The sequence below is a fragment of the Stenotrophomonas sp. YJH_SMC_73 genome, assembly GCF_059370155.1.
The window spans coordinates 169,787-223,943 of the sequence record NZ_JCAFTJ010000003.1 but is presented as its reverse complement, the minus strand read 5'-3'; the positions used below and the strand labels follow the sequence as shown (position 1 = coordinate 223,943).

Sequence of the window (54,157 nt, the reverse complement as noted above, 5' to 3'; positions counted from 1 at the left end):
CTTGCCAGCCGGCGTCGCCTTGCGCGGCGTCGGCTGGCATTCCGTTCGCGTTCCATGGCGGGCGGTGCGTGGAGGTGGGCGCAAGCCCACCGCCCGGGTATAGCACTGACTCACGGGATTTCCAGCCACGCACCGTCCGCCGCCTTGATTGTTAAGGTTGGTGGTCCCGCATGCCTTGCACGGAGACCTGCCATGAACGCATCGGAGTTCCCCCATCAGCACGCCCCGGCCAATGCCGATGAAGGCCACGACATCCCGCCCGATCCCAACAACCTGACGGCCCTGCTGCATCGCATCGGGTTGGGCGCGGCTGCCGACGGCCAGCCCTGGCCCGAGCGCCATCAGCTGCCGGGCCGGTGCCTGGCGTTGGCCGACGCCGACGGTGCACTGGCCGGGCTGCGTATCGTGCAGGAGATCCTGCTGGCGGCCGAACGCGCCCGCCAGAATGGCGGCCCGGAACAGTACGTGGGCGATCGCGTAATGGAAGGGCTGAAGCTGGCGGCATTGGCGTTGACCAGCCACGCCATCTATCGCCTGCATCCGGAATGACACGTAGATCCACGCCATGCGTGGATGCCGTTCGCGGATTGCCCGACGTCCTGTAGAGCCGAGCCTATGCTCGGCTCAGCGGACGAAACGGAGCCGAGCATGGCTCGGCTCTACAGGGGTTCCACGCCAGCTTAGAAATCCATCGTTGCCGACACCAGCACCGTCCTCGGTGCACCCAGCGCCAGGCTCGACAACAACGGCATGCCCCAATACGACTTGTTGGTCACGTTGTTCACGCTGGCCCGCAGCGCAAGCGATCGACCCGCCACGGTGGTGCTGTAGCGCGCCCCCACGTCGAACAACGTACGCCCCGGCACCGACAGGCTATTGTCGGCACTGATGTACTGCCTCGACATCGCCGTGGCATTGCCGGTCAGGGTCAGGCCCTGCAAGGTCGGCACATCCCATTCCACGCCCAGCTTGGCCTGCCGCTGCGCCACGGCGGTGGCGATGCGTCCTTCATTCACGCCACCGGCCGTGCGGGTCAGCTTCGGCTGTACGTAGGCCACGCCGCCGAGCAGGCGCACGCCATCCAGCGGTGCGCCGAAGAAGCCCCATTCCACGCCGCGGTTACGTTGCTCGCCGCCAAACGAGAAGATATTCGTGACCGGGTCGGTGTAGCTGTTCGGTCGCTTGATCTCGTACACGCTGAAGGTGTGCGCGAAGCTGCCCAGGTCCAGCTTCAGGCCCAGCTCCTTCTGCCTGGTGCGGAACGGTGCGAACACATCGCCGGCATTGGCGGCGGTCATCGGCGCGGTGGCGCCCTGGCTGAGGCCTTCGATGTAGTTGGTGTAGAGGGAGATCGTGTCGGTGGCTTTCACCAGCAGGGCCGCTGCCGGCGTGGTGGCGCTCTCGTCGTAGCGCGAGGTGCGTGCACCCGTGGACACGTTGAAGGTCTCGCTGACCACCTGCTGGCGGCGCACGCCCAGCGTCAGCTGCACGCGGTCATCGGCGAAGGCGAGGGTGTCGGCGAAGCCGAGGCTGTCCAGCGTCAGCTCGGTATGCGAGATGTGCGGCGCGATGAACGGCGCCGCCGGGCCCCACACTGGGTTGTACACATTGGTGGTCCAGTCCCAGCCGGGTACGCTGCGCCGGCCGTAGTCGTTCTGGGTGTGCTGGTAGTGGGTCACGTTGGCGGCCCACTGGTGGCCGACGTTGCCGGTGTGGAAGGAACCGCGCAGGCCGGCATCTGCGGACTGCTTCCTGATGTCGAAGGCGAGCTGGCCGATCACCGTGGTGAAGTTGCCGGCTGGATTGAGGATCTGCGCGCTGATCGAACCGTTGTAGCGGTAGTCGGTCCTGCTGGTGCCGTACGCGAGGTAGGCCATCACGCTATCGTTGACATCCAGTTCTCCGCGCACCATCGCGCCCTTGTCCTGGCTGTCCACGTAGGCCCAATCCGGGTTGATCAGCGTATCGCCGCGTGGCGGGCGCGGAATGGCCACGCCCGGTGCCAGGCCGACGCCACGCGCCGGGCCGTCAACGCGGTCGTCGGCGCTGTACAGATCGGCCGACAGCCGCATACGTTCGCCGCGCCAGTCCAGTGCCAGCGAACCGAGCTGTACCTTCTTGCGCTGCTTGCCGACGGCGCCGTCACCATCACGGTAGGCACCGTTGAAGCGGATGCCGAACTGCCTGTCGGCGCCGAGGCGACGGCCCATATCCACGTGAGTGCCGAACTGCGCATCGGAGGCGAAGTTGGCACTGACCCGCAGCAGCGGTTGCTCGCTTGCGCGCTTGGGCACCAGGTTGACGCTGCCACCGACCGAGCCGCCCGGCGGCATGCCGTTGAGCAGCGCAGACGGTCCCTTCAGCACCTCGATGCGCTCGAACATTTCCGGCGAGGTGCGGTAGTAGGGCGCCATGCCGCTGAGGCCATTGAACGTGGTGTCGCTGGTGTTGGAGGCAAAGCCGCGGATCGCGTAGTTCTCGCTCCAGGCACCGGTGACGCCGTTGCTGAACACCGTGGGGTCGGTGGCGGCAATGACGTCGGTCAGGTCCTTGGCCTGGCGATCGCGGATGAAGGACTCGGTGTAGCTGATCGTATTGAACGGCGTGTCCATGAAATCCTTGTCGCCGAGCAGGCCGACGCGGCTGCCGGCAGCCACTTGCCCGCCCGCATAGTCTGCAGTGACCCGGCGTTGTTCCTGCACCTGTACCGACGGAAGGGTGGACGGCGCGGCGTCGGCCAGCGCGGCGAACGAGGCCAGCAGCCCCAGCGCGAGGGCGGACACCCGGTAGCGCCGGACCATGCCCGGCGAATACATCAGGCCGGAGGATGCGGCGGCAGCGCGATGCTGTGCAGAAGTGAAGTTGAAAACGGTCATGCCAGAGTCCTGTGAATCGCAGGCGCGAGCGCGCCTGGCGCGCTGCCGACGGCAAGCACGGGGAAAGGGCGCAGCGCAGGGTTGTTGGCTGGGTGGGGACCTGGCGGGAGGTGAGCCATGGGCTCGGTTACGGGTGCGCGGCGGACGCATTCCGAATTAGTTGAGTAAAGTAAACTAAATCAGTCGAAGCGGACAAGAGGGTCGCTTTGCTGGCACCCTCAGCAGGGTATGGACGCGCACCGTAAGAGCAGGCACCGTATGAGCACGCACCCCGATCCAACGGCGCCGACCCGTGGCCGCCCGCCCACCATCACCCCGGAGCGTCTGGCCGACATCGGCATCCGCCTGGGCCTGCCCAACCTGACCATGGCCAACGTGGCCGCCGAACTGGCGGTGACCCAGGCAGCGCTGTACAAGCGCGTGGCCAACCTGGAGGCGTTGAAGCGCCTGGTGGCGGAGGCGGTGTTCCAGCGCTGGCAGATTCCGCGCGCGTCGGTCGACGCACCGGGTGGGCTGGAGGCCTATCTGATGGGGTTCGTGGAGTCGCTGTGCGAAGTGGTGAAGGCGCATCCCGGGCTACCGCCCTACCTGCTGCGGCGCACGGTGGCGACCGCGCCGATGCTGGAAAAGATCGCCTCGCACCAGGCGCACGTGGCCGAGGTGTTCGGCCTGCCGGTGGACAAGGCGCGCTGGCTGCTGGCCACGATCGCGTTCTACTGCATCGCCGGCGCCGACACCATCTACGCGATTGCGGATGACGAAGAAGGGCAGGTGATCACCGAGTTCAAGCAGGGCATGCGGGCCCTGGTGATCGGTTCGCTGGAGGTATCGCGGCTTCGGTAGATGCACGCCGTGCGTGGATGATCGCGGCCGTTCACCATGACGCCAGCCAGGCGTGGCCTGGCTCTACTGGACGGATCGCGTAGTGTCGAGAATACAATGCGGCCATGCCTGCCACGCCCACTCTCGATGACCTTCGCCGCTACGCGGTGGCGCGCACCTTGTTCAAGCCGACCACGCTGCTGACCGCGATCCGGCGGTTGGGCTTCGTGCAGGCCGACCCGATCCGCGCACCCGCTCGCGCGCAGGACCTGACCCTGCGCCACCGGGTGAAGGACTACCGCGCGGGCGATCTTGAGCGCCGCTACACGCGTCTGCCGGTGGAAGAGGATTGCCTGGTGAACTACGGCTTCCTGCCGCGCGAGCATCTGGCGCTGATGCACCCACGGGTTTCCAAGCGCGAGTGGGATGCCGAGACCCATCGCCGTGCGGCCGACGTGCTGGCCTTTGTGCGCGAGCGTGGCAGCGTGCACCCGCGCGAGGTCGACCAGGCCTTTGCGCATGGGCGGGTGACCAACTACTGGGGCGGCACCAGCAACGCCAGCACGCATCTGCTGGATGGCATGCACTACCGCGGGATGCTGCGGGTGCAACGGCGCGACAGCGGCACGCGCATCTACGCGGTGGCCGATCATGCCGAGCCCGATTCCAGCGAACAGGCGCAGATCGAACGTGCCGCCGCCCTGATCGACCTGGTGGTGCGCAAGTACGCGCCGCTGCCCTCGGCCAGCCTGACCTATCTGGTGCGCCTGCTGGGCTATGGCGCGCCGCACCTGGCCGAGCAGAGCCGCAAGGCATTGGCGCTGGCCAAGCAACAACTGGCCAGCTGCACGCTGGAGGGCACCACCTGGTACTGGCCGGCGGACGAGAATCCGCGCTCGCGCCGCCATGCACCGGATGAGCAGGTGCGCCTGCTGGCGCCGTTCGACCCGGTGGTGTGGGACCGCCGCCGCTTCGAGCTGCTGTGGGATTGGGTCTACAAGTTCGAGGCGTACACGCCTGCACCGAAACGCCAGTACGGCTACTACGCACTGCCGGTGTTGTGGCATGAGCAGGTGGTGGGCTGGGCCAACTTGAGCGTGCGAGAGGGTGAGTTGGTGTCGAGCGTGGGCTATGCCGGCAAGTCGCTGGCCCGCGACAAGGTATTTCGTGGCGCGCTGGACGACGAGCTGCAGCGTATGGCGGAGTTCCTGTAGCGCCAAGCGGCGCATGGGTATCTATCGATCCCGGTAGCCGCCAACCTTGGTTGGCGCTGGCTTCCATCGGTGCCCACCAAGGTGGGCAGCTACCAGAGCAAGGCTGCTCAGGCCCGGTAGCCGCCCACCTTGGTTGGCGCTGGCTTCCATCGGTGCCCACCAAGGTGGGCGACTACCAGAGCAACACCGCTCAGGCCTGGTAGCCGCCAACCGTGGTTGGCGCTGGCTTCCATCGGTGCCCACCAAGGTGGGCAGCTACCAGAGCAACACTGCTCAGGCCTGGTAGCCGCCAACCTTGATTGGCGCTGGCTTCCATCGGTGCCCACCAAGGTGGGCAGCTACCAGAGCAACACCGCTCAGGCCTGGTAGCCGTCAACCTTGGTTGGCGCTGGCTTCCATCGGTGCCCACCAAGGTGGGCAGCTACCAGAGCAACACCGCTCAGGCCCGGTAGCCGCCAACCTTGGTTGGCGCTGGCTTCCATCGGTGCCCACCAGGGTGGGCAGCTACCAGAGCAACACCGCTCAGGCCCGGTAGCCGCCAACCTTGGTTGGCGCTGGCTTCCGTCGGTGCCCACCAAGGTGGGCAGCTACCAGAGCAACTCCGCTCAGGCCCGGTAGCCGCCAACCTTGGTTGGCGCTGGCTCCCGTCGGTGCGCGCCAAGGTGGGCAGCTACCAGAGCAACACCGCTCAGGCCTGGTAGCCGCCAACCTTGCTTGGCGCTGGCTTCCGTCGGTGCCCACCAGGGTGGGCAGCTACCAGGGCAACACTGCTCAGGCCTGGTAGCCGCCAACCTTGGTTGGCGCTGCTCTCGTCGGTGCCCACCAAGGTGGGCAGCGACCGGTCAAGCGGCGCCCTTGTGGTCCGCATCGTCCATGCCGGGGCTGACGCGGCGGCCGATATCCTTCAGCCGCGCAAGCTGATCCACCATTGACGGCGCATCGTCCAGGCTGCCGACGAAGGTCCACAGGTAGGTCATCACCGCGTAGACGTGGCCCGGTGTAACGCCTTCACTGGTGGCAAGGCGACTGATGGTCAGCGCGAACAATGCCGCGGCAGCCAGGCCGATCACCACATAGGCGCCGGCTTCGCGGTCGGACAGCAGGATGCGCAGGCGCGACAGCGTGGTGTAGTGGCGGCGCAGCACCGAGGGGCTGACCCGGTCGACCAGCCGGATTTCGTGTTCCAGGCGGTTGTTCAGTCGGCCGTGCAACTGCTCGTTGCGGCGTGCGAACGAGGGCAGCACCAGCAGGGCGCCGAGCAGGGTGGCCAGGCCAGCGGCACCGACCATCGGCTCGATCGCCAGCAGCATGGCCACTGCACCGAACATCGATGCCAGCGCGGTGGCGATGATCGGCACGTGCTTTTCAAAGAAGTCGACGAACTCGCGGGCCAGCACCACGCGTGCCGCCGAAGTGGACGTCGCCTGGCCCAACCGGCGCTGCGCCTGCACCACGCTCACTGCCAGATCGGCATAGATGCGGGTGAAGGTGCGCGTATCCACCGCCCGACGGGCGGCACCCACCAGCCAGAACAGCAGTACCACGCCGGCATAGGAGATGGCATGGCCGATGTTGCCGCTGATGATCGCGTCTACCGCGAAGCCGGCGAACAACGGATAGGCCAGCAGCAGGGTGTTCTCCAGCGCCACCAGCGAGAACGTGCCGGTCAGCTGCCAGGGGTAGGTGCGCAGGATGGCCTTGAGCGTGGCGGCCGCATTCTGCTGGCCGATGCTGCCGGCGGCGGCCGCCGGATCGTGGGGGAGTTCCATGGGATGCCTGGGGGGTTCGGGGACAGGGCAGGGGACGGATGCCTGCCATCTGCCGGGTCGCGCCCAGTATCTGCAGCCCTTTGGAGCGGGCATGGAGGGATGATGGAGATTGCGTGGAGAAATCGGCGGCGTTCAGCCACGCGCGTGGTGCCCACCAAGGTGGGCCGCTACCAGGGCAGCGTCTACCGCCTCAACGGCGCACGTGCACCGGCCAGCGGATCTCGAACGAACTGCCGCCACGCTCGGTAGCTCGGCACTGCGCCGTTCCGTGATGTGCCACGGCAATCGCACGCACGACCGCCAGGCCGAGACCTGAGCCCCCACTCTGCCGTGAGCGCGACACATCGGTGCGCTGGAAGGCTTCGAAAATGCTGTCGCGCAGGTCGTCCGGCACGCCGGGGCCACCATCTTCCACGGCCACCGCGCAGTGCCCCTCAGCGAGGGTGACGCGCACCCGCAGCGGGCAGGGGATGGCATGGCGACGGGCGTTCTCCAGCAATGCCAGCACCGCCTGGCGGATGCGGGCCGGATCGCAGTCCGCCAGCGACGGCCGCGCGTCCAGGCTCACCGAGAAGCCACTTTCGGTCAGCGCCTCGGACATCGCCTCCACCACCGCCGCCACCTGCACGCTGACGTCGCTGCGTTGCAGGCGCAGATCCAGGTGGCCACTCTCGGCCAGGCTGACCACGCGCAGGTCCTCGATGATGCGGGTCAGTCCCTCCAGCTGGGTGAGCATGCTGTTGAACTGCTCGGGGCCCGGCTCGAATACACCTTCGGCGATGCCTTGCAGGCGGCCACGCAGGATGGTCATCGGCGTGCGCAGTTCGTGTGCGATGGCCGCGTTCCAGAACACGCGGTTCTCGGACATCCGGCTGAGCCGCTCGGCCATGGAATTGAAGTCGTTGACCAGCGTGGCGGCCTCGGCCATCGAGGTGTCGCCGCCGCGCGCGCGCGCCTCCAGGTCACCGCTGGCCACGCGACGCAGGCTTGCGGCCACCGAATTCAACGGGGTGATGATGCGCCGGGTCAGGCGAGACGCGATCAGGGTGGCCAACGCCACCACCACGGTGGCGGTCAGGCCGATCCACAGCCACTCCAGCCCGGAGGGCATCATGGACTTCGGCTCGTCATACCAGCGCGGATAGAACACCTCCAGCAGGTAGTAGAACAGGTAGAAGCCGCTGATCGACAGCACCGTCGAACACAGCGAGGCCACGGTGATCGACAGGCTGATCTGGCGGCCGATGCTCTTGCCTTTCGCAGTCATCATTCAGTCCAGGAAGCGGTAGCCGACGCCACGGATGGTGGCGGGAATGCCGATCACGCCGACATCCTCGATCTTGCGCCGCAGCTTGCTGACATGGCTGTCGACGGTGCGCTCCTGCGCATCGCCCTCGGGCAGGCAGGCGTGCAGCAGGTCTACCCGCGCATGCACCTGGCGCGGCGCGCGCGCCATGTGCACCAACAGCCGGAATTCGGTGAGGGTGAAGTTCAGTGCGTGCACCTGTTCGCCGTTGCGGACCGTCACTTCGTGGCTGCGCAGGTCGATCTCGAACGGGCCCTGGCGGATCAGCCCGGTGGGTTCTTCGGCCACGCTGCGGGCACTGCGGCGCAGCACGGCCTGGATGCGTGCAACGATCTCAGCGGGATTGAATGGTTTGGCCACGTAGTCGTCAGCGCCCACGCGCAGGCCGGTCAGCTTGTCCACGTCCTGGTCGAGCGCGGTGAGCATGATCACCGGCGTGTTGCCGCGACGCCGCAGTTCGCTCAGCACCTGCCAGCCATCCAGCTTGGGCATCTGCACATCCAGCAGCACCAGGTCCGGGCGCAGCTGGCGGTGGCTGGCAAGCGCCGCCTCGCCGTCGGCGGCGCGTGCGCTGCGCAGGCCCGAACGGGCCAGGTAGGCACCGAGGATGTCGGCGATCTCGCTCTCATCTTCGGCAATCAGCACCAAGGGGGGCTGTCGGTTACGGGGTTCGTATTTCATGGCGTATGGCGGGTTCGAGGCCAGGGCGGGCAGGGGCCGGATCAGGGGCAGGGTCATCGTCGGCGTTCCCTGGCCTGCGCCTCTTCGTTGGCCGCCCAGGCCAGCGTGGCCAGCACCAGCGTGCGCTGCAGGCTGGGGTCCACCGAACCCGCGCCGCGCAGCTGCTGCAGCGTCAGGGTAGACACCGCGGCAGGCAGCGCGTTCCAGCGCGAGGCCATGGGGGTGGCGTTCACCCGGGCCTGCAGCCGCGAGGCCATGCCCACGATGGCGCGCAGGCGCACTGCCAGCAGGGCGGCGACCACGGCGGTGGCGGGCGCAAGCAGCAGATGCAGGTTGACGTTGGCGGCCGGAGGTGTTGCCGACCAGAATGCCAGGCCGATCAAGGCCAGCGATGCGAGCGACCCGGGGCGGCGGGTGCGTCCGGGCCCATCACTGCGGAACCCCAGCAGGGCGGCGGCCCCGAAGCCGGCCAGCAACGGCAGTCGCGGATACGGTGCGACCCACATCCATGTGCTGGTCGATGCCAGCACCAGTGCGATCAACCACGGCGAAGGCGCACACCACGCCAGGTAGGCACGGCGCACATCGATGGTTGGCAGGTCCGGGTAGGAAAGGGGCACGGCAGGCTGGCAGTCGGCGAGGCCGACGAGGCTAGCGACCGTTGATGGAGACTCGGTCGAGATTGTGTCGAGATTGCGTGGAGCCGCGCCATGGATTCAGCCGCCGACGCGGTGCCTGAACGGCGGTCGCGTCTCCATTCAATCTCCACAGCCGCTCCAAGAAACATCCACCTGGGGCTTCCAGACTGCGGCCCTGGCGGTCGCACCGGGCGACTGCACGCACCCCCGGAAGCTTCGATGAACAACCGCAGGACCTGGATCATTGCCGCAACGCTGGCCGTTCTTGCCGGCGGCGGTTGCTGGTGGGCGTTTGCCGATGGCGAGGATGCCGCGTTGATCACCGCACCGGCAAGGGTCGCCGGTCTGGAAAAGACCGTGCAGGCGGTCGGCCGGGTCAATCCGAAAGAACTGGTGGCCGTGGGCGCGCAGGTCTCCGGGCAGGTCACGCGCCTGCATGTGGTGCTGGGCCAGCACGTGCAGGCCGGCGACCTGATTGCCGAAGTGGATTCACAACCGCAGCGCATTGCCCTGCGCAGTGCCGAAGCCGCCGCCAACGCGCTGCGTGCGCAACATGCGGCCAGCCAGGCGCGCTACCGCCAGGCCCTTCGCACGTACGATCGCCAATCGCAGCTGGTGGCGTCGCGGCTGGTCTCGCAGGAAGGCTTCGAAGCGGCACGTGTGGCGCGCGATGCGGCGCGCGCGGATGCCGCTGCGTTGCAGGCGCAGATCGACCAGGCGGTGACCCAGGTGGAAACCGCCCGCATCAACCTGGGCTACACCCGTATCGTGTCGCCGTCCGAGGGCTACATCGTGGCCATCGTCACCAAGGCGGGACAGACGCTGAACTCGATGCAGACCACGCCGACCATCGTGATGCTGGCACAGATGGACACGATGACGGTGCGTGCCGAGATCGCCGAGGCTGACGTGGAACTGATCGCACCCGGCCAACCGTTGTGGTTCTCGACGCTGGGGCCGAGCGGGCGCCGCTATGAATCGCACCTGCAGCAGCTTGAGCCAGCGCCGTCGTCGATTGCCGACGCGTCCAGCGGCAACAGCGGCGGATCGGCGCAGACGCCGAAAGCGGTGTACTACGCGGGGCTGTTCGACGTGGCCAATCCGGGCTTGATGCTGAAGCCTTCAATGACGGTGAAAGTGACGATCCAGCTGGCACGCGTGGCCAATGCACTGCAGGTGCCGCTGACCGCCCTGGGCGAGTCCGACGACAAGAACGGCAACGGCGCAACCGTGCGGGTAGTCGATGCGAAAGGCCGCGTCCACGAGCGCGCTGTGACTACCGGCCTGCGCACCGCCACCGCCGTGCAGATCCTCTCTGGCCTGGAAGCGGGCGAGAACGTGGTGGTCGGCCAGGCGGCCAGCGGTGGCGATGCCGAACCCACCAGCCTGCTGGGGATGTGAGCATGGCCGACGCACTGCTGGAATTGAAGGGCGTATCGCGCGCCTATCGCTCGGCCGCCGGCGAGGTGGTGGTGCTGAAGGAGGTCTCGTTGCGCATCGATGCCGGCGAGTTCATCGCCATCATCGGCCCCTCGGGTTCGGGCAAGTCCACGCTGATGAACATCCTGGGCTGCCTGGATCGGCCGACCGAAGGCAGCTACCGCGTGGAGGGGGCTGCGACCGAGCAGATGTCGCCTGACCAGCTGGCGCGCCTGCGCCGCGAGCACTTCGGCTTCATCTTCCAGCGCTACAACCTGATGGAGAACCTCAGTGCCACCGAGAACGTGGCCTTGCCCGCCGTCTATGCCGGGGTGGAGGCCGATGCGCGCACCACGCGTGCCCGCCTGCTGCTGGAAACGCTCGGCCTGGGCGAGCGGACCGCGAACCGGCCCAGCCAGTTGTCCGGCGGCCAGCAGCAGCGCGTCTCCATCGCACGCTCGCTGATGAACGGCGGCGCGATCGTGCTGGCCGATGAGCCGACCGGCGCGCTGGATCATGCCAGTGGCAGGCAGGTGATGGCCGAGCTCGAGCGCCTGCATGCGCAGGGCCATACCGTGATCCTGGTCACCCATGATGCGGCGATTGCTGCCCACGCGTCACGGGTGATCGAGATCGCCGATGGGCGTGTGGTGGCGGATCGCCAGGAGCGAGGCCCTTCGGTGCGGCAGCGTTCGGACGCACCGGCGCGCACATCCACGGCGGCTACCGAGCGGCGCGCCCGCATCGATGCCGTGCGCGAGGCGACGCGCATGGCAGTGCGTTCGATGCTGGCCCATCGCCTGCGCACCCTGCTGACCATGCTCGGCATCATCATCGGCGTGGCCGCGGTGGTGACCGTGGTTGCGCTGGGCAAAGGCGCGCAGGCGCAGGTCGAGGCGCAGATAAACGCGCTGGGCGCCAGCACGCTGGAGATCTTCCCGGGCGCCGATTTCGGTGACCCGCGCTCGGCGGAGATCGAGACGCTGGTGGTAGGCGATGCCGATCACCTGGCCGCCCTGAGTTACGTGGACAGTGTCAGCCCCAACCTCAGCGGTTCGGTAGCAGCACTGCAGGGCGGCCGACGAGCCAATACGCAGGTACTGGGCGCCGGTGCCGATCTGCCGCGCGTGCGCGGGCTGCGCCTGAGGGCCGGCCGGTTTTTCACCGATGCCGAGGTGGAGGCGCATCGGGCAGTGGGCGTGGTCGACCAGAAGGCAGCGAAGGCACTGTTCGCTGGCAACCCTATCGGCAGCACGGTGCTGCTGGGCGGCATGCCGGTCGAGGTGATCGGCGTGGTGGGTGCCAATGCATTCGCCGGTGGGGCCACGCCAACCGTCTACGTTCCCTATACGTCGGCTGCCTCCCGGCTGCTGGGCAGCCAGCGCCTGGAGAGCATCACCGTGCGCGTACGCGACAACGTACCCACCAATGCCGCCGAGGCCTCGCTGGGCGCCGAGCTGGAGCGCCTGCATGGTCGTCGCGATTTCTTCATCTACAACTCGGACCAGATCCGCAAGGCGGTGATGAAATCCAGCCAGACCATGGCGGCGCTGGTCTCGGCGATTGCGGCGGTGGCGCTGGTGGTCGGTGGCGTGGGCGTGATGAACATCATGCTGGTGTCGGTGAAGGAGCGCGTGCGCGAAATCGGTGTGCGGCTGGCAGTGGGGGCCCGGCAGGGCGACATCCTGCGCCAGTTCCTGATCGAGGCGGTGCTGATCTGCCTGTCCGGTGGCGTGCTGGGCGTACTGCTGGCCTTCGCCGTGGGTGCGCTGGCCAGCCTGCTGTCGCTGGGGGTGCCCTTCCTGTTCACGCCAGGGCCGGTGCTCGCCGCGCTGGCATGTTCGTCTGCGATCGGGCTCGGTTTCGGCTACTTCCCGGCACGCAACGCCGCACGGCTGGACCCGATCCAGGCATTGGCAGCGGAGTAGGGTCGCCCGCTGTGGCACCTTGAGCCGAGCCCACGCTCGGCTGCGCTCCGTTCGGCCGCGACGCACCCTGCGCTGCGCGCAGCGAGCCGAGCATGGGCTCGGCTCTACAGCGACTCAGCGCACCTTGCCCTTTATCGGCAGGCTGCCCGGCAGCTGCGAATAGCCGCTGTCACCCCAGTGCCGGGTGATGCGCTGGAAGAACAACGAGTTCGGCACGCGCAGCAGGCAACCGCGCGCGCCTTCGCCACGGTCACTCAGCGTGGTGTAGATCAGGTTGATGTCCACCACCTGGCCGCACAGGCCCGGCTTGTCCACGCTTTCCAGCACTTCGATCGTGTCGTTGATGCGGAAAGGGCGCGTAGCCACGATCAGGAACGAACAGAACAGGTTGGACAACACGCTCCACGCGGCAAAGAACGCCACCGCACCGACCGCCATGAACCCGGTCAGCGCGGTCCACAGCACCGAGCGCGAAACGCCCAGCCGCTCCAGTATCAGCAGCGCGGCCGCCAGATACAGCAGCAATGCACCGCCGCGGCGCAGGCCCACATGAAGCTCTGGAGCCAGCCTGCCGCGCTGCCGGGCCTGCACGAGCAGCCACGCCAGTGCACGCACCATCAGCCAGGCCACCCCGAGAATGACCAGCACCTCGGCCACCGGTACCACCACCAGCAGCCAATCCGCGATCCAGGCAGGCAGTCCGGCCATGGGCGGTCACAGCGTTGCCGCGCCGCCGGAAATGGTCAGCAAGGCACCGGAGGTATAACTGGCGCTGTCCGAAGCCAGCATCACGTAGGCCGAGGCCAGTTCCGCGGGCTGCCCGGGGCGGCCGAACGGCGTCTGCGAGCCGAATTGCTCGACCTCTTCGGCGGCCATGCCTGCCGGAATGAACGGTGTCCAGATCGGGCCGGGCAGCACGGCGTTGACGCGTATCTGGTGCTCGGCCAGCAGGCCCGCCAGCCCCAGCGTCAGGTTGGCGACGGCGCCCTTGGTCGCAGAGTACGGAAGGATGTTCGGGGTCGGTCGCTTCGAATTGACCGATGCGGTGTTGATGATCGCGCCGCCACCGCGCAGGTGTGGCACGCACAACCGCGTCAGATTGAACACGGCATGGACATTGGTATCGAACGTCCGCTTCCAGTCATCCAGGGTGATGTCGTCGAAGTGCTCGTAGTAGCGCTGGTAGGCCGCGTTGTTGACCAGGATGTCGAGACCGTCCAGCTCGCTGGCCACGCGGTCGACGAGCGAGCGCGCCTGCGCCGGGTCGCTGATGTCACAGGGCACCAGCACGGCCTTGCGCCCGGCCTGTTCGATCTGCTGCTGCACATGGCGGGCGTCGTCCTGCTCGCCATCAAGAAAGGCGATGGCGACGTCGGCACCCTCGCGCGCGAAAGCGATGGCCACCGCTGCGCCGATGCCGCTGTCACCGCCGGTGATCAGTGCCTTCTTGCCCTGCAGCAGGCCATGGCCGCGGTAGCTGTCCTCGCCGTGGTCCGGCCGCGGCTGCATCTGCGCGGTCTTGCCGGGGAAGGATTGCTGCTGCGCCGGGAAGGGCGGACGTGGGTAGTCGGGCAGGGCCATCGTCACTCTCCGAAAGGGAACCTAGCGGCAGTCTCGCTCGGAGCGGGTAAACGGCCGGAGGGCGCGGTGTCGTGGCAGCGTGGACGACTGCGCACGGTGCTTCACAACGGATGGGCGATCGTGGTCATGATGCTGTTGGCCGGCTGACGTGAATCCAGCCGCGTGTGCTGCACGATGATCGGCTGGTCGGATTCGATGAGGGTGGCGAAGCCGGTGCCGCGTGGTACCGGCGCCGGATCCTGCAGGTCGTTGAAGCGCAGGTGGCAGGTGCGTCGTGCTGGCACGGTGATCCGGTAGGGACCGACAGGATCGCGGTCCTCGAAGTAGAGGGTCAGCGTGACATGCGCGTCCTCGTTGCCCGCATTGAGGACGCAGCAGGTTTCGTGACTCTGCATCTCCGGCGACGGGCCGTTGCTCCAGGCTGGAATGTAGCCTTCGGCGATAGCCCAGCGTCGATGCCCGATGCAGGAAGTGTTCGTTTCCATGACGCCGTTTTAGCTGGAGGGGTGTTGCCATCGTGTCCAGTCCCCGCACGGAATCCGTGATGACCATCGGCTACCACGCATCGCATGAGCAGTTCCCGCCCGCCACCTTGCTGGGCCTGGCGCTGCGCGCCGAACAGGCGGGATTCGAGGCTTTGATGTGCTCGGACCATTTCCACCCGTGGACGACCGCGCAAGGGCAGTCCGGCCACAGCTGGGTATGGGCCGGCGCGCTGGCGGTGCAGAGCGCATTGACCCTGGGCATGGTGACCTGCCCGATGCTGCGCCAGCACCCGGCATTGGTGGCACAGGCAGCGGCGACGCTGGAGCAGTTGGCGCCGGGCCGGATCTGGCTGGCGCTGGGTACCGGCGAGGCCCTGAACGAGCGCGTCACCGGCCAGCCGTGGCCAGCCAAGCGCGAGCGGCAGAAGGCATTACGCGATGCGGCCGAGGTGATGCGGCGGCTGTGGGGCGGCGAGCAGGTCGACCACGACGGTGGCTTCCGGGTGCGCCAGGCACGGCTCTACAGTCGCCCGGCGCTTCCCCTGCCGCTGCTGGGGGCGGCCGTCACCGAGGAAACCGCACGCTGGATGGGGGGCTGGGCCGATGGCCTGATCACCATCAGCCAGCCACTGGCGCAGTTGCGGCGTGTGGTGGCGGCGTTCGAGGACGGCGGCGGCAGGGGCAAGCCGATGTACCTGCAGGCCAAGCTCTCCTACGCGCGCGCCGAACAGGCGGCGCTGGAAGGCGCGATGGAGCAGTGGAGCGCCAACGTGCTGCCGCCGGAACTGGCCGAAGGCCTGGACCAGCCCGAACAGTTCGAAGCACAGGCCCGATCGGTCAGCGCCGAGGTGGTGCGCGAGCACGTGCATGTCTCGGCAGACCTGGGCCAGCATCGGGCCTGGCTGCAGGAGCTGCAGTCCCTGGGGTTCGATCGCATCTACCTGCACAACGTGAACCGCGAGCAGGAACGCTTCATCGACGACTTCGCCGAACACGTACTGCCTGCGCTGCGCACTCAGGCACCCTCGGCAGCCAGCCACGTATAGCCATGGCCCTGCAGGTAGCAGCGGCGACCCTGCAGTTTGGCGCCGTGGCCCACCAGCGTGTGCAGCGGGCCGTGCAGGGGTACGTCCACCTCAACCGGGTTGTCGCCGAAGTTGATCAGTGCCAGTGCCTGATGGGGTGCCTCACCGAAGCGGAGCATCAGCAGCGCGGGTGAGGGTGGGTCGAGCGTGTGTGGCCCCTGCTGCAGCACGGGATGGGCATTGCGTTGCTGCAGCAGCTCGCGCACCCGCAGGAGCAGTGAGCCCGGCGTCGCGCGTTGCGCCTCGACATTCACCGTGCGGTAACCGTAGGGGCCGTCCGCCGGTGGCGCGCGCCAGGCATGCCGCGGTTGGTCGGTGAACCCAGCCCCTGGGCCGTCATGCCAGTGCATCGGCATGCGCACGGCATTGCGTTCGGGCAGCTCCAGGCAATCACCGAGGCCGATCTCTTCGCCATAGCGCACCACCGGCACCTGGCCCAGCGACAGCAGCGCCGCCCAGGCCATCGCCTGCCATGCGATGTCGCCGTCCAGCATCGGTGCCAGCCGGCGGCGGATGCCACGGCCATAGATGCGCATGCCACGCTCAGGAGCGAAGCGTTCCATCACCGCTTCGCGCTCATCCGGCTCCAGCTGCTCCAGGTCCAGTTCATCATTGTTGCGCAGCCAGGCAATGCGTGTGTCCGGCGGCGCGTGCGGGCCGTATTCGGCCATGACCCGGGCCACTTCACTGGCATCGCCGCGTGCCAGTGCGAGGAAGAAATGATTGTTGAGGTGGAAATCCAGCAGGTGCGAAAGCCGCCGCCCGTGGCACAGGAAGTCACCGTAGTGGGACGCGCGGACATCCGCTTCGCCGATCAGTGGCAGCCCTGGTTGCTGCGCGTCTGCCGTGGCGCGCATCGCCTCCAGCAGCCACAGCCCGTCGTCGCGCGGGTCCGCGTGGCGGGCGCGCTCGACCATGTACGGGACCGCGTCGACGCGGAAGCCGGCCACGCCGCGCTGCAGCCAGAACGTCATTACCTGCAGCAGTTCCTCGCGTACCGGCGCATGGGCCAGGTCGAGGTCTGGCTCGTGCCGGTAGAACATGTGCCGGTTGAACGCGCCGGCCTCGGCATCCCAGGTCCAGACAGAGGCCTCGATCGGCGGGAACATCGGCTGCAGGCCGTCGTCAGGCATGTGGTCGCTCCACAGGTACCAGCGGCGCCAGGCCGGGTCACCCTGCTGCGCGGCGACGAACCACGGGTGCGCGCTGGCGGTGTGCTGCATCACCAGTTCGACGATGATGCCGATGCCACGTGCGTCGGCGGCATCGACCAGGCGCTGGAACGCGGCCTGGTCGCCCAGGCGTGGATCGATACGGTAGTGATCGGTGACATCGTAGCCGCCATCGCGGCCGGCGTTGGAGTACAACGGCAGCAGCCAGACATGGCTGATGCCAAGCCACTGCAGGTAGTCCAGCTTTTCCGTGATGCCATCCAGCGTGCCCCAGCCGCGGCCGTCGCTGTCGCGGAACAGGTAGGGGTCGATCTGGTAGATGGCGCGCAGCGGACGCACCGCCATGGGCTTCTCCGGCACTGTTCACGGGTGACCAGCCTGCTGTCGCGCGTGGCAGCGGTTCGTGAAACGAATGGCACCGCATCATGACGTGGCATCCACGGCCCGTGCATGCCCGGGCGCGCAGAGTGAATGCTCATTCCCGGCACCGAGGAGGCTTCCTGCATGGCCCGACGCAAGACGCTTCGTATTGCCACGTTCAACGTCAACGGCATCGGCACGCGCCTGCCACAGCTGCTGGACTGGCTGCACAGGGAATCGCCGGACGTGGTTGCCCTGCAGGAACTGAAGGCGACCGACGCCGCGTTTCCGGCTGCGTCATTGGAGGAGGCTGGGTACGGTGCGCTCTGGCAAGGTGAGGCGCGCTGGAACGGCGTGGCGTTGCTGGCTCGCGGGACCACGCCGGTCGAGAGCCGCCGCCGATTGCCCGGCGAGCCCAGCGACACGCAGAGCCGCTACCTGGAGGCGGCGGTGCACGGGGTCATCGTGGGTGCCCTCTACCTGCCCAACGGCAACCCGCAGCCCGGGCCCAGGTTCGACTACAAGCTGCGCTGGATGGAGCGCCTGATCCGGCATGCGCGCAGCCTGGTCGAACTGCCGCACCCGGCGCTGCTGCTGGGTGATTTCAACGTGATTCCCACCGAAGCCGACGTCTACGACCCCAAGGCCTGGCGCCGCGACGCGCTGTTCCAGCCCGAGGTTCGCGATGCCTTCGAGCGGCTGCTCGCGCAGGGCTGGACCGATGCGCTGCGGAAGGTGCACGGCGACGCCACGATCTACACCTTCTGGGACTATTTCCGCCAACATGCCGAGCGCGACCGTGGGCTGCGCATCGATCATCTGCTGTTGAATCCCGTACTGGCGGAGCGACTGAAGGACGCTGGCGTCGACCGTTGGGTGCGTCTGCAGGAGAAGGCCAGCGACCACGCGCCGACGTGGGTGACGGTGCGGGCGGCGTGATCAACGCGCGGCAGGGCCTTCGCGCCGCTCGCGGCGCACGCGCGCGCGGGTCCGGTAGAGGCGGCTGTCGGCCTTCTGGATGGTGTCGGCCACGGGCTCACCGGCTGTGTTGATGGCTGCACCCATCGAGAAAGCGCTGGGCGACAGCGCAGCGTGGTCCTGGTACCAGTGCTCCAGTTCGCTCAACCGGCCATCCGCGGGCGCGACCAGTACCACCATGAATTCGTCGCCGCCCAGCCGCACCACCGTCTCCTCCTTGCCCAGCGGCGAGCGCAGGAAGGTGGCGAACTCGACCAGGACGGCATCGCCGCGGCGGTGGCCCTGGGTGTCGTTGATGTGCTTGAAGTGGTCCAGATCGAACATCACGCAGGCCCAGCGCTCATCAATCAGTTCATCCAGGCGGTGCAGGTAACGCCGGTTGTAGCACTGCGTGAGCGGATCCTTGAAGGACATTTCGCGCAGCTGCTGCTCCTGCATCCTCAGCGCGGTGACGTCCTGTGCATGCCCCAGCACGTAGGGCGGGCTGGCCTCGTTGTCGAGCACGTTGTGGTACGCCCAGTAGTGGCGCGTACCGTCGGCGGCAATCAGCTCGATCACGCCAGCGTCGGTGTGGTTTGCCTGGATCCGAGCGAGGTAGGCCTTGAAGCCCTCGCGTTTTTCCGGTGGCATCAGGTCGCACAGGCTGCGCCCGACCATCTGGCTTTCCTCGAAGCCCAGCGACTGCACCGCCGCGGGATTCACCGAGGTCAATGTCCCGTCCAGCGTGTGGGTGCAGATCAGGCCCAGGCTGTAGTGGAACAGTCGCCGGTAGCGGGTCTCGCTCGCTTCCAGCGCGTCGAGCGCGGCTCGCTCGTCCGTGATGTCCTGGATCGCCCCGACCAGGCGTGGATGGCCGTCGACCTGTTGCCGGCTGCCGACCACCCGGGTCCAGATCGCGCGCCCGTCGGCGGTGGTCATTGGCAGCTGCACCTCCCAGGACGTGCCTTCGTCGATGCAACGCTGCACTGCCGCGCGGATGATGTTGCGGCTGTCTTCGCGATAGAACGACAGCGCGGTGTCGAGCGTCGGTTCAAAGTTGCTGCGCACGCCGTGCAGCTGCTTGGTCTCGCGGGTCCAGCGCACTTCGTTGGTGACCAGGTCCATCTCCCAGCCGCCCACCCGGGCGGCGCGGTTGGTCCGCTCCAGGAAGTCTTCGCTGCGTTTCAGCTCGCGATGCAGCGCTTTCGCCTGGCCAACCTGCGCCATCAGGGTACTGCGCTGTTCCAGCACCTGGGTGGTGACCCGCGCCAGATGCACCATCAGTTCGCGCTGGGAGGGGGACAGCACGCCGGGCATCGGGTCGAGCAGGCACAGCGTGCCAATGCGTGCACCATGGGCCGAGCCCAGCGGGATGCCGGCGTAATGCCGGATGCGCGGCCCGGCGGTCACCAGGGGATTGGTCGAGAAGCGAGGGTCCTGGCGCGCGTCGGGTATCTCGAACAGCTCGTCGTGGCGGATCGCATGCGTGCAGAAGGAGATCTCGCGGGCCGTTTCGGTGACGCCCTCCAGCCCGATATTGGCCTTGAACCACTGCCGGTCTTCGGCCACCACGGTGATCAGCCCCATGGTCATGCCGGTCGCGGCGCGGGCGGCGGCGACGATGGCATCGAACACCGGCTCAGGGGGCGTATCCAGCAGGTGCAGTCGTTCGATTTCGAGCAGACGTTCGGCTTCGTCCATGGCGCTTTTCAGGGCTGGGTGGCGAGGGCGGTTGCGGCGGCTGGCTGGCGCTACGCTAGTGCGCACGGCGTTATGTATCGCCATGGCGGAGTGATGCCGATGTGAGGCGGCCGCGCCCGCTCAGTGTTGCTGGAGCGATGCCTGCAGGGCGGTGGCCAGTGCGGCATCGCCGGATACCAGGTCCTGCCAGCGTAGCGTGATGCCCTTGCGTCGCCCCTTTTCGACCAGCTTGAGGCCTTTGGGGTCCACGGTGAGGGTATAGGGCCGGCCATCGATGTCCAGTTCGCGTCGCAGTGGTTTGTCGAGCGGGGTCATCATCGTTTCCTCGCAGGGGCGGGAGTACGCCGTGGCTGAATCGATACGTGACGATTGTCACGGATGTGCCAGCGCCAAGGGAAATCGACCGCGCGGGTGATGCCGATGCGTGGACCAATTACCGGGTCGGACGGAGGCGGGGTCCCATCGCTTGCGATCACGATGCCATGGCTGCCAGTCACCAAGTCGGCGCCGTCGAAACTGCGGTCCAGCCCGAATGCCTGCGAGAGCTTGCCGGGGCCGCTGGCCAGATCGTTATCCCGGCGCGCGGCGGGGCGCAACTCGTGCATGCGCTCAAGGCCCGCCAGCGGCTCGACGGCCCGCAGCAGCACCGCCACGCCTTCACCGACCTCTCCGCAGACCACGTTGCTGCCCCAGTGCATGCCGTAGGTGAAATAGACATACAGGTGGCCGGCCTCACCGAACATGCTGGCCGTGCGCGGCGTCTGCCCGCGATAGGAGTGCGCCGCCGGATCGACGCTGCCTGCGTACGCTTCGACTTCAACGATGCGACCCGTTCGGCCATCGTCACGGACCAGAAGTTTGTTGAGCAGCTCGGGCGCAACCTCGACGGGCGGGCGCCGGTAGAAGCTGCGCGGGAGGATCTGAAGAGAGGCGGGCAACCAATCCGGCACGGTAGAGGCAGGCTCGGGCAGATGTTGGTGGCACTGTGGCATTGGACTGGTGAAACGGGCGCAGACGCAGCGTCATTCCGGCGCGGGCGGTGCCGCCAGCGTGGCGCGCCGGGCGGCGTAGACCTCGGGCGTCTGCGGCTTGATGAACAGTGCCACCAGCTCCGGATACTCGCGCTTTACCGCCGTTTCGATGCGGGTGATGCAGGCTTCAATCTGTGGGGTCTTCCGATCGTCCTCGAACTCGGCGCTGAGCATGGCCACGACCTGTTCCGGTCCCATCTGCATGGTGGTCACGCCGTTCGCGCGACGCAGGTCCGGATCGGTTTCGGCCACCGCCATGATCCGCTCGGCCACCGCAGGGTGGGCAGGCTCTCCAACCAGCAAGCCCTTGGTTTCACGGGCCAGGAGGAAGGCGGTTGCGGCCAGCACGCCGGCGATGCACAGCGACGCCACACCATCAAGCACCGGCATATCCAGCACCTGCGCGGCCACCAGGCCGACCAACGCGAAGCCCAGCCCGAGCAACGCAGCGCTGTCTTCCAGCAGTACGGTGAAGGTGGAAGGATCCTTGCTGCGGCGGAAGGCTTCGAAGTAGCCAAGTTTGCCTTTGGTACGCCGGAACTCGCGCAGCGCCACCCACCAGGAGGCCCCCTCGAACAGGATGGAAATGCCCAGCACGCTGTAGCTCAACGCGTGGTTGGTAGCCGGCTCCGGCCGGCGGATGTGCTGGATGCCCTCGTACGCCGAGACGCCGGCGCCAGCGGCGAACACCAGCAGGGCGACGATGAAGCTCCAGAAGTACAGCTCGCGGCCATAGCCGAATGGATGTACCGGGTCTGGCGCCTTGCCGGCACGGCGCAGCCCGTACAACAGCAGGAGTTCATTCAATGTGTCGACCAGCGAATGCACGCCCTCGCTGAGCATGGCCGAGCTGCCGGAGATGCCGGCAGCGATGAACTTTGCGATGGCAATGGCCAGGTTGCCCGCGAGGGCGGCATAGATGACCAGACGGGAACCGGTGGGAGCGGACATTTCGGCGGCGGGGCGGGGCGGACGCCTGATCTTCCCGATCAGCGCGTGCCCATTGCGTGCACGGCGCGATCAGTGCCCCTTGGGATTGAGGTACAAACGCGCCCCATCCGATTCACGGTAGCCCGTCCAGCGCCCACCGCCTGACGCGCGGAAGCGCCCGAACACGGTGTTGCTGGTGTCGGTGAGCAGCAGCTGGTTGCCCGACAGTACCCAACGGTTGGCCGAGAAGAAGCCATCCGGGCAGCCGGCGGGCACGTAGGCACTGTAGCCGCCGAACCACTCGATGTTCTTCAGCTCGATGGAGCAGGTGTTGCCGTTCTCCTGGCCCAGCGTCCAGCTGCCGAACAGATCGCTGTCGCGCACATCGCGGCCGCCACGGTGGCGGTCGCGGCCCCAGTCGTCGTTGTCGTCGTGGAAACCGAAGCCCACGTCGATCTCTTTGCTTTCGCTGCGTGACCCGGACTGCGAGCTGCCGCTGGTGGTGGTCTGGGTGGTCACCGCGCCACTGCTCTGGGTCTGGGTGCTGCTGGATTGCGTGGTCTGGTCGGTGTGGGTGGTCTGTTCGCCGAAGCCGAACGAGGCGTCCTGGGCCAGGGCGGGCAGGGCCAGGCAGCACAACGCGGACAGGCAGGTACGGGCGAGCACGGCAGCCATTGCAGCATCCTCGGAAGGGCGGACCGCGCGAGTATCGAACCGGTAGGGCGGGAGGCGGTGTGAGGGTGTGCGCTGGGGCAGCCCAGCGAAGGGTAGCGCCGGCCGCTGGCCGGCTCCCTCTTGGCGCCCGGGAACCGAAGGAATGCCGGCCAGCGGCCGGCACTACCCGCAGCCAGGCAGGGCCTGGCGCTACGGGTCGGGCTTTACCCGCACCACCCGTTTCCGGTACTCATACACATTGTCACCGCGGATACGCTTTTCCTCGGTGCCGGTAACCCGGCCTACCTGCTGGTCCGAGCCGGTGACCGGCTTGGCCTCGATGGCGGTCTCGTGCTCGAAGGAGTGCGATTTGTCGGTGTTGCGGTAATAGCGGTACAGCGCCCAGTACAGCGCGGTTGCGCCGGCCGGACCTGCCGCCAACAGCCAGAGGCCACTGTCGTCGCTCACGTCGATGCCACCAGGAAGGCAATTGCGAGGGCTTCAATGACGGTGCCGGTGGCCAGTGCCGCCAGCAGCATCTTCCATTGCTGCACGGGCACGCTGCCCATGGTTTCGCCGGTACGGCCGTTCACCGCGATGTAGTGCAGCATGCCGCCGTTCTTGCCGGGCTGGTGGTAGGAGTACAACCACACCGGCAGGTACATCGACACCCAGCGGGTGCCATGCACCTCCAGCTGCTCCTGTTCCCAGCGCACGCCACGGTTGTAGCGCTTCACCGAACCTTCCACCTGTGCGCGGGCGATCGACAGCAGCTGGTCTTCCAGCCGCGGCCGCAGCTTTTCCACATCCAGGTTGCGCTTTTCGGAGGTGAAGCCGGCCAGGTACGAGGCGTTCCATTTCACCGCGTTCTTGGTATCGAACGGCAGGATGGTGTTGATGATGTTGTTGGTGTTGGCGCGGGTATCGAGATTCCCGCGCTCGGCCGAGGATTCCAGTGGCAGGTCATCGACCGTGAAGTCGACCTGGCGCTCGACCTGGTAGACATCGGCGTCGTACAGGGTGCGCTTGTTCTTCTCGCTGCCCACGGTGTACTGCCGGGTCTGGATCTCACCCTTGCCGGCCACGGCCGCGCTGACATTGCTGTCGACGATCATGTAGGGCAGGAACACGCCCACCACGTTTTCCGGGGTGAACTGGTCCTTGAATGCCTTCAGCGCGAACATGCGGCGCTTGTCGACGAACTGGCGGATGCGCGCGACCGCATCGTCCTTCCTGATATGGAAGGGCAGCACTGCATCGGGCACCGCGCCATTGGCGATCTGCTCGTTGACGCCGAACACATGGCGGCACCAGTGGCAGCGCGCCGTCATCGTACTCTCGGTATTGACCGTGACTTCAGCGCCGCACCCGGTGCATTTGAACGTCATCAGTGCCGAGGTGTCGGCGTCGATGTCACGTGCGCCAGAGGCAATGACCGTACCGCGCAGCTGGTCGATGGCCTCGCCCAGGCCGAACTCTTCCTCGACGCGTGCGCCATGCCATTCGTGACGGCAGTACAGGCAGACCAGGATGTCGGTGCCGGCCTTGGGCCGGATGTCGGTGGCACCGCACTTCGGGCAGCGGTTGAGGCCGTCCTTCAGCTCGCTGGCCGACGTATCGATGGCCACCGGGTCGGGCGCTTCCACTTCATCACGGATGGCCTGTGGCAGTTTCGAGGTGTCCAGCGGGAAGCTGCCGGGCAGGGGAGGGACGTCCTGCGGCGAACCGGGCCCATCCAACGACGCCGCCGGCAAGGGCGGCGGCATCGCGGGCGCGGATCCGGGCAGCGGCGGCGGGCCGTTTCGGGGATCGGACATGTTCGTTGTGCGTCCTGCTGTTACAGGCCCAGTGCCTTGGCCTTCAGGGCGTCATAGTCGCCCTGGGTGATCAGGCCCAGATCCAGCATTTCCTTGGCCTTCTTCAGCTTGGCCACCGGGTCGTCGGCAGCCGGGGCGACCGGCTGCTGCATGCCGCCGACACCGAACATGCCCGAGGCCATGCCGACACCGACCAGGCCAGCCGCTCCGCCGTTCTCGCCGGCCGACTGGATGCCCTGGGCGACGCTGGCCTGCAGGTTGGAATTGCCGCGCGAACCCGACAGGGCATCGGCGCGCTGCACGGTCTTCAGCAGTTCGCGGGTGTTGGCGTCGTACTCGATCGAGACGATTGCGGTCTTGACGATGGCCAGGCCGCGGTCGGACTTCCACTGGTAGCCCTGCTCGACGGCGGCAGACAGGCTCTGTGCAAAGCCCAGCGAATCCTGCTGCAGCTTGGTGATGCGGTTGCCCTTGCCCGGGTCGTTCGTGTACAGGCTGAAGGCCGGGGCCAGCGAACCGACCACTTCATTGAACAGCTGGCTGGCGGCGGCGTTGTCCAGGTCGGTGAAGTCGAACACCTGACCCGGCTGCAGGTAGCTGGCCGGCACGAAGTTCTTCACGAACAGGATCGGGTCGACGATCTTCAGCGTGTACGAGCCACGCGTGACCGCACCCACCTGGGTGTTGAGGAAGCCGTCGTCCCAGTAGATTTCCGACTGGGTACCGAAGCGGTTGTCCGGCAGTTCCTTCAGCGACACGAAATACGCCGCCTGCTGCGAACCCGGCTGGCCGCCGAACTTGAAGCGCTCCCAGCTCTGCTTGATGAACGTGCTGACCAGGCCGTCGCCGGCGAAGATCGACTGCGAGTTCAGATCGTCCGAACGCCACTCGTAGCCACCCGGTTCGGCGACGAACGCGGTGATCGCGCCGTCCTGGAACAGCAGCAGGCCGTAGCCCTCCGGCACGATGATCTTCGAGCCGTTGGTGATGATGTTGGACGAGCCGCTGGTATTGGAGCCGCGGCCGGCATTGGTGCCGCGCGGTACCGCCGCGAACAGGGCCGCCGTCGAGGGCAGGCCCGTGGGCACGGTGTAGAAGTCCTTCCACTGGTCGGCCAGCACACCACCCACCGCACCCTTCACCGCCTGTACCAGACCCATGTCCAACTCCCTGTGATTCGAGGGCAGGCACCATGCCTGCCGAGCTGGACTGACTATAGAGGAGCGGGATGGGCCGCCGCCACCGCCGCGCGCGCCTGCCATTCATCATGGCGCGACGGCGGCGGTAGGCGATCAGGCCATGCCGCGCGCGATCAGGGCATAGCCGATCATCAGTGCCAGGCACAGTGGCAGGGTGAGGAAGGAGGCGATCATCCAGCGCAGCGCCTTGCGCGAAGCCTCGGTGGCCGCGCCGATCTGGCCGCTGGCGACCAGTGACGTGCTGCGGTTGGCGTAGACGGTGGCGACGATGCCGAACGGCCAGAAGCCGGCGATGATGCTCAGGATGGCCCACATCAGGTAGTTCCTGGGGGGCACGGGTGGCGGGGTGCGGTCCATGCGGTCGATCTCCTTGATCGTGCTGCGGTCGGGAGCGCGAGTATGCCGACAGGCCAGGTGCAGCGGAAGGAATGCCACCCGTGCGTGGTGCGCAATCTTCTGCTGGTCGATGGGTCATTGATCGGGGGAGGCGGCGCGGCAGGCAGGCGCGGTGGCCTGCGGGCCTGGGCGAGCAGGCGGTGCAGCCGTCACGGCGGCGCAATACGTGCCCGTCCCTGGTTCGCTCAGACGCGTTGATCATCAGCGTGGATGGAATCCCGGCGCCTTGCCTTCACCTGCTTTGCAGTGCGCCGCGCACGGAAACGCGGGCGACAAATATCCGGCGCGGATATTCACGTCATTATCATGCTTATTTTCTGGAAACTCGTTTCCCATAATCCAGGGACGCGATGGCCGGAACACAGGGAGCGCCGCGTCACAGGCAGTGCCGCCCTGTGGCGCACGCCCCCGGCCTGGACGACGTCCGCCTTGCCGACCTCCAGCAGCGATGGCAGTTCCCGGCACTGCGGGAGCGGGCAGCGTGCACGGCACCAGCGGTGCGACCAGCGGGTACGGCATGCGGCGTGGACGTCGCAGCATCCCGCGATGATGCCGGAGGGCCTGCATCGCGAGATCGCCCGTTGCAGATGCATCGGGTCGCCATTCCAAAGGGGAGTTTCGATGCACAGGCAAGTCAGTGAGATGCTGCAGCGCGCTTATCGGCCCTATCCGTCATTGCCCGAGCTGCTGGGCGCGTTCGTGAAGGAGCTGTCCCAGCACAAGGTGATGCGGGGTGGCCAAGTGCGGTTGCGTGGTGCGGTGGCAGGGGCGGCTGCGGGGTTGCCAGCTGCGTCCGGGGAAGAGGTTTCCTTGCAGCGGGTTCCCATCCGCTATGGCGGCGAGGTGTTGGGTGAGCTGCACCTGGAAGGCGAGAAGGGCCGGCTGGATGGCAGTGCCCTGGCGCTGGGGGAGCAGTTTGCCCAGCGTTGCGCGCATCTGATCAAGCGCTACGAAGCCAAGGCCTGGGCCGAACAGGCATTGAGCCGGCCGCTGTTGCTGGTCGGCGCCGGCGAGGCGCTGAAGCAGATGGATGAATTCGTGGAGCGCGCGGCGGCCAGCCCGTTGCCGGTCCTGCTGCGCGGCGAGTTTGGTACCGAGAAGATGGAGCTGGCCGCCGCCCTGCACAGTGGCGGCCCTTCCCGGCAGGGCCCGTTTGTCGAAGTGAACTGTGTTCACCCGCTGGGCGAAGCCAGCGACTGGTTCGCGCGCGCACAGGGCGGGACGCTGTACTTCCACGAAGTCGACGAACTGCCGGTGCCGCTGCAGGGGCAGCTGTCACATCGCATGCGTGGGCTGCCTGCCGCTCAAGCTGACGCGCTGGCGGCCGGCCCGATACGGGTGATCGCGTCGACCAGCGCGGACCTGGAACAACGGGTGAGAGAGAAGCAGTTCTCGCGCGCCCTGCTGGCTGGGCTGGAGTTCCTGACCGTGGATATTCCACCGCTGCGCGAACGGGTGGAGGACATCGGCGCGCTGGCGGCGCGTTCGCTGGAGCTGCATGGATTCAATCCCCGCGTGCTGGGCGACGATGTGCTGGAAGCCCTGTGCGCGCACGACTGGCCCGGCAATCTGCTGGAAATGGAGCGGGTGGTGGTCCGGCTGGCGGTGATGACCGGTGGCCGATGCATCCGTCGTGAGGATCTCGCACGCCACGCGCCGGATCTGGCTGCAGGCCACGTTGCCAGCGATGCCGGGCGCGCCCCGCAACGGCTGCCCGCGGTTGAGCAGACCGTCGGTCCTGCGCCCGCGCAGCCGGATACGCCGCGGGCAGCGCATGAAGGCCTGCACGACGGCCTGAAACGCGCCCTGGCCTACCTGAAGGACCATGCCGCAGAGCCGCTCACGCTGGGCGACCTTGCCCGTCAGGCCCATGTGAGCCAGTCACACCTGGGATTCCTGTTCCGCAGCGAGCTGGGCACGACGTTCAAGCTGCTGCTGCAGCAACTGCGCATCGAGCACGCCAAGCAGCTGCTGCGGGATGGGCAGCGCCTGCGCATTACCGATGTCGCACTGCAGGTCGGCTTCGGTGACCTGAGCCACTTCGAAAAGAGCTTCCGGCGCGCGGTAGGGGTCAGCCCGCGCAGCTACCGGCGAAGCCCGCACCAGTAAAAGCAACGCCCCGGTGCAGGCGCGGGCCTGCCCGGGGCGTTGGGATGGCAGACGCAGCGTCAGCGCGCGTTGGCTTCGGCAGCGCGCTGCACGGCCTGTTCGGCCGCTTCGTCCGCGCATCGCGCGGCCTCGGCGGCGGCCTCGACCGCGCGTTGCGAAACCTTCATCGCGGTGCGGATGCCTTCTTCACTGGCAGCCATTGCGGCGTCCGCCAGTTCCTGGGCGATCTCCATCGGGGTTCTGCCCGCCGGATGGGCGGGAGTGGGCTTGCCGGGAAGCGGGGTCGGGAAGGTCATCGTCGGTGCTCCTGCTGGGGATGAGGGGGGAACACCGTCGCTGCGCTCCCCCAGGATGTGGCGCAATGCCGCCTGGGCATCGGCGAGGATCTTCTGCGCCTGTTGCCGGGCCGCCAGGCGTCCGGCAGCAACGGCCGCGCCGGCTGCCGAAGCAAAGGCCTCTGTTGCTGCCTGCACGCCATCGCCATCTGGCGCCGGAGCCGGGTTCACACTGCATCCTTCTGATAATCCACCCGCGCTTCATCGCCCAGGTGGCGGCGGGTTCGGCGGTAATCCTGCAGGGTGATCACATTGTCCTCCACCTGTATCAGCGCCTTCGCTCTGGAACCATCGATCGCGAACTGCACGCTGGCACCGTCCTGGCCGAGCCGGCCACGGGAAACCGGATGTTCGTTGAGGAATTCCTGCGCATCGCGCAGCTGCCACCGCGCGGCCTCGCGCAACCGGCTGTCATCCTGCAGCAGGTCGGGTTCGTCGTCGAAGCAGGCCGCCATCTGCTGGGCGGCCAGCGAGATGCGGGCATAGCCGATCTGCCGGTGCGCGGCCAGGCTTGCGTCGATCGCCTCGCGCACCTGCTCTGGCGACGGCAACTGTGGCAGCTGCGGCCCGTCCAGGAAGCCGAACAGGATCGGCAGCACCTGCTGCAACGCACGGGTGGCACGCGCCAGCCGATGCTCGCGGCTGCCACCTCCTGCGCTCACCCGCTGGTAGAAGCGGAAGTAGTCGGCAAACTCGATGGGCCTGCGTGCGTGCAGCAGCGCGAAGCCGGCAGCGTCGGCCAGATCGTCGCGCCCTGCGGCGGACATGCCCACCTCACGGGACAGCTGGTGGAGCGCCACCGATTCGCGAAAGTCCAGCTGCTGCAGCAGGGGTGCGTCGGCCGCGCCGATCGAAGCCAGGAACGCGCGCGAGGCGCCGAGCTCGGCGTTGGTCAGCAGCCGGTGTTTTTCCAGCACTCGTTGTGCCTCGTTGTGCGACAGGCGTGTCTCGTCATCAAACTCCATGTTGCGCAGGGCACCGAGGTCGCTGGCACCAAGGCTGAGCAGCTTGACCGGGCCGATCTGCAACCCGGTGCGCGGCAACCATGTCATGCGCGAACCGTGCAGGCCCTGTTGCACCCCATCGAGCATCGTGCCCTCGTCGGAGAAGGCGTAGCGGTGCTCATGCGATTCCATGGCCCACTTCAACCAGTGCTCGCCGCCGTCGATGAACTGAAGGACATGCCTGCAGGATTGACTGATCAGGTTGGCCTGGGGGATGGAACGACCGGCAATGAAAATGCTCATGCGTGGATCTCCTGGCGGCCTCACTGGGCCGGAAATTCCTTGAGGACGGTCGCAGCGGCATTGCCGACGCGGTTGAAGTCGGCGGTGGCCCCCTGCATCATGTTCTGCGCCTGCGTGAGCACCCTTGCATACTTTTCGTCCCCCGTCGCCAGGTACTGGGCCATGGCCACGCCGGCCGCGGTGGTCGCGATGGTTGAGACATTGCGCAGGGCGTCGGCGGCATCCTGTACGGCGATCGCCGCAGACTGGGCCACCGACTGGTAGGCCTTGCCGGCACCACTGGTCGTCACGACGGTCGCTGACATGGTGGCCGTCTGCACCTGGTTGATCACATCGATGATCTGGGCGTTGACGTTCCTCGGGTCCATACGGGCTCCTTGATGGGCGGGTGGGGCCGCAGGCGGCCTGCAGTCTGTCAGGCCCCGGCGTCAGCGTCGTCTGCCGGGGAAGGGGAAGGGGAGTCTGGCGCGGGATCCTGGGCGGGACCTGCGTCCGGATCCGGACCGGACGCGGGGTCGGGCGCAGGACCGGGCGCGGGCGCTGCCGCATTGCCTGCAAGCGTTTGGAGTGCATGCAGGCTGCTGGTAGCGGCCGCAGCGTCGGCAGTGGCACCGTGGGTCTGTGCCTGCAGGACGCTGATGGCGGTCTTTCCTTCTGCGGTGGCCGCGGCGATCACCGCCGCAGGCGAAGGGGGCGCCGGCACCGGGCCGGGCAGGGGGATGACCTGCGGTGGTGGCGGCGGAGGGGGTTCCGGAGCGGGTGGCGGCACCGGCCAGGGAGCGTTGATCATCTTCGCGCAGGTGGCGGTCACCGCTGCGTTGCTGACCATGCCTGCACCCTGCTGGCGCGCGACGGCGTTGTGCATGGCGGTGCCCAGCGTCTCCAGCATCACCATGTCCAGCATGCTGAAGGACTGCGCCGGACCCTGGGCCACCAGCAACGTCGAGGCGGCGCTGACGCTGTCGACGATCTGGCTGTTGACGGTGTTCTCACTGCTCATGACGGAACGGCTCCCTTCTGGATGATCAGGGCCAGGATCTGGGCCAGGCTTGCGCCGGCGGTCACCTGGCCGCGTTGCTGGTTGGCCACCGCGTTCTGCATTGCCAGGCCGAGGCTGTCGGCCATCGCCAGGTAGGTGGCGGACATCGCGAACGAGGGGGCAAGGGCGATCGCCACACCGGATCCGGCGTTGGTGGTTGCCAGCAGGTAGCCGGTGGCGGGCGATGCGGCCATCGATCAGGGGCCCGACGTGACGCCGCCCTGGGCGGGGGCGCGGTGGTTGGCGTCACGCCGGGCCGACACGTCAGCGCAGGCCCAGGATTTCGCGGGTGGCCACGCCGTTGGAGGCGGTGTCGATCGCATACAGCGTGGACACCCCCTGGGTGGTCGACGCCTGCATGGTCACGTAGGACTGCTGCTGGTTGTTGGTGGCGTTGTGCGCGGCGTTGGACAGCGCCTGGCTGGTGGCCACGAACAGGTTGCCCATTGCGATGGCCGGCGCATCGCCAAGCACCTTGGTGTTGACCTGCGAGACCGAATCGGTGATCTGGCTGTTGACGGCGGTGGGAAATGCCATGGTGGAAGCTCCTAGGGTGGACAGCACTACAGGAACGGAGATTGCCGGCACTCAATGGAATCAGCCGAGAATCTTCCGGGTGGCGGCGCCGGTGGCGCCGGTATCGACGGCGTAGAGCAGCGCGACGCCCATCGTGGTCGCGGCCTGCGCCGTGACATACATCTGCTGCTGGGCGAGCGTCGCGTTGTGGGCGGCATTGGCCAGCGCCTGCGCGGTGGCCTGGTACAGCGTGCCCATTGCCGTGGCAGGCGCCACGCCCAGCACCTGCAGGTTGGCCTGGCTGACCGAGTCGGTGATCTGGTCGTTGACGGCCGTGGGAAATGCCATGGCTCAGCTCCTTGCCTGCCGGCGCATCACGCGCCGAGGATCTGCTTGGTGGCCACGCCGGTGGTGGCGGTGTCGATCGAGTACAGCGTGGCCACGCCCATGGTGGTGGCCGCCTGCGCCGTCACATAGGACTGCTGCTGCGCATTGGTGGCGTTGTGGGCGGCGTTGGCCAGCGCCTGCGCAGTGGCCTGGTACAGATTGCCCATGGCCACGGCGGGCGCGTCGCCCAGCACCTTGGTGTTGGCCTGGGTGACCGAATCGGTGATCTGGTCGTTTACAGCGGTCGGGAATGCCATGTCGATCTCCTTGAGGTTGGCGGGTCAGCGATGGAACGACAGATCAGGAGCCCAGGCCGCGGACGCGGGTGCTGAGGATTTCCTTGCTCGCTACCGCCGTGGTGGCGGTATCGATCGAGTACAGAGTGGCCACGCCCATGGTCGTGGCCGACTGCGCGGTGACGTAGGACTGCTGCTGCGCGTTGGTGGCGTTGTGGGCGGCATTGGCCAGCGCCTGTGCGGTGGCCTGGTACAGATTGCCCACTGCCACGGCGGGCGCGTCGCCCAGCACCTTGGTGTTGGCCTGGGTGACCGAGTCGGTGATCTGGTCGTTTACCGCGGTTGGAAATGCCATGTCCTGCTCCTGCGAAAGGGTGGAAGTGCGTGGTATCCAGTGTCACGGTGCGTTGCCTGCAGCGGCCTGGGCTTCACCGTGGGGCCAGAGTAGGAAATGGCGCCGCCGCCGGATTGGCGGAATCGACGGAGAATGCGGAGGGATCACCGTGAAGGTGCGGCGTGAATACGGCGGAACTGATGATCATCGCCGTCGTCGCCAGCGCTGGCGCGTTGCCCTGGAGCACACACAGGGCCTGCGCGTGGGCAGCGCGATCCGGCGGCGAGGGGCTGTCGGCCACAGCGTCGCCGGATCGGGCGGGTCAGAGCATGTAAGGGATCTTGAACGCCAGCGTGAAGTCCGGTGCATCCGGGGTCAGCCCGATGCCCAGCAGGGTCACCAGCGTGGTGTGCTGGTTGAGCGCATACGTCACACCCAGATTCAGTGACGCCGCGTTGGCGTCGCTGCCAATCACTTTCATCCACTTCCCGCCCTGGAAACGGGTGGAAGCGCGGGCGCTGATGCGGTCGCTGAAGGACAGGCTGAGACTGGTGCGCTCGTTGAACGCAAAGGCCACGCCGGCGCCGAAGTAGACCGAGCCGCCGAGCTTCACGTCACCCGGGTTGACCGTGTCGGGGTTGCTGTCGATGTCACTGAAACCACGCGGGAACGAATGCACGTAGCCGAGGTTGGCGAACAGGATCGCCGGATCGGCTGTCTTGACCATCGACAGCCCGACGTTGGCCTGCCACACGCCATTGCCGGTCGGTTGTTCCTTGGGCACGGCGAAGCGGATGTAGTCATCGTCATCGCGCTCGATCACTTTCCAGTCCAGGCCGTAAGGCGCACGCCCGGTGGGCGCGGTCACTCCGGCGGTGAGTACGGCTTCCGGGCGCCAGCCGCGCTCGCCGAACAAGCGGTAATTCGCACTCAGGCCGATATCGCCCAGGCCGTTGCCATTGGTTTCTTCCTGCGCGATCGCGGCCGCCGCACCGCCGGCACCGCCCTTCTGGTAGACGGTGCGCCGCGCCAGGTATGGCACGTCCAGGTTGAGCGTCAGGTTCGGGCTGACGCCCCAGCGCGCGGCCAGATTGTAGGTGAGCGAATCGGACTCGACGTTCTCGATGGCGATGTTGCCGAGGAAGATCGCATCCAGCGCCAGGAAGCCATTGAGGGTGAGCTGCTTGCGGTCGTAGCGGGCGTAGGTGAGGCTGTTCTCGACGGTGAAGCGGCGCGAGAACAGCGCCGACTGCTGCTGTTTCACATCATCCACGCTGCGCCGCGATTCCTGCTTTGCCTGCTGCGCCTCGGCGGCACTGCTGGCATAGCCTTCGCTGCCCGGTGACGTCTGTAGGGTCGAGCCATGCTCGACGGGCGCAGTCGTAGACGGGGCCATCGGGCCAACCTTCCCACTCAGGCGCGCCTGCATCGCCTGCACCTGCATGTCCAGTTCGCGCAGCCGCCGCACTTCCTGCGCGTAGTTGGATTTGAGCTGCTCCAGCTGGTTGGCCAGCGCCTGCACGTCGGCGCCATCATCCGCCGCGGGTGGCGCGGCGAAGGCGGTGCCCGCCAGCGCCGCCAGCGCCAACGGGGTGATCCTCATCAGGGTGTGCATGTTCGTGTCCTGCGTTGTGGAACGCTTCCCCCAACGCCGTGCCGTGGTACTACCGGCCCGGCCCCATGCCGCGGTTCATCGCAATCGCCTGGGCCACGTTCTGGCTCAACGGCAGGTTGCCGCCCGCGGTATCCCGCACCAGCTCCAGCCGCAGCTGGTTGCTGGCGATCTGGCCGTCACCGGCCAGGGCGATGCCCTGGCCGACGCTGCCGTTGCGTATCCATTGCTGAACCAGGCCCTGGCCATCTACCTGCAACAGCAGGCGTGCCTGGTTGCCGTCGAGCACCGCGGAGGCCGAGACGCCTTCGGCCTGTGCGCTGATCGAATGGGCACCGTCACCCGGCAGGGCCGGCACCGCGCCATTGCGTACCACCAGCGTGGTCGCATTGCGGGCGACGTTGCCATCGCCGGCCACCTGCACGCTCTGCACCACGCCGCTGGCGTTGGCCAGGCCGCTGCTGTCGATGTGGCGACCCTGCGTGTCCGGCAGCGGCGCATCTGCGGCGGTGACGTGCACGCTGGGCTGGAAGCTCAGTTTCGGGCTGCCCCCGCCGCGGAAGTCCATGCCCAGGGTCAACGCACCCTGCAACACGCTTCCGTTGCTGGCCTGCCACTCCGAGACCATCGTCACCCCGAACCAGGCGACAGTATTGCCGCCCACGGTGTAACGGCCCCGCATCAGGTTCAGTTCGGGATCCGGGATTTCCTTCAGGCCGCGCCCGGGCGCCGCGTCCGCCGCCTGCAGGGGCAGGGCGGGGCAGGCCAGCAGCAGGACCATCAACAGGCGGTGACGGAACATGGCGGAACCTCCTTCAGAACAGGTCTGCGTGGCTGAAGCCGAAGTCGACCAGTTCGGCATCGGTGATCGGCCCCTGTCGCGCGTAGAGCGCGCGGGCACTGGGCCGTTCGCTGGGTTGCAGCAGAACCGTGTTGCGATCGAAATCGCTGCCGATCACCACGAAGACGGCACGCGATGGCCACGCAGCGAGGAATTCAGGCAGCGCCAGGCTGCGGTTGCCGAGGATGGGATCAGCCACCTCGACCACACCGTCGCGCACCTGCTTGAGCACCACGAAGTGGCGGAAGCCGCGCACGTCCATCAGCACAAGACCGGGAACGCGAAGCGTGCGCAGGCGTGTTTCATCGATACGATAGCCGCGCCCGCGCATGCCCAGCGATTCCACGTAGCGCTTGATGTCGAGCAGCGAGAAACCACGCTCGGCCACCAGCGCTGGATCGGACACCCCCATCATTCCTTCGATCACCGTCGCTTCGTCGGTCTGCAGGTGATAGGCATGGCGCAGGATGGTTGCCAGTGCGGCCGCCCCGCAGCTGTAATCGGTGTGCTGCCGCACCACGTTGCGGTAGCGCCGTTCCTGCATGCTTTCCACCTTCTGCTGCAGCAGTGCGCCATTGGGCAGCACGGCGGCGAAGCCGACGTCGCCCGCCCGCGCCGATGCACCGCCCAGCAACAGCAGGCAGGCCAGCAGGCATATCGAGAGACGGTGGCCGATCATCACGTTCTCCAGCAGCAGGAGGGAGCCCCTGCCCCAAGGGGGAGGAGGAACAGGGGCTCCCGGGAACCCGGCCATTGGCGGACGGCCGGGGTGGTGCACTTACTCGCCGTTGCCGCCACCACCGCCGGTGCTGGGCTGGGCTACGGCCAGGGCCAGGCTGTTGGCCTGCAGGTTGCCGGTGCCCGCCGCCACGTTCACGCCGATGTTGCCGGAGGCGCCGGAGAAGGCACTGCCGGACAAGGCCGACGTGTTGGTGGCGTTGACGTTCACCCAGCGCGTGGTGCTGACCGTGCCGCTCAGGCTGGCGTACAGATCGGCCACGCCCAGTTCGACGAACTGGCTGGTGCCGCTTTCACGCGTATCGAAGCCCAGGCCGCCCACCCCCGGCCGGTTGGGGTTCATCGTGGCGTTCTGGATCTCGTTGTCCAGGTCGATGTGGCCGGTACTGTTGCCACCCGGGTGCGGCAGTGCGCCGTTCCACGTATCCAGGTAATAGTTGGCCATCTGGTAGGCATTGCCGGTGCCGCGGTAGGTGCCGGCGCCATAGCCCCACGTCAGGCCGCTGACGCCGCCATGCAGGCCGACCTGCACGGTATCGGTGTAGGACTGCACGAAGCCGGCATTGCTGACCGTGTTGCCGGTGGAGACCTGGTTGGAGCTGATGCTCGACTGCGCCATCGCCGTGGTTGCGACCGAGGCCGCGAGCGCGTTCTTCTGCTCGTTGTTGTTGCCCGAAGCAATGTTGACACCGATGTTGCCTGACGCACCGCCGAAGGCATTGCCACCGAGACCTGCGGCATTGGTGACGCCGGAGTTCATGGTGGCGTTGCCGAAGCCGGCCTGGTTGACGAACACCTCGGCGTCGGCCATGCCGAAGCTGAAGGACGCATCGGCAGCGGACAATGACGCGGCATTGTCCTGGGCGTTGTTGTCCCCCGATACCACGTTGAAGCCGAGGTTGCCGGAGGCGCCGGCACCCACGCTGTCACCGATGGAGGCACTGTTGGTGACCAGGCTGTTGCTGGTGGCGTTGCTGCTGATCGACTGGCGGTTGTCGATCACCGCAATGGCCGCCGAGTCGAGGTCGATGTCGCCGGTTATGGTGGGGTCGCCGGAGAAATTGACGTCGGTGCTGAGGCGCAGGTCCTTCTCCAGGTTCACGTCGACGCCGTGGTTGTTCTTTTCCTTGCGCTCGTCGGCCTGGATGGTGCTGTGCTTCTGCACATTGACGTTGACGGTGCGGTTGCGTACGCCGTTGTCGGTGTGGTTGTGGGTGTCGTTGCGGGTTTCGCTGACGGTGTGGTTGTGGTTGATGTTCGCGTTGGCGTTCTGGTTGTCCCAGCCATTGGCCGCAGCGGCGGTCGAGGCAGTGGCAATCGCCATGGCGAGCATGGTCCGTTTGACGGTCGCTTTCATGGTGCCCTCTCTCTCATCGGGTGGTGCATCGGTTGGGTGGTTGTCACGGGCGGTCCTGCACGACCAGGCCCAGCACATTGGCCGTGTCGTTGCCGCTGCCCGCGATCTGATTGAGTTGCAGGACCCCGTCGAATCCCCGCAGCGCGGTGCTGGTGACACCGGCGCTGCGGGTGCCGGTCGCGACGCCGCGACCGGCGTCGTCCCGCCCCCCTGCCAACGCGGAACCTTCGGCGGCCAAGGCCGTATCGTCGGATTCGCGTATGCCCTGTCTGGCCAGCGTCGCGCTGACGACGTTGAGCGTCGTGTTGGCGATGCCGCTGGCCTGGTTGATGGATGCGATGCCGCTGGCACCGGCCAGCGCGTTGCCGTCGATGACGGCGGTGGCGTGCGCCGGTGCGCTCAGCACGCGGTTGCCGGCCCGCAGTTGCCGGTTGCCGATCGACACGTCGGCGCGTTCGCCGGTGGCGATGCCATGCAGGTTGGCCTGCAGGTTGAGGTCACCGGCCGCCTGGTTCAACGCGATGGCGCCGTTTGCACCCGCCAGGGCGTGACCGTCGATGCGGGCCACGTCGAGGTAGGCGAGCATGCCGCTGTAGTCGTCGGCCTGCGCCATCAACGGCGTGGCAAACAGGACCAGCAGCCAACGTGCCCGCTTCACTTGCCACCTGCCGGGGCCGGGCCCTGCAACGGGAACTGGGCGAGCGCGCCGCGCACGGTATCGCCGATGCCGCGGGTGCTGTTCCCGACCGCGCCCAGTGGGCCACCCAGTGCGCCACGGAGGCTGCTGCCGAGCATGCCGTCACTGCTGCGTCCCAGCGTGCCGCCCAGGGCCTGCTGGGCGACCCGTTCGACGGTGGTGCCCGTGGGGGTCGCGGTCGCAGCCGTGTGCCCCGCCCCCATGCCGGCATAGTCCTCATCGCTCAGCTCATCCATCGCGTTTGCCGGGGTACCCGCACCGAGCGCCAACGCAATCTCGCGCTGCGGTTTCGGATCGGCGATCAGCGCCATGCCCGGGGGCGCCATGCGATAGGCCGGTCGCGCGGCCACATCCCGCAACAGGACGATTTCGCCCGGTTGTGCCTTCACGCCCTGGCGGGCACCGGAGGCAGAGGCGCCCGCGGCTGCCGACAGCAGGGCCACGGCCAGCATTGCCAGCAGGCCGCGAATGGGGGTGATGCCGTCCATGCCGATCTCCCGTGATGGGTGCGGCGGAACCACGCATCATCCGTGCCAACCCTGAAAGGCTTGGCAGCCAGGGGGGCGGGCACTGGCGGGCGTAGGGCGTTGCTGCTGCACTGATACAGCCGTGTGGAAAAAATGTTGGGATTGCGCAGCGCCAAGCGCCGCAGGGCAAGGCAGGCGGCCGACTGTCGCACCGGTGTTACAGGTGCCGCCGCGGACTGTAACGATGCCGCTTCAGCCAGTGCTTTCTTGACGCGCCGCTCATTGCGCCGCCGTTTAGCGCAGCGCTAGGATCCGCGCAACAAAGGCCGCCGCGGTGGCCGTAGAGGTCCCGGCGGAGGGGCGGCACGCCGGTGATTGCCTGACAGTCCGCCGACGGTGTCCGGATGCTGGGGGAAGCATGGCAGCGGTCCCGGAGGCTTCTGCGTCACGATGCGTGCTCTGGTTCGGCGAGCCGCTGGCGAACGAGCGCAGCGCGCTGGCGGCCGCAGGCTGGTACGTGCGTCGCATCCATCCAGACCCGGCGATGGCCATCGGCCTGCGCGGGCGCGACCGGCTGCTCGCCGTGCTGGATCTTCGCCATCTGGATGCGCCGGCCCTGCAATTGCTGGCGCCGTGGATCGAACAGCACGCGCATCTGACGTGGCTGGCGGTGCTGCCGCCTGGCGCAGGGCCCACGCCTGCCGCGTGGCTGCCCTTGTTGCAGCGTTGCATCTCGCGGTTCACGCTGCCTTTCGGCCTGCTGGACCTGGTGGCTGCGATGCGCCAGCAGTTCGACGCGGAGGATCCTTCTGCCGACGAAGTGTGCGGCGGGCAGGGGCCGCGCGCATTGATCGGCGAGAGTCCTGCGCTGCATGCGGTGCGCACCGTACTGCACAAGTTCGCGCCGGTCGATCTGCCGGTGCTGGTCACCGGCGAGACCGGCACCGGCAAGGAGTTGGCGGCACATGCACTGCACGCGTTGTCCGGCCGTGCGGGCAAGCCGTTCATCGCGGTAAACTGCGGTGCCATCCCTGCGAACCTGGTGCAGTCGGAGCTGTTCGGCCACGAGCGCGGTTCGTTCACCGGCGCCGACAAGCGCCAGATCGGCGTATTCGAATCGGCACACGGCGGCACGGTGTTCCTCGACGAGGTGGGTGACCTGCCGGCCGAAGCGCAGACCAGCCTGTTGCGCGTGCTGCAGGAAGGTACGTTCGAGCGGGTCGGCAGCAGCCAGCCGCTGCGGGCGGACGTGCGTGTACTGGCTGCCACCCATGTGGAACTGGAGCACGCGGTGGCGCAGGGGCGGTTCCGCAGCGATCTCTACTATCGCCTCAACGTGCTGCGCCTGCTGATGCCGCCATTGCGCGAGCGCGGCGCTGATGTGCAGCTGCTGGCCGAGCATTTCCTGCGCTGCTTCCGCCTGCGCCACAGCGTGCGTGCACGTGGCTTTGCACCCGCTGCGCTGCAGGCGATGCGGCGTTTCGAATGGCCCGGCAACGTGCGCGAACTGCTGAACCGGGTGCAGCGGGCGGCGATCATGGCCGAAGGCGAGCTGATCAGCGAGCGTGACCTCGAACTGGGAGGGCCCGTGCATGCGCCGCCGGGGGCGATGCTGCACGATGCCCGCGGCCAGGCCGAACGTGATGTGCTGCTGCAGACGCTGCGGCAGACCGGCTACAACGTCTCCGAGTGCGCGCGGCAGATGCAGATCTCGCGGGTGACCGTGTATCGGCTGTGCCGCAAGCATCGGCTGGAGCTGCCGGCGCAGCGCTGATCAGCCGGCCGGCACGTGCTTGAACAGGCGCAATGGCGTGCCTGGAAGACGCTCGATCACGCCCTTGGCCTCCAGGTCCAGCTGCACGGCTTTCAGCCACCAACCGGCCGTGGCGCCTTGCGGAAACAGCGATGCGGGCAGGTGCGGCAACAGCGCCTGCTTCGCCTGCGCCACCGTCATCCCGGGAGGTTGCCTGGGCAAGGCACGCAGCAGGGCCGCGCGCATGGCCATGTACTTGGCGCGATCCACGCGCTGGATGTGCCCGGGCGTGGTGATGCTCTCGATCTCGATCCGCTCGGGCTCAGGCATGGCTGTCTCCCGTGATCTCGATGCGTGGGCTGCGGAAGCCCATGGAGATCCACGCCTTCAACAGCCGGGCATGGAACCGCAGCGAGTGGGTCTTCAGGTTGGGCACATCGCCGGGAAGGACAGACGCGTCGGGAAGATCGTTGACCATCGTCCGCATCTCCACGGCGGGGCGTATCGCGTCCGGCCACAACAGCGCATACAGGCTCAGCCAATGGCCACCGCTGAACTCCAGGAAGAGCGGCGTATTGCAGCAGCCCGCCACGACGCGGCGGCTGCCGGCCGTGCTGGACAACCGCCACGCGTGCAGCCGGGAATGCCCGGCATCGATGCGGACGCGATCCTTGCGCTGCATTACGAAATGCGTCTGGCCCTGAGGCCCCAGCACCTGCGGTGCGCCGGGCATCGCCTGCATCCGGGCGCCGGCCCTGCGGCAGCTGTCGCAGCAGCATTCGACGCTGGCGATGGGGCTGCCGGTGGTGGTCAGGCGGACCTGGCCGCAGGCGCAGGCAAGGGACTGTTGGGAAGGCATCTGCATTTTCTCCTGGGGTACTCAACCTCTCGACGAACGGGCGCGTGGGAAATCGACACCCACTGCCTTCAGGGCGGCATCATCCGGTAGCGGACGCGGTACAGGTCCAGTCCCTCACCACCGGCGCGTCGCGCCGAGTAGGTCAGCGTGTCGCGGCGCGAGCCATCCAGCATCGCGCCGTAGCTGTCGCCGCTGGGCGCGTTCACGGGCGATGGCAAAGCATGGCCTGCGTCATAGCGGCCTCCACGTTCGTAGGCAATGAACTGGCGCACCGGTGCACTGCCGAAGTCCTGGGCGCGGGCAAATACCACCGTTCGGCCGTCGCCCAGGAAGGTGGCATCGAACTCCTGCGCTGCGGTATTGAGGTCTCCCACCAGCGGCCGTGCCGGCTGCGCGACGCCGCCGATCATCGCCGCGCTGTAGAGGTCATGGCCGCCAGCACCGCCCGCACGATCGCTGGAGAACAACAGCGTACGACCGTCGGGCGAGAGCATCGGCGCGAACTCATCGGCCGCGCTGTTCACTGCGGGGCCAAGATTGACTGGCTCCCCGAATCGACCGTCGCTCCCCATGCTGACCCGATACAGATCGTCACCGCCCTGGCCGCCTGCGCGGTCCGAGCAGAAATACACGACGCGCCCATCTGCGGAAAATGCGGGATCGAAGTCGCGCCCCGGCGTGTTGAACGGCACTGGCGTGGCCGGCCGCCAGCGGTCACCTTCGCGGTGCGAGATCCAGATGTCGTAGCCCCCAGGCCCCCCCGGCCGGTTGCGGCTGAACCACAGGGCGGTATTGCCGTCCGGACTCAGGGTCAGCCGGATCTCGTCATGCTGTGTGGAGGCAATGCCGGGGGCGAAGCGCTCGGCGGGGCCGATGATCCGCAGCACCACGGGCGGGGAGGGCACGGGCAATGCCGATGCCAGCAGCATCACGGCCAGCAGCGCCTTCATGCCTGTCGCTCGAAGTCGCTGACCCAGTTGGTTTCCCAACTGCGTCCACCATCGGCGGAGGCCGCCTGTTCCCAGCGCGCCGAACGCGGGGTGATGCGTGACCAGATCACCCGCGTCTGGATCGCCCGTCCCTCGTGCTGGTCCTCGCCGAAGAAGCGGCCGACACCGGCCTCGAATCCCCCACGCAGTGGCTCGCCGATCCGGGTCGGCGCGCGGCCATCCAGCCACCAGCTGAGCCAGTGCCGCTCGGCCGCATTCCAGGCGCGGATGCCCATGCCGCGCAGCGGTGCTCCAGGCACGTCCATCAGGTTGTCGCCCACGTTGCCGAATCCGCCGAGTACCGGCCAGTTGTGCAGGGTGCCATTGAACGCGTCCCACGCATCGCTGCCTGCCAGCCGAGCGCGCAGGCGGCGATGGCGCACGGTCCAATGGCCCACCAGGAATTCAAAATCGCCCGGTGCATCCGGCAGCTTCGGAAGCGGAGTGGGGATCGCAGCAGTGCGGCGGAACCAGTTGCGCCAGTTCACTTCCCAATGGGCACCGGCATCGTCGGAGAACGCCTGCTCCCACCACGGCTCATCGCCGTGGATGTCATGCCAGCGGAACCAGACCTCGATGGGGCGTCCCTTGAAGTCATCGCGACCACGGAAGCTGCCGCCATCGCCTGCGAAGGCGCCGCGCACGGGCGCTTCGATATGGGCAGGGGTGCGCCCATCGATCCACCAGATCGACCAGGTGGAAGACACCGGATCGAAGGCACGCACGCCCAGGCCCCTGTAGGGGCCCGAAGGCAGTGCCATGACGTTGTCATCGATGGTGCCGAGCCCGCCCAGGGTGAGCCAGACCGCGCTGGCGCCGGTGAAGGCGTCCCAGTGGGTATCGCCCACCAGGCGCTCCTTCAGGCGTTGGTGCCGGACCTGCCAGTTGCCCTGCAACCATTTCCAGTCTGCGCTGGGGCTGGCCAGGGCCCACCCGGAGGGCAGGGCGGTGGACGCTGCGGTGGCGGCCAGGGTGGCCAGGAACTGCCGTCGATCCATGTGCGTTATCCCGTGCCGGAGGTGCCTCCATCGTTGCGCGTGCGAGGGGGATTGACCACGTGGATATCGGGGCTCAGGCTAAGCCACACTTATGGTGACCCAACGCCAGCTGCCATCGCTTGTCGCCATCCGCGCCTTCGAGGCGGCGGCACGGCTGGGCAGTTTCGCCCGCGCCGCCGAGGAGCTCGACACCAGTGCGGCATCGGTGAGTTACCACGTGCGCCGGCTGGAGGCCCAGACCGGTACCTGCCTGTTCCTGCGTCACGCCCAGCATGTGGAATTGACCGCCGCCGGTGCGAGCGTCGCAGTGGAGGCCACCCGGGCCTTCGACGCGCTGCGCGCCAGTTTCATGCGCGCCGCTGACATGGATGCGGCACGACTGCGCCTGTCCGTTCTACCGACGCTGGGCACCAGCTGGTTGACGCCGCGCCTGGGCAGTTTCCGCGCGCGCCATCCAAGCATCGTGCTGGAACTGGACCTGTCGGCAGAGCCGCAGGACCTGGCCGCCGGGCGTTTCGATGCCGCCATCCGCAACGGGCATGGTGCGTGGCCCGGGCTGCAGGCCACGCCCCTGTTCCCCAGCATTTTCACTCCGCTGTGCGCGCCAGCGCTGCTGCCGGCGGCAGACGGGCTCGGTCGGCGGGCGTTGGAGGTTCCACTGCTCGGCAGGCCTGACTGGTGGGCACTGTGGTTTTCCGCACATGGTGCTGTTCCGCCACCGGACCCGGAGAGCTTCGTCACCCCCTTTGCGATGGAGCATCTGGATGTCGGTGCTGCCATTGCCGGGCAGGGCATCGCCATCGGCTCGCCGATCCTGTTCCAGGCCGAACTGGACAGTGGGCGCCTGGTGCAGGCACATCCCGGTGTGGCCAGCGACGGGCGTGGTTTCTGGTTCGTGGCACCGACGGCGCGCAGCCGCAGCACCAAGGTCATCGCATTCGGTGACTGGCTGGGCGAGCAGGCCGCGCAGGCCAGGCGTGCGTCGCGACATCATCTGGCACACGCGGTGACGCCATGAACCAGAGCCCGGAACTGTTGCGGCGCCTGCTGCGTGCCAAGGACCGGATGGACCACGCCAGTCACGAGGACTGGCCGGTGGCCCGCCTGGCCGAGGTCAGTGCGGTATCGCCTGCGCATTTCGCGCGTTCGTTCAAGCAGGCATTCGGCCTGCCGCCGCACCGCTACCTGCTCAGCCGCCGCATCGAACGGGCCGTGGCGATGCTGCGTGACACCGAGCTGCCGGTCACCGAGATCGCCGCGCAGACCGGCTGGAGCAGCCTGGGTACCTTCGGGCGCATCTTTCGTGACATCACCGGCGACAGCCCGGGCAATGTGCGCCAGCGCGAGCGCGCCGGCGAGGCGACGCCGGCCAGCGTGCCGGAATGCCACGCACGTGCCGCGCAGCGACCGGACCTGAACATCGCAGTTTTGGAGAAGCGCCGCCGCGAGGCGGTTGCTAACGTGGATCCCACCTGAGGGAGGTCCCATGACAAACACTGTGAACACGGTCGGCCTGTATGTGCGCGACTAGGATGAGGCGCTCGCGTTCTACGTCGGCACGCTCGGCTTCGAAGTGCATACCGACGTGCGCAATGGCAGCTACCGCTGGCTGACGGTACGCAGCCCCGGCCAGGACGGATTCCAGCTGGGCCTGTTCGTGCCCGGTCCGCCCACCCACGATGCGGCCACCGCGCAGGCGCTGCAGCAGCTGGTGGCCAAGGGCGCAATGCCGCCGCTGGTGCTGGCCGTGGATGACTGCCAGGCGCGCTACACGCAATGGCTGGCGCAGGGCGTGGAGTTCACCCAGGCGCCGGTCGAACGCTACGGCGCCATCGATGCGGGGTTCCGCGACCCGTCCGGCAATGGCTGGAAGATGATCGAAGCGCGCTCCGAAGCGAGGCACCGTCAATGAGCCGCGGTGGCTGGGCGCGGCCCGTACATCGCTGGACCTCGATCGTCTTCACCCTGGCGGTGATCGCCAACTTCGTCGTTCGCGGGCTGGGGCAGGGCGAGCCTGCAACGTGGATCACCTATTCGCCGCTGCCGCCACTGTTCCTGCAGCTGTTCACCGGCCTGTACCTGTTCGTGCTGCATTACGCCGGGAAACGCCGCGGCGCCGCGCTGGGCGCTGCGGGCTGAGGCCGCCTCAGGCGGCTGCGTCGGCGGCGTAGGCCGCCAGCACTGCCGGCAGCTGCTCCATGCGCTGGAAGATCACCTTCGCGCCCGCAGCGCGCAGGGCCTCCGGCGTGCTGTGGTGCGGGCCGCCCTCGCTGAAACCAAACACGGTCGCACCTGCCGCGACGCCGGCGGTGGCGCCGGTCACGGTGTCTTCGATCACCGCGCAGCGCTTCGGGTCCACGTCCAGCGCTGCGGCGGCGGCCAGATAGACATCCGGGTGAGGCTTGGTGTTCGGCATGTCCTGGCCACTGAACACATGGGCACCGAAGGCATCAAGGATGCCGACCTTGCCCAGCTGCAGCTTCACCTTGAACAGGTCGGCACCGGAGGCGCAGGCAATCCGCCCGCCGGTGGCCGCGGCAATCGCACGCACGGCCTCGGGCGCCCCCTGGATCGCCTCTAGGTCCTGCTCCAGCGCACGGTTGCGCTGCTGGCGGAATTCCTCCAGCCATTGCTCGGTGAACGGCTTGCCGGTGCGCTCTGCGATCAGCCCGGCCAGATGAGCCACGGACTGGCCGAGGAAGACCTCGCCCGCCTGCGCCGGGGTCAGCGGCCAGCCGCGTGCGGTCAGCATTTCCGAGAGCACACGGGCCACCAGCGGCTCGGAATCGACCAGTACGCCGTCGCAGTCGAACAGCACGGCATCGAAGGGGAAACGGGACATCTACTACTCCGGGAACAGCCAAAGGGGTGACGTGCCCGCCATTTTCCCATAGCGGGTCGGGCGGGGCACGCGGGCCACAGGAACGCTAGACTGCCAGGTCAGCCCGCCCAGCGCCTGCACGGGAATACGCCTTGAACCGATTGCGATCATTCTTCAGTGCGTACCCCATCCATTTCGCGATGGCCGCCAAGCTTTACGTGCTCTGCCTGTATCTGCCCGTAGCCCTCCGCCTGGTCGAATTCGGGCGCCGTCTGGGCCCGCCCGAGGCCTCAGGTGAAATCGGCTACGCGCTGGCGGAGCTCGGTTTCAGGCTGAGTCTCTTCGCCGGAGCGGCGGTACTGGTGTCGATGCTGCTGTTCGGGCGTCGCGGCGCGCTGCGGATCCGGCATCCGGTGATCGCTTCGGTCGCCTTTTTCGGGTTGCTGATCGTGCTTGATCGCGCCATGCGCATTCCACTGGCGCAGGCGCAGTTTCCCGTCTACAGCGTCGCAGCCATCAGTCTGATGCCGCTTGCGCATGCACTGGTCCTCACGCTGCTGGCCTTGGTGCCGGCGCTGCTGATGCAGCGGCGCATCCCTGCCGAGGGCGGGCACCATCACCTCATCAGTGCCAGCATCGCCGGCGCGGTGACGCTGGTGGCCGGCAGCTGCCTGCTTCCCATCCTGGTGGCGCAGCTGCCGGTGGGATTCTCGCCCGGCGAGTTCATCATGCCCGTTGCCGACGGCGCCGCGCAGCTGCAGATTGCGAGCCTGATCCTGCTGGTGGCCTGCGCGCTGGCCACGTTTGCCGGCCTATGGGCCGGCGCTCCGTCGCCGGAACCCGCATCGACGGCGCGCACGATGGTGGTGTCGCTGATCCTGCTTGCCACGGCGCTGCTGATCATCCTGGCCAGCATGGCTTATCTTCTGCGAGCGCTGTCCGCTGGGGCGCCGACGACAAGTCGCGGGCTTGTCGTTGCCACCGTCGTCGGCGCCGCAGTGCAGTTCCTGCTGGCCAGAGTGCTGGCGTCACGATGGCTGCGCGCACAGGCATCGTGACGTTCCTCTGCCCCCCGATCAGCCCAGGTCACACCCGGCCGGCTGCGGCCAGGTGGTGGCCGGCAGCATGTTCTTCAGCGAGGCCGGCGCGTTGATCGCCACGTAGCTGGCGCCCAGCAGTTCCTCCAGATCGGAAATCGTCACCAGGTAATTGTCCAGGCTGCCCAGGTTGGCCTCGTTGGGGATGATCCAGCTGATCGCCTTGGCGGTTCCGGTGTTCGGGTCGCGGGTGATGATCGTCTTCCAGAAGAACTCCGGCGTCGGAATGCCATGGCTGGCCAGGAAATAATCGTTGGCGGCATCGCCGTAGACCACGCCACCGTAGACGTCCACCGGCGCGATGTCGCGGTAGCACTCGGCCACGTTCTCGGCCTTCACCCAGATGCCCTGGTTGAAGCTGGACACCTGCGGCACGATGTTGGTCATGTAGTTGGCGCGACGGATGTAGGTCGCGTCGTAATCCATGTGGTTGGACGTGACCAGATGGCCACGGTCATAGCCGGATTTGATGCTGGCGTAGGACGCGGTGCTGGTCTGGCCCAGGCAACCGGCCGGCAGGTCCGGGTCCTTGTAGAAGCTGGACGGCCGTGCGGCCGAACCGGTATCGGCGGTGAGCGTGTACTCGTAGCGGGTGGCACTGTGGATGCTGCAGTCGTAGGTGAGCACGAAGCCGCCCTTGTTGAGGGTGACTACCTGGGCCTGGGCTGCGCCGGCAAAGGCGCTGAGGACGAAGGCAAAGACGAAGCTTGCAAGGCGCATTGCGATTCTCCAGCAAAGAGTTCAGGACGCAGCTGCCCGCCACGACCAGGCCGGGCCTGTGTCATGTGAAGGCGTTGCGGATACGGGTGATGCGGAGTGCAGTAGAGCGAGGCCGCGATGAGGAGGGCCCGGAAGGCCGCGCGGTGTCGCAAGCGTCACAAGCTGTCGTCTTTTGGTCAACGACGAGAACGCGAAGCTGTGACCGGGTGCAAGCACTGGTGATGTGTCAGATCACGCGGTCCGTGGCTGACATGCGTACGTGCTAAGCACCCTGCAGTGTGAAGTGCATGCTGGACCGCGCATCCTCCGCGGCCCGGTTCCGCACCGATTGGCTCTACAAGGAAGCCTCTTGCCCAGCATCCGGCGCCAGGCAGGCGGCCCTGCTTTGCTCGCTCGAGTCCGCAATGACCGCCTCGCTGAAACCACTTCGGCTCAAGTACAGGCGATTCCACCGATCCAGGGCATCGCCGTCACGCGCCCAACAGGCGTAGCGTGTAATGGTCTCCAGATTGTCGATGGTCGGGTAGCGCTGTGCGATTTCGTCCAGCCCCTGGCGCATCAGCGGCCAATCGGGTGTCGCCGCGCGGAAGTGATCGGCCGAATACGCGGTGGCTGACCAGTACAGCCGTGCGTAGCGCATGGCCCGCTTTTTCTTCGGGATACTGGCCATCGAGCGCCGTGCGAAGGCTTCCATCTTCTGTGCGCTGCCGCCCCAGGCCGGCGTGAAGTGCTGCAGGGCAATGAAGTGCAGCGGCTCGTAGTCGGGGAAGGCCTTCGCTGCACGGTCGACGAGCGTCAGTAGTTCTTCGTCATCCGCGCCCTCGCGCAGCGCGATCAGCACGCTCATCTCGTGCCAGAACGGGTCGCCGCCGGCAACGCCCTCATGCGATTGCAGGTAGGCCTGCGAAGCCGCGTTGTACTCATGGAACTGAGCCCAGTCTTCGGCATTGACGGTGTTGGCGTAACCATTTCCGCGGTAGCTCCAGGCCAGGTTGAGCGGAATCCGTGCAGTCATCAGGTGGGCTGCCGGCGACTTTGGCGCATGCTGAACCCAGCGCGCCGCCCAGGCCGACCAGCGGTTCCAGGCCTCCACCTCCTGCCGCGCCGTGCCGATTGCACGCGACATGCAGAGGTAGAAACGGCCCAGCCGGGATTCGCCGGCGGCGTTGAGCTCGCCCGTGCGGAGGCGCGCGGCCATCGCGTCCAGTGCCGGAAAGTCGTCGTTGGACATCAACTGCGCGATTTCGCTGCAGTCATCCGTGACGTCGGGGTCCCGGGCCGCCACGGCTGAAGGGGCGAACAGACTGGCCACGCTCAAGAGCGTGCCGACGAAGAGCGTCCTGCGCATCGGGGGGCATCCTTGCATTGATGGGAGCCTGCGGAGGACCGCAGTGCCGCGAAGCATACCAAGGTGCGCTTTGCGCCATGCTGCGTCGCAAGGTGCCAGCCACCATTCGCACTGGTACGGTCCGACCCGTTGCACCACCACCGACGGGGAGAGACGACGATGCGCAAGCTTTTGCTGCTGTTGATCCTGCTGACCGGCCTGGCGCCTACCGCCTGGGCCGCCACGGTCAAGACCACCCATCGCACCATTCCCACTTGGGATGGCACGCCTCTCGGGGCCTTCGTCATCGAGCCGCAGGATGCCGGCAGCGGGCGCTATCCGCTGCTGGTCATGCCCAGCAGCTGGGCGATGCCCAGCGTTGAGTACGTGGGCGTGGCACAGTCGCTGGCGCAGCGCGGCTATGTGGTCATCAGCTACAGCTCGCGCGGCTTCTGGGAGTCGGGTGGCAGCATCGACATCGCCGGGCCCGCCACGGTCGAGGATGTCAGCGCGCTGATCGACTGGGCGCTGGACAACACCCGTGCCGATCCGGCCAGGATCGGGGTCTCGGGCATCTCCTATGGCGCCGGCACCAGCCTGCTGGCGGCGGCGCGCGACCCCCGCATCAAGGCCGTTGCCGCACTCAGTGGCTGGGCCGACCTGCAGGCGTCGCTGTACAGCCATGACACACCCAGCGCCCAGGGCATCGCCCTGCTGGTGGCGGCGGGCCTGGCCACCGGCCGCCCCGGCGCGGAGCTGGCCACCATCAACCGCAATGTGCTGGTCGGCAATTACCAGGGGGCGGTGGACTCGCTGCTGCCGGTGGCCGCACAGCGCAGCCCGGCCAGCAGCCTTGAAGAGATCAACGCCAACCAGCCGGCAGTATTCCTCGCCAATGCCTTCAATGACAGCCTGTTCCCGCCGGGCCAGCTGGTCGATTTCTTCAACCGCCTGAAGGGGCCCAAGCAGCTGCAGTTGCGCCACGGCGACCATGCCCTCAACGAGGCCTTCGGTGCGTTCGGCATTCCCAATGAGGTCTATGCCGCCGTGGGCGACTGGTTCGACCACTACCTGAAGGGCGTGGACAATGGCATCGATCGCCAGGCAGCGGTGCAGCTGAAGTCGCAGAAGGGCAGCTGGAGCCGCTATCCGGACTGGCAGGCCACCAATGCGGGCGCCGTCAGCTACGGCCTGACCGCACCCTCCGGTTTGTTGCTTCCCACCGGCGGCCTGGCGGAGAACGGTGGCGCTACCGGCTGGAGCTACCGCATCGGCAGCGGGCTGCTGACGGCTGCCAATTCCGGCGTGGTGATGGCCTCCGGTGCACTGCAGATGATCAACCTGCCGCCCGGCGCCTATGTACCGTTCGTCGGCCGCAACGCCGCCGGCGTCTGGCAGGGCCCGATCTACTGGAGCGCACGTCGCCTGGATGGCGCACCGGAAGTGCGGGTGACGGTGACGCCCAGCCGCGCCAATACCACGCTGTATGCCTACCTGTATGCCGAAGACGCGCTGGGCAACGGCCAGCTGGTCAGCCACAAGCCCTACACCCTGCGCGGGGCCGCGCCCGGCCAGCCGAAAACAATCGATCTCCGCCTGGAAGCCAGCAGCTGGAACCTCCCGGCCGGCAGCCGCCTGACCCTGGTGGTCGATACCGTGGACCTGCGCTATGCGGGCATCAGCCAGCTGGGCGGTGCGGTGACCTTCAGCTCACCGGCCAACGCGCCTTCGGTGCTGAAGGTGCCCCTGCATTGATGTGACGCCACGCCCGTTGCGGCGGGCGCGGCACGACAGACCTGAAAGCTGCCAGCCTGGAACGCAATCCAGTAGAGAGGTGAATCGATGGCGCTCGCATCGTTGCTGGTCGGTGCGGTACTGGCAGCAGGCACCCAAGGCTCTGCCACAGATTGGCCGAGCACGCTGTTGATGGATCTGGAGGCTGCTGACGCGGCCCTGCGCGACAGCCATCCCGGGGTGGTTGACCCGCACAATCCCGGCTTCGTCGCCCAGATGGACGGCGCCCTCAGTGTCTACATGGATATCAGGCCTCAGCCATTGCCCAGTGGGCTGAGCCGGATTTCGGTGCCCATGAAGGTCTACCGCGGTCGCGGGCGCGGTTCGAACGAGCCCTACGTGCCGGATCGCCGCTACGCGGGGGACATGCGGGACACGCAGGCGCTGGAGGCATGGATCCTGGAGGGCAGGGACTGATCGGACCTGATCGGAACCCGCCGCCCGCGCTGCGCTGATGGAGGATCATTCCCCCTGCGGCAACAGCACCCGGATCATCTCATGCTGCCTGGACAGATTCGCCCGTTGCACGAAACCCTGGACGATCGAGGCTGCCACCTTGCGCTGGTTGTCCATGTCCAGCAACGGTGCGATGGCCTGCCCGGAACCGTCGGGGCTGTCCCGGAACGGGCAACCGACCGGGCCAGCCGTGGTGAATGTCAGGATCGCCTTGGCCACGCGCGCCGACGGCGAACGCGGCGCATCGAAGATCACCAGCGTTCGCTCGTAACTGATACCCGTCGCACGTACGGTCGAGTGCAGGGAATCCTCGATGGTCATGTGCGCGCCGAGATCCTGGGCAAGCGCATTCAAGCAGTTGGCCGCCGTCGCCCTGCGCAGCGTTGCAGGATCGGTGCGGATGATCATCGCGCAGTCGACGCCGGAGATCGGCACCTGGGTGACATCCAGGTAGGGGTTCTGTGCCAGCGTCCCGATCAACGCCAGATCGTCGCTGTAGCCACAGGATGCGGCAGATGTCTGCAGGCGTTGCAGCAGCGTTGCGACCCGCTGCGCGACCCACTGCCGCCCCTGCCGCAGGCGATGCGTGTGGGTGGCCGACAGGGCGCCGTGATCGAATCCCGAAGATGACGCCTGCATGCGCATTTTGACCTCACGCATGCAGGCATCGACCTGCTGCATGCAGTCCCTGTCATCGGCGAACACCGGCGCCGCCGAGATGCCATCGATCACCCTGCCGAACGTCGCCAGGTCGCCCTGCTGGTCGCGGTACCAGTCGTGGATGCGCTGCACATTGCGGCGACGCTTCTCCAGCTTGTCCGCACCCGGCCAGCCGGGATAGGCGGCGATCTCGCACAGCATGGTCAGTCCTTCCCACAGGTGGTACTCCATGCTGGGCAGGGGCAGCCGCCAGCGCTCTTCCGCGCCGGCATCCTCGGCAATCACCAGATGGTTGCGGATGATGTCCGACCACACTGTCACGGCCTCCACGGTATCGCGGCGCGGCGTGGTCACATCGATCAGTTCCATCAGGATCGGCCGTGGCGTCACCGGGTCGTCGCCGGCAGGCGCCTTCGGATCCTTCACCCATCGCGCGTGCCAGGTGTAGCCCATGCGGTACAGTACGAACGGCTTGATGCCGTCGTTGAGGATGATGCCGGGTGGCGGCGGAGGGGTAGGTGGCGGCTGCACGGGCAGTGGCGGCTGCGGCGGTGGCAGCACGGACGGGCTGGCCAAGGCCGTGGAGGTGCCGATGCCCTTCAGCGGTTCGCTGGTGAACAGATGCAGGCCCGCGCGGTCACGCTGGTAGACCTTCCGGAACGCCTGCGGAGTGTCACAGGTCACCAGGCACTGCTGGCCGGGCGGCACATGGATGTCCACCGGTGCAAGATCCACCACTTGGCCGGCCAGCGGATTCTGGTTGGGTGGGAAGACACTGATCTCCAATGCGATGTTGAGGCCGGCGCCGAGCATCACCTCGATCACGATGTCCTCCACGCCGCCGTGCAGGGCGTCCTGGGCCGGGATCGGAATCCAGGGATTGATCACCACCTGCGTATCCCAGTCGGACCGGCCGAAATCGAACAGCGTCGGTGGCGGCTGGGCCGGGCGTTCAAGCAGTGCGTCCAGTGCGTTGCCGCCCTTGACGTAGAAGAACATCAGCGGCTCGTCGGGCTTCAGGCTGTAGTCGCGCCGTACCTTGCTGGACAGGCTGCGCAGCTGGTCCTTGATGTCCGACAGGGCCTTGACCACGACCGAGCGGACGTCGGGATACGCCTGCGCGTTGTTGATCTGCGCGGTGAGCTGCTTGCTGATGTGGCGCCGGGCCTCGCGCTCGGGCGTGCTCTCTTTCATGGAGGGGCCTCGCTGGGGTTGCAGGGGATCACACGGGTTCGCGCTGGAGGCTCAGGCGGGTGACAGCAGGGCGGCGATCTCCCGGTACCAGTCGATCTCCTGGCTACCGGGCCTGGCGCTGGCCAGGGCCTCGTCAACCTCCAGTGTTCCTTCGCCCGGAACCTCCACACGTGCCCCGAGGACATTGCGCAGATTGGCCACCGGCACCCGTCCGATGCTCGCCACCTCCCAGTCGGTCACCAGGCAGGACTGGGGGCGCGCAGGGCTGCTGGCACTGGCCTGGACGTTGTTCTCGGCCTCCTGCGCCATCCGCAGGAGCTCCTCGGCCGTGGTGCGGAAGCGAACCAGGGAGAAGCTGCCTCCCCCATCCGGAAACAGCCGGGCACGCAGATCGCATGCGGCGCGTCCCTGCCCAAGCCAGATACCAAGCTCCTCCTCGAACTCGCGGCGCGCGGCGCGCTCCTTGCGTTCGTTGTTCAGGCGGCCGCCGCCGGGCAGGGCCCATTGCCCCGCCTGGTTCACCAGCGCCGGGGGCAGGCCATCCGACCACGCCCCGACTTCCGCCACCAGGCGTTGTGCCAGTATCAACGCAGCGGCCCAGTTCGGCGCACCCCGGGTGGGTGGCGGCAACGCGATGGAGAGCTCCCGCAAGGTTGCACGCGCAGCGCTGAACGTGGGAGGGGTTCTTGCGTCCTCGCGGAACAGGCTCTGCAGAGCGGCCAGCGTCTCCATGGCGATGTCATCGGTTTGCGGATGCGTGCGTTCGGCGCTTTCAAGCGCCCGGTCCAGTGCGTCCATGGTGCGGGGCAGCGTGCGTTCGCCGCGGTAGGCGACTGACCCTGCGGCGCGCCAGGCGCCGGAAAGCAGCTTCTTCACCAGATCCCAGTCCTGCTCTGTGCCACCGCCGGACGCGTTGCGGATGGCCAGCACAGCGGCCATCGCCTCGGCAGAAAGTACGACAACGGAATTGCTGCCCCACCAGCTGTTGAGCACCCGTTTGCGGACGACCAGATAGTGGGCTCCATCCCAGACTGCGACGTAGACCTGGTTCATGGTGCACCCCCCCGTTCAACCTGCGTGGAGGGGGCTGGGCGCATTGCCGCTGTGCCAGCGATAGTCCGGGAAAGGCATGCCATGTCTCGCTCCTGTGGGCTCGAAAAGTGGGGGCGGCGGCGTTGCCATCGGGGGTGCAGGCCGTGCGTCGCCGCGAATCCACTGTAGGAGCGAGGGGCGAGGGAGGATCGGCGCCAGCCACGATGTATGCGGCGGAACCGACGGAACAGGAGCGCGGGTGCATTGATTTCCCCGCATTGGCGCAGAGCCCGTGGCCGCTCAGGGATCAGCGACTGCCGGCGCCTGCCTCCGGGGCGTGCAGCACGCGCAGCTTCTTCTTGTTGATCTTGCCGACGCTGATCACCTGGCTGTTCCTGAAGCACTACCTGCGTTGAGTGGCAGCCGCTGCAGCGTCAAGCCTGGCGGTCGAGACACCATGCTAGCCTTCCCCTTGGCAGGAGTGCCTGACAGGGGCAAGGCATGGACACACGACGCCGCGT

At 67.4% G+C, this 54,157-nt stretch carries 57 protein-coding genes and 2 pseudogenes (1 of these 59 only partly in view); 17 read left to right on the top strand and 42 right to left on the bottom strand.

The window, feature by feature from the left end:
• The first annotated feature begins 192 nt into the window (after window positions 1–192).
• On the top strand, window positions 193–549 hold the full coding sequence (locus AC5P8R_RS06345) for a hypothetical protein (protein ID WP_014647285.1): 357 nt from the start codon (window positions 193–195) through the stop codon (window positions 547–549).
• Between the two features lie 131 nt (window positions 550–680).
• Here the strand turns inward: AC5P8R_RS06345 and AC5P8R_RS06340 are convergent, their stop codons facing one another.
• Window positions 681–2,876, bottom strand: a complete 2,196-nt coding sequence (locus tag AC5P8R_RS06340) for a TonB-dependent receptor (RefSeq protein WP_495223116.1) — start codon at window positions 2,874–2,876, stop codon at window positions 681–683.
• Window positions 2,877–3,134: 258 nt separating this feature from the next.
• On the opposite strand from AC5P8R_RS06340, the gene AC5P8R_RS06335 reads away from it, so the two are divergent.
• Window positions 3,135–3,719 carry a TetR/AcrR family transcriptional regulator gene (locus tag AC5P8R_RS06335; protein ID WP_014647283.1) on the top strand — a complete coding sequence of 195 codons (585 nt, stop codon included), beginning with the start codon at window positions 3,135–3,137 and terminating at the stop codon, window positions 3,717–3,719.
• A 104-nt stretch (window positions 3,720–3,823) separates the two neighbouring features.
• Window positions 3,824–4,912, top strand: coding sequence for a DNA glycosylase AlkZ-like family protein (locus AC5P8R_RS06330; RefSeq protein WP_262087713.1), 1,089 nt, complete (start codon window positions 3,824–3,826; stop codon window positions 4,910–4,912).
• A gap of 842 nt (window positions 4,913–5,754) precedes the next feature.
• On the opposite strand, the gene AC5P8R_RS06325 is transcribed toward AC5P8R_RS06330, so the two are convergent.
• The 4 genes from AC5P8R_RS06325 to AC5P8R_RS06310 all read right to left on the bottom strand — a co-directional run bounded on the left by AC5P8R_RS06325 (window position 5,755) and on the right by AC5P8R_RS06310 (window position 9,288).
• Window positions 5,755–6,681: an ABC transporter six-transmembrane domain-containing protein gene (locus AC5P8R_RS06325; RefSeq protein WP_495223115.1), complete on the bottom strand. Its 927-nt coding sequence runs from the start codon at window positions 6,679–6,681 to the stop codon at window positions 5,755–5,757.
• 190 nt (window positions 6,682–6,871) lie between these two features.
• Window positions 6,872–7,948, bottom strand: a complete 1,077-nt coding sequence (locus tag AC5P8R_RS06320) for an ATP-binding protein (RefSeq protein ID WP_049406889.1) — start codon at window positions 7,946–7,948, stop codon at window positions 6,872–6,874.
• Window positions 7,949–7,951: 3 nt separating this feature from the next.
• Window positions 7,952–8,668, bottom strand: a complete 717-nt coding sequence (locus AC5P8R_RS06315; RefSeq protein ID WP_164077690.1) for a response regulator — start codon at window positions 8,666–8,668, stop codon at window positions 7,952–7,954.
• A gap of 53 nt (window positions 8,669–8,721) precedes the next feature.
• A complete protein-coding gene (locus tag AC5P8R_RS06310) occupies window positions 8,722–9,288 on the bottom strand; it encodes a hypothetical protein (RefSeq protein WP_495223114.1) in 567 nt (188 codons plus the stop codon).
• Between the two features lie 237 nt (window positions 9,289–9,525).
• On the opposite strand from AC5P8R_RS06310, the gene AC5P8R_RS06305 reads away from it, so the two are divergent.
• Window positions 9,526–10,707: an efflux RND transporter periplasmic adaptor subunit gene (locus AC5P8R_RS06305; RefSeq protein WP_495223112.1), complete on the top strand. Its 1,182-nt coding sequence runs from the start codon at window positions 9,526–9,528 to the stop codon at window positions 10,705–10,707.
• A 2-nt stretch (window positions 10,708–10,709) separates the two neighbouring features.
• Window positions 10,710–12,653: a MacB family efflux pump subunit gene (locus AC5P8R_RS06300; protein WP_197621308.1), complete on the top strand. Its 1,944-nt coding sequence runs from the start codon at window positions 10,710–10,712 to the stop codon at window positions 12,651–12,653.
• A 114-nt stretch (window positions 12,654–12,767) separates the two neighbouring features.
• On the opposite strand, the gene AC5P8R_RS06295 is transcribed toward AC5P8R_RS06300, so the two are convergent.
• The 3 genes from AC5P8R_RS06295 to AC5P8R_RS06285 form a co-directional block, all read right to left on the bottom strand.
• A complete protein-coding gene (locus AC5P8R_RS06295) occupies window positions 12,768–13,361 on the bottom strand; it encodes a mechanosensitive ion channel domain-containing protein (protein ID WP_014647275.1) in 594 nt (197 codons plus the stop codon).
• 6 nt (window positions 13,362–13,367) lie between these two features.
• Window positions 13,368–14,234, bottom strand: a complete 867-nt coding sequence (locus AC5P8R_RS06290) for a glucose 1-dehydrogenase (RefSeq protein ID WP_012480369.1) — start codon at window positions 14,232–14,234, stop codon at window positions 13,368–13,370.
• Between the two features lie 101 nt (window positions 14,235–14,335).
• The gene (locus AC5P8R_RS06285; RefSeq protein WP_014647273.1) at window positions 14,336–14,719 is read right to left on the bottom strand and encodes a sensory rhodopsin transducer; all 384 of its coding nucleotides are present in this window, start codon (window positions 14,717–14,719) and stop codon (window positions 14,336–14,338) included.
• Between the two features lie 59 nt (window positions 14,720–14,778).
• On the opposite strand from AC5P8R_RS06285, the gene AC5P8R_RS06280 reads away from it, so the two are divergent.
• Complete coding sequence (locus AC5P8R_RS06280) at window positions 14,779–15,765, top strand: TIGR03885 family FMN-dependent LLM class oxidoreductase (protein ID WP_197621309.1); 987 nt, start codon at window positions 14,779–14,781, stop codon at window positions 15,763–15,765.
• On the opposite strand, the gene AC5P8R_RS06275 is transcribed toward AC5P8R_RS06280, so the two are convergent.
• Window positions 15,735–17,321: an alpha-amylase family glycosyl hydrolase gene (locus AC5P8R_RS06275; protein ID WP_495223110.1), complete on the bottom strand. Its 1,587-nt coding sequence runs from the start codon at window positions 17,319–17,321 to the stop codon at window positions 15,735–15,737. The two genes, AC5P8R_RS06280 and AC5P8R_RS06275, sit on opposite strands and share 31 nt — an antisense overlap.
• A gap of 159 nt (window positions 17,322–17,480) precedes the next feature.
• On the opposite strand from AC5P8R_RS06275, the gene xth reads away from it, so the two are divergent.
• Window positions 17,481–18,275, top strand: a complete 795-nt coding sequence (gene xth / locus AC5P8R_RS06270; RefSeq protein WP_014647270.1) for an exodeoxyribonuclease III — start codon at window positions 17,481–17,483, stop codon at window positions 18,273–18,275.
• On the opposite strand, the gene AC5P8R_RS06265 is transcribed toward xth, so the two are convergent.
• From AC5P8R_RS06265 to AC5P8R_RS06225, 9 genes are all read right to left on the bottom strand, one after another.
• Complete coding sequence (locus AC5P8R_RS06265; RefSeq protein WP_495223109.1) at window positions 18,276–19,994, bottom strand: sensor domain-containing diguanylate cyclase; 1,719 nt, start codon at window positions 19,992–19,994, stop codon at window positions 18,276–18,278. It abuts the gene before it with no gap.
• A gap of 120 nt (window positions 19,995–20,114) precedes the next feature.
• Complete coding sequence (locus tag AC5P8R_RS06260; protein ID WP_164109342.1) at window positions 20,115–20,309, bottom strand: hypothetical protein; 195 nt, start codon at window positions 20,307–20,309, stop codon at window positions 20,115–20,117.
• Window positions 20,309–20,944: a DNA-3-methyladenine glycosylase gene (locus tag AC5P8R_RS06255; protein ID WP_197574955.1), complete on the bottom strand. Its 636-nt coding sequence runs from the start codon at window positions 20,942–20,944 to the stop codon at window positions 20,309–20,311. Before AC5P8R_RS06255 ends, AC5P8R_RS06260 begins: the two co-directional genes overlap by 1 nt.
• A 72-nt stretch (window positions 20,945–21,016) precedes the next feature.
• The gene (locus tag AC5P8R_RS06250) at window positions 21,017–21,976 is read right to left on the bottom strand and encodes a cation diffusion facilitator family transporter (protein WP_495223108.1); all 960 of its coding nucleotides are present in this window, start codon (window positions 21,974–21,976) and stop codon (window positions 21,017–21,019) included.
• A gap of 69 nt (window positions 21,977–22,045) precedes the next feature.
• Window positions 22,046–22,630: an AprI/Inh family metalloprotease inhibitor gene (locus tag AC5P8R_RS06245; RefSeq protein ID WP_049439612.1), complete on the bottom strand. Its 585-nt coding sequence runs from the start codon at window positions 22,628–22,630 to the stop codon at window positions 22,046–22,048.
• Between the two features lie 189 nt (window positions 22,631–22,819).
• Entirely contained in the window at window positions 22,820–23,077 is a 258-nt protein-coding gene (locus AC5P8R_RS06240; RefSeq protein WP_014647264.1) for a hypothetical protein, read from the bottom strand.
• On the bottom strand, window positions 23,074–24,426 hold the full coding sequence (locus AC5P8R_RS06235; protein ID WP_164165653.1) for a TFIIB-type zinc ribbon-containing protein: 1,353 nt from the start codon (window positions 24,424–24,426) through the stop codon (window positions 23,074–23,076). Before AC5P8R_RS06235 ends, AC5P8R_RS06240 begins: the two co-directional genes overlap by 4 nt.
• A gap of 20 nt (window positions 24,427–24,446) precedes the next feature.
• Window positions 24,447–25,586 carry an SPFH domain-containing protein gene (locus AC5P8R_RS06230; RefSeq protein ID WP_014647262.1) on the bottom strand — a complete coding sequence of 380 codons (1,140 nt, stop codon included), beginning with the start codon at window positions 25,584–25,586 and terminating at the stop codon, window positions 24,447–24,449.
• Window positions 25,587–25,718: 132 nt separating this feature from the next.
• Window positions 25,719–25,982 carry a CD225/dispanin family protein gene (locus AC5P8R_RS06225; protein WP_041863485.1) on the bottom strand — a complete coding sequence of 88 codons (264 nt, stop codon included), beginning with the start codon at window positions 25,980–25,982 and terminating at the stop codon, window positions 25,719–25,721.
• 660 nt (window positions 25,983–26,642) lie between these two features.
• On the opposite strand from AC5P8R_RS06225, the gene AC5P8R_RS06220 reads away from it, so the two are divergent.
• Window positions 26,643–28,130 carry an AraC family transcriptional regulator gene (locus AC5P8R_RS06220; RefSeq protein WP_014647260.1) on the top strand — a complete coding sequence of 496 codons (1,488 nt, stop codon included), beginning with the start codon at window positions 26,643–26,645 and terminating at the stop codon, window positions 28,128–28,130.
• Window positions 28,131–28,189: 59 nt separating this feature from the next.
• Here the strand turns inward: AC5P8R_RS06220 and AC5P8R_RS06215 are convergent, their stop codons facing one another.
• From AC5P8R_RS06215 to AC5P8R_RS06145, 15 genes are all read right to left on the bottom strand, one after another.
• Window positions 28,190–28,636 (bottom strand): hypothetical protein, encoded by a 447-nt coding sequence (locus AC5P8R_RS06215; protein ID WP_014647259.1) that lies wholly within the window; start codon window positions 28,634–28,636, stop codon window positions 28,190–28,192.
• Window positions 28,633–29,712 (bottom strand): hypothetical protein, encoded by a 1,080-nt coding sequence (locus AC5P8R_RS06210; protein WP_014647258.1) that lies wholly within the window; start codon window positions 29,710–29,712, stop codon window positions 28,633–28,635. Before AC5P8R_RS06210 ends, AC5P8R_RS06215 begins: the two co-directional genes overlap by 4 nt.
• 20 nt (window positions 29,713–29,732) lie before the next feature.
• Window positions 29,733–30,080: a hypothetical protein gene (locus tag AC5P8R_RS06205; protein ID WP_014647257.1), complete on the bottom strand. Its 348-nt coding sequence runs from the start codon at window positions 30,078–30,080 to the stop codon at window positions 29,733–29,735.
• A 47-nt stretch (window positions 30,081–30,127) separates the two neighbouring features.
• The gene (locus AC5P8R_RS06200) at window positions 30,128–30,712 is read right to left on the bottom strand and encodes a RebB family R body protein (protein WP_049406879.1); all 585 of its coding nucleotides are present in this window, start codon (window positions 30,710–30,712) and stop codon (window positions 30,128–30,130) included.
• Window positions 30,709–30,945 (bottom strand): RebB family R body protein, encoded by a 237-nt coding sequence (locus AC5P8R_RS06195; RefSeq protein ID WP_014647255.1) that lies wholly within the window; start codon window positions 30,943–30,945, stop codon window positions 30,709–30,711. Before AC5P8R_RS06195 ends, AC5P8R_RS06200 begins: the two co-directional genes overlap by 4 nt.
• Window positions 30,946–31,015: 70 nt before the next feature.
• Window positions 31,016–31,288 (bottom strand): RebB family R body protein, encoded by a 273-nt coding sequence (locus tag AC5P8R_RS06190; protein ID WP_005416651.1) that lies wholly within the window; start codon window positions 31,286–31,288, stop codon window positions 31,016–31,018.
• A 60-nt stretch (window positions 31,289–31,348) separates the two neighbouring features.
• Window positions 31,349–31,615 carry a RebB family R body protein gene (locus AC5P8R_RS06185; protein ID WP_006446865.1) on the bottom strand — a complete coding sequence of 89 codons (267 nt, stop codon included), beginning with the start codon at window positions 31,613–31,615 and terminating at the stop codon, window positions 31,349–31,351.
• Window positions 31,616–31,641: 26 nt separating this feature from the next.
• A complete protein-coding gene (locus AC5P8R_RS06180; protein WP_005416649.1) occupies window positions 31,642–31,911 on the bottom strand; it encodes a RebB family R body protein in 270 nt (89 codons plus the stop codon).
• Window positions 31,912–31,954: 43 nt separating this feature from the next.
• Entirely contained in the window at window positions 31,955–32,245 is a 291-nt protein-coding gene (locus AC5P8R_RS06175) for a RebB family R body protein (protein ID WP_005416648.1), read from the bottom strand.
• Window positions 32,246–32,546: 301 nt separating this feature from the next.
• Window positions 32,547–33,839, bottom strand: coding sequence for a transporter (locus tag AC5P8R_RS06170; protein WP_046430801.1), 1,293 nt, complete (start codon window positions 33,837–33,839; stop codon window positions 32,547–32,549).
• 49 nt (window positions 33,840–33,888) lie between these two features.
• Window positions 33,889–34,638: a protein translocase subunit SecF gene (locus AC5P8R_RS06165; RefSeq protein WP_014647253.1), complete on the bottom strand. Its 750-nt coding sequence runs from the start codon at window positions 34,636–34,638 to the stop codon at window positions 33,889–33,891.
• A 13-nt stretch (window positions 34,639–34,651) separates the two neighbouring features.
• Window positions 34,652–35,356: a C39 family peptidase gene (locus AC5P8R_RS06160; RefSeq protein WP_014647252.1), complete on the bottom strand. Its 705-nt coding sequence runs from the start codon at window positions 35,354–35,356 to the stop codon at window positions 34,652–34,654.
• Window positions 35,357–35,455: 99 nt separating this feature from the next.
• Complete coding sequence (locus tag AC5P8R_RS06155; protein ID WP_041863481.1) at window positions 35,456–36,772, bottom strand: FapB/FapC family functional amyloid domain-containing protein; 1,317 nt, start codon at window positions 36,770–36,772, stop codon at window positions 35,456–35,458.
• A gap of 43 nt (window positions 36,773–36,815) precedes the next feature.
• Window positions 36,816–37,385 carry a FapB/FapC family functional amyloid domain-containing protein gene (locus AC5P8R_RS06150; protein WP_051007184.1) on the bottom strand — a complete coding sequence of 190 codons (570 nt, stop codon included), beginning with the start codon at window positions 37,383–37,385 and terminating at the stop codon, window positions 36,816–36,818.
• Window positions 37,386–37,426: 41 nt separating this feature from the next.
• Complete coding sequence (locus tag AC5P8R_RS06145) at window positions 37,427–37,957, bottom strand: FapA family amyloid fibril periplasmic chaperone (protein ID WP_014647249.1); 531 nt, start codon at window positions 37,955–37,957, stop codon at window positions 37,427–37,429.
• Window positions 37,958–38,354: 397 nt separating this feature from the next.
• Between AC5P8R_RS06145 and AC5P8R_RS06140 the strand changes: the two genes are divergently transcribed.
• Window positions 38,355–39,710, top strand: a complete 1,356-nt coding sequence (locus tag AC5P8R_RS06140; protein ID WP_495223106.1) for a sigma-54 interaction domain-containing protein — start codon at window positions 38,355–38,357, stop codon at window positions 39,708–39,710.
• Here the strand turns inward: AC5P8R_RS06140 and AC5P8R_RS06135 are convergent, their stop codons facing one another.
• From AC5P8R_RS06135 to AC5P8R_RS06120, 4 genes are all read right to left on the bottom strand, one after another.
• On the bottom strand, window positions 39,711–40,019 hold the full coding sequence (locus AC5P8R_RS06135) for a DUF6958 family protein (RefSeq protein WP_014647247.1): 309 nt from the start codon (window positions 40,017–40,019) through the stop codon (window positions 39,711–39,713).
• The gene (locus tag AC5P8R_RS06130) at window positions 40,012–40,548 is read right to left on the bottom strand and encodes a GFA family protein (protein WP_495223105.1); all 537 of its coding nucleotides are present in this window, start codon (window positions 40,546–40,548) and stop codon (window positions 40,012–40,014) included. Before AC5P8R_RS06130 ends, AC5P8R_RS06135 begins: the two co-directional genes overlap by 8 nt.
• A 68-nt stretch (window positions 40,549–40,616) precedes the next feature.
• Window positions 40,617–41,498, bottom strand: coding sequence for a TolB-like translocation protein (locus AC5P8R_RS06125; RefSeq protein WP_169412666.1), 882 nt, complete (start codon window positions 41,496–41,498; stop codon window positions 40,617–40,619).
• Window positions 41,495–42,535: a hypothetical protein gene (locus tag AC5P8R_RS06120; protein WP_495223104.1), complete on the bottom strand. Its 1,041-nt coding sequence runs from the start codon at window positions 42,533–42,535 to the stop codon at window positions 41,495–41,497. The genes AC5P8R_RS06125 and AC5P8R_RS06120 overlap by 4 nt, the downstream gene beginning before the upstream one ends.
• Window positions 42,536–42,626: 91 nt before the next feature.
• Between AC5P8R_RS06120 and AC5P8R_RS06115 the strand changes: the two genes are divergently transcribed.
• From AC5P8R_RS06115 to AC5P8R_RS06100, 4 genes and pseudogenes are all read left to right on the top strand, one after another.
• A complete protein-coding gene (locus tag AC5P8R_RS06115) occupies window positions 42,627–43,553 on the top strand; it encodes a LysR substrate-binding domain-containing protein (RefSeq protein ID WP_014647243.1) in 927 nt (308 codons plus the stop codon).
• The gene (locus AC5P8R_RS06110) at window positions 43,550–44,011 is read left to right on the top strand and encodes a helix-turn-helix domain-containing protein (protein WP_014647242.1); all 462 of its coding nucleotides are present in this window, start codon (window positions 43,550–43,552) and stop codon (window positions 44,009–44,011) included. Before AC5P8R_RS06115 ends, AC5P8R_RS06110 begins: the two co-directional genes overlap by 4 nt.
• A 10-nt stretch (window positions 44,012–44,021) precedes the next feature.
• Window positions 44,022–44,447, top strand: a pseudogene (locus tag AC5P8R_RS06105) (VOC family protein).
• Window positions 44,444–44,674 (top strand): hypothetical protein, encoded by a 231-nt coding sequence (locus AC5P8R_RS06100; RefSeq protein ID WP_046430785.1) that lies wholly within the window; start codon window positions 44,444–44,446, stop codon window positions 44,672–44,674. Before AC5P8R_RS06105 ends, AC5P8R_RS06100 begins: the two are co-directional and overlap by 4 nt.
• A gap of 7 nt (window positions 44,675–44,681) precedes the next feature.
• Here the strand turns inward: AC5P8R_RS06100 and AC5P8R_RS06095 are convergent, their stop codons facing one another.
• Window positions 44,682–45,377, bottom strand: coding sequence for an HAD family hydrolase (locus AC5P8R_RS06095; RefSeq protein WP_495223103.1), 696 nt, complete (start codon window positions 45,375–45,377; stop codon window positions 44,682–44,684).
• Between the two features lie 131 nt (window positions 45,378–45,508).
• Here AC5P8R_RS06095 and AC5P8R_RS06090 point away from each other — a divergent pair, with 131 nt between their 5' ends.
• Window positions 45,509–46,414, top strand: coding sequence for a hypothetical protein (locus AC5P8R_RS06090; protein WP_495223101.1), 906 nt, complete (start codon window positions 45,509–45,511; stop codon window positions 46,412–46,414).
• An 18-nt stretch (window positions 46,415–46,432) separates the two neighbouring features.
• Here the strand turns inward: AC5P8R_RS06090 and AC5P8R_RS06085 are convergent, their stop codons facing one another.
• On the bottom strand, window positions 46,433–47,173 hold the full coding sequence (locus AC5P8R_RS06085) for a DNA/RNA non-specific endonuclease (RefSeq protein WP_142234772.1): 741 nt from the start codon (window positions 47,171–47,173) through the stop codon (window positions 46,433–46,435).
• Between the two features lie 334 nt (window positions 47,174–47,507).
• Window positions 47,508–48,521: a DUF4034 domain-containing protein gene (locus tag AC5P8R_RS06080; protein ID WP_046430782.1), complete on the bottom strand. Its 1,014-nt coding sequence runs from the start codon at window positions 48,519–48,521 to the stop codon at window positions 47,508–47,510.
• Window positions 48,522–48,680: 159 nt separating this feature from the next.
• Between AC5P8R_RS06080 and AC5P8R_RS06075 the strand changes: the two genes are divergently transcribed.
• A complete protein-coding gene (locus AC5P8R_RS06075; RefSeq protein ID WP_495223100.1) occupies window positions 48,681–50,255 on the top strand; it encodes a S15 peptidase family protein in 1,575 nt (524 codons plus the stop codon).
• Window positions 50,256–50,525: 270 nt separating this feature from the next.
• Window positions 50,526–50,711, top strand: a pseudogene (locus AC5P8R_RS06070) (S41 family peptidase); the annotation flags it as partial.
• 45 nt (window positions 50,712–50,756) lie between these two features.
• On the opposite strand, the gene AC5P8R_RS06065 reads toward AC5P8R_RS06070, so the two are convergent.
• Both AC5P8R_RS06065 and AC5P8R_RS06060 read right to left on the bottom strand, forming a co-directional pair.
• Entirely contained in the window at window positions 50,757–52,604 is a 1,848-nt protein-coding gene (locus tag AC5P8R_RS06065) for a hypothetical protein (RefSeq protein ID WP_495223099.1), read from the bottom strand.
• 51 nt (window positions 52,605–52,655) lie between these two features.
• A complete protein-coding gene (locus tag AC5P8R_RS06060) occupies window positions 52,656–53,657 on the bottom strand; it encodes an NUDIX domain-containing protein (protein WP_069116705.1) in 1,002 nt (333 codons plus the stop codon).
• Window positions 53,658–54,137: 480 nt separating this feature from the next.
• Between AC5P8R_RS06060 and AC5P8R_RS06055 the strand changes: the two genes are divergently transcribed.
• On the top strand, window positions 54,138–54,157 hold the 5' end (the start) of the coding sequence (locus tag AC5P8R_RS06055; RefSeq protein WP_100450097.1) for an excalibur calcium-binding domain-containing protein. The gene runs 337 nt beyond the window's last position; 20 of the gene's 357 nt are visible here — the first part of the coding sequence; the start codon lies at window positions 54,138–54,140; the stop codon falls past the right edge of the window.

Excerpts from the sequence above, each read along its gene's own strand:
- AC5P8R_RS06265 (WP_495223109.1), bottom strand. The coding sequence starts at position 19,994 with ATGGACGAAGCCGAACGTCTGCTCGAAATCGAACGACTGCACCTGCTG.
- AC5P8R_RS06295 (WP_014647275.1), bottom strand. The coding sequence starts at position 13,361 with ATGGCCGGACTGCCTGCCTGGATCGCGGATTGGCTGCTGGTGGTGGTA.
- AC5P8R_RS06190 (WP_005416651.1), bottom strand. The coding sequence starts at position 31,288 with ATGGCATTTCCCACCGCCGTCAACAGCCAGATCACCGATTCGGTCTCG.
- AC5P8R_RS06165 (WP_014647253.1), bottom strand. The coding sequence starts at position 34,638 with ATGTTCCGTCACCGCCTGTTGATGGTCCTGCTGCTGGCCTGCCCCGCC.
- AC5P8R_RS06175 (WP_005416648.1), bottom strand. The coding sequence starts at position 32,245 with ATGGCATTTCCAACCGCGGTAAACGACCAGATCACCGACTCGGTCACC.
- AC5P8R_RS06140 (WP_495223106.1), top strand. The coding sequence starts at position 38,355 with ATGGCAGCGGTCCCGGAGGCTTCTGCGTCACGATGCGTGCTCTGGTTC.
- AC5P8R_RS06155 (WP_041863481.1), bottom strand. The coding sequence starts at position 36,772 with ATGAAAGCGACCGTCAAACGGACCATGCTCGCCATGGCGATTGCCACT.
- AC5P8R_RS06110 (WP_014647242.1), top strand. The coding sequence starts at position 43,550 with ATGAACCAGAGCCCGGAACTGTTGCGGCGCCTGCTGCGTGCCAAGGAC.
- AC5P8R_RS06345 (WP_014647285.1), top strand. The coding sequence starts at position 193 with ATGAACGCATCGGAGTTCCCCCATCAGCACGCCCCGGCCAATGCCGAT.
- AC5P8R_RS06335 (WP_014647283.1), top strand. The coding sequence starts at position 3,135 with ATGAGCACGCACCCCGATCCAACGGCGCCGACCCGTGGCCGCCCGCCC.
- AC5P8R_RS06100 (WP_046430785.1), top strand. The coding sequence starts at position 44,444 with ATGAGCCGCGGTGGCTGGGCGCGGCCCGTACATCGCTGGACCTCGATC.
- AC5P8R_RS06305 (WP_495223112.1), top strand. The coding sequence starts at position 9,526 with ATGAACAACCGCAGGACCTGGATCATTGCCGCAACGCTGGCCGTTCTT.
- AC5P8R_RS06095 (WP_495223103.1), bottom strand. The coding sequence starts at position 45,377 with ATGTCCCGTTTCCCCTTCGATGCCGTGCTGTTCGACTGCGACGGCGTA.
- AC5P8R_RS06065 (WP_495223099.1), bottom strand. The coding sequence starts at position 52,604 with ATGAAAGAGAGCACGCCCGAGCGCGAGGCCCGGCGCCACATCAGCAAG.
- AC5P8R_RS06275 (WP_495223110.1), bottom strand. The coding sequence starts at position 17,321 with ATGGCGGTGCGTCCGCTGCGCGCCATCTACCAGATCGACCCCTACCTG.
- AC5P8R_RS06080 (WP_046430782.1), bottom strand. The coding sequence starts at position 48,521 with ATGCGCAGGACGCTCTTCGTCGGCACGCTCTTGAGCGTGGCCAGTCTG.
- AC5P8R_RS06205 (WP_014647257.1), bottom strand. The coding sequence starts at position 30,080 with ATGGACCCGAGGAACGTCAACGCCCAGATCATCGATGTGATCAACCAG.
- AC5P8R_RS06235 (WP_164165653.1), bottom strand. The coding sequence starts at position 24,426 with ATGTCCGATCCCCGAAACGGCCCGCCGCCGCTGCCCGGATCCGCGCCC.
- AC5P8R_RS06250 (WP_495223108.1), bottom strand. The coding sequence starts at position 21,976 with ATGTCCGCTCCCACCGGTTCCCGTCTGGTCATCTATGCCGCCCTCGCG.
- AC5P8R_RS06200 (WP_049406879.1), bottom strand. The coding sequence starts at position 30,712 with ATGAGCAGTGAGAACACCGTCAACAGCCAGATCGTCGACAGCGTCAGC.
- AC5P8R_RS06145 (WP_014647249.1), bottom strand. The coding sequence starts at position 37,957 with ATGGACGGCATCACCCCCATTCGCGGCCTGCTGGCAATGCTGGCCGTG.
- AC5P8R_RS06300 (WP_197621308.1), top strand. The coding sequence starts at position 10,710 with ATGGCCGACGCACTGCTGGAATTGAAGGGCGTATCGCGCGCCTATCGC.
- AC5P8R_RS06120 (WP_495223104.1), bottom strand. The coding sequence starts at position 42,535 with ATGGATCGACGGCAGTTCCTGGCCACCCTGGCCGCCACCGCAGCGTCC.
- xth (WP_014647270.1), top strand. The coding sequence starts at position 17,481 with ATGGCCCGACGCAAGACGCTTCGTATTGCCACGTTCAACGTCAACGGC.
- AC5P8R_RS06150 (WP_051007184.1), bottom strand. The coding sequence starts at position 37,385 with ATGGCGCAGGCCGACGACTACAGCGGCATGCTCGCCTACCTCGACGTG.
- AC5P8R_RS06195 (WP_014647255.1), bottom strand. The coding sequence starts at position 30,945 with ATGGCCGCATCGCCCGCCACCGGCTACCTGCTGGCAACCACCAACGCC.
- AC5P8R_RS06225 (WP_041863485.1), bottom strand. The coding sequence starts at position 25,982 with ATGGACCGCACCCCGCCACCCGTGCCCCCCAGGAACTACCTGATGTGG.
- AC5P8R_RS06130 (WP_495223105.1), bottom strand. The coding sequence starts at position 40,548 with ATGCCTTCCCAACAGTCCCTTGCCTGCGCCTGCGGCCAGGTCCGCCTG.
- AC5P8R_RS06135 (WP_014647247.1), bottom strand. The coding sequence starts at position 40,019 with ATGCCTGAGCCCGAGCGGATCGAGATCGAGAGCATCACCACGCCCGGG.
- AC5P8R_RS06125 (WP_169412666.1), bottom strand. The coding sequence starts at position 41,498 with ATGAAGGCGCTGCTGGCCGTGATGCTGCTGGCATCGGCATTGCCCGTG.
- AC5P8R_RS06160 (WP_014647252.1), bottom strand. The coding sequence starts at position 35,356 with ATGATCGGCCACCGTCTCTCGATATGCCTGCTGGCCTGCCTGCTGTTG.
- AC5P8R_RS06245 (WP_049439612.1), bottom strand. The coding sequence starts at position 22,630 with ATGGCTGCCGTGCTCGCCCGTACCTGCCTGTCCGCGTTGTGCTGCCTG.
- AC5P8R_RS06085 (WP_142234772.1), bottom strand. The coding sequence starts at position 47,173 with ATGCGCCTTGCAAGCTTCGTCTTTGCCTTCGTCCTCAGCGCCTTTGCC.
- AC5P8R_RS06315 (WP_164077690.1), bottom strand. The coding sequence starts at position 8,668 with ATGAAATACGAACCCCGTAACCGACAGCCCCCCTTGGTGCTGATTGCC.
- AC5P8R_RS06320 (WP_049406889.1), bottom strand. The coding sequence starts at position 7,948 with ATGACTGCGAAAGGCAAGAGCATCGGCCGCCAGATCAGCCTGTCGATC.
- AC5P8R_RS06180 (WP_005416649.1), bottom strand. The coding sequence starts at position 31,911 with ATGGCATTCCCGACCGCTGTAAACGACCAGATCACCGATTCGGTCACC.
- AC5P8R_RS06210 (WP_014647258.1), bottom strand. The coding sequence starts at position 29,712 with ATGAGCATTTTCATTGCCGGTCGTTCCATCCCCCAGGCCAACCTGATC.
- AC5P8R_RS06115 (WP_014647243.1), top strand. The coding sequence starts at position 42,627 with ATGGTGACCCAACGCCAGCTGCCATCGCTTGTCGCCATCCGCGCCTTC.
- AC5P8R_RS06285 (WP_014647273.1), bottom strand. The coding sequence starts at position 14,719 with ATGGAAACGAACACTTCCTGCATCGGGCATCGACGCTGGGCTATCGCC.
- AC5P8R_RS06185 (WP_006446865.1), bottom strand. The coding sequence starts at position 31,615 with ATGGCATTTCCCACGGCCGTCAACGACCAGATCACCGACTCGGTCAGC.
- AC5P8R_RS06075 (WP_495223100.1), top strand. The coding sequence starts at position 48,681 with ATGCGCAAGCTTTTGCTGCTGTTGATCCTGCTGACCGGCCTGGCGCCT.
- AC5P8R_RS06060 (WP_069116705.1), bottom strand. The coding sequence starts at position 53,657 with ATGAACCAGGTCTACGTCGCAGTCTGGGATGGAGCCCACTATCTGGTC.
- AC5P8R_RS06330 (WP_262087713.1), top strand. The coding sequence starts at position 3,824 with ATGCCTGCCACGCCCACTCTCGATGACCTTCGCCGCTACGCGGTGGCG.
- AC5P8R_RS06230 (WP_014647262.1), bottom strand. The coding sequence starts at position 25,586 with ATGGGTCTGGTACAGGCGGTGAAGGGTGCGGTGGGTGGTGTGCTGGCC.
- AC5P8R_RS06340 (WP_495223116.1), bottom strand. The coding sequence starts at position 2,876 with ATGACCGTTTTCAACTTCACTTCTGCACAGCATCGCGCTGCCGCCGCA.
- AC5P8R_RS06170 (WP_046430801.1), bottom strand. The coding sequence starts at position 33,839 with ATGCACACCCTGATGAGGATCACCCCGTTGGCGCTGGCGGCGCTGGCG.
- AC5P8R_RS06220 (WP_014647260.1), top strand. The coding sequence starts at position 26,643 with ATGCACAGGCAAGTCAGTGAGATGCTGCAGCGCGCTTATCGGCCCTAT.
- AC5P8R_RS06325 (WP_495223115.1), bottom strand. The coding sequence starts at position 6,681 with ATGGAACTCCCCCACGATCCGGCGGCCGCCGCCGGCAGCATCGGCCAG.
- AC5P8R_RS06260 (WP_164109342.1), bottom strand. The coding sequence starts at position 20,309 with ATGACCCCGCTCGACAAACCACTGCGACGCGAACTGGACATCGATGGC.
- AC5P8R_RS06290 (WP_012480369.1), bottom strand. The coding sequence starts at position 14,234 with ATGGCCCTGCCCGACTACCCACGTCCGCCCTTCCCGGCGCAGCAGCAA.
- AC5P8R_RS06280 (WP_197621309.1), top strand. The coding sequence starts at position 14,779 with ATGACCATCGGCTACCACGCATCGCATGAGCAGTTCCCGCCCGCCACC.